Source organism: Cryobacterium sp. TS_SC_7 (assembly GCF_056156285.1).
The window spans coordinates 2114684-2172354 of sequence record NZ_CM149589.1 but is presented as its reverse complement, the minus strand read 5'-3'; the positions used below and the strand labels follow the sequence as shown (position 1 = coordinate 2172354).

Annotated in this window: 44 protein-coding genes, 1 tRNA gene and 3 rRNA genes (2 of these 48 running past the window's edge); 20 read left to right on the top strand and 28 right to left on the bottom strand. The window is 67.0% G+C overall.

The annotated features are described in order from the left end of the window. A protein-coding gene (locus AC0J5J_RS09930) for a LysR substrate-binding domain-containing protein (protein ID WP_474897800.1) crosses the window boundary here: on the top strand, positions 1-54 show its final stretch. 846 nt of this gene lie to the left of the window's left edge; the window shows 54 of its 900 coding nt (coding positions 847-900); its start codon lies off the left edge, out of view; it ends in the stop codon at positions 52-54. A gap of 20 nt (positions 55-74) precedes the next feature. Here AC0J5J_RS09930 and AC0J5J_RS09925 read toward each other — a convergent pair whose 3' ends face one another. From AC0J5J_RS09925 to AC0J5J_RS09900, 6 genes are all read right to left on the bottom strand, one after another. Beyond that, positions 75-1373, bottom strand: a complete 1299-nt coding sequence (locus AC0J5J_RS09925) for an ABC transporter permease (protein ID WP_474897799.1) — start codon at positions 1371-1373, stop codon at positions 75-77. 8 nt (positions 1374-1381) lie between these two features. Continuing rightward, a complete protein-coding gene (locus AC0J5J_RS09920) occupies positions 1382-2062 on the bottom strand; it encodes an ABC transporter ATP-binding protein (RefSeq protein WP_134424265.1) in 681 nt (226 codons plus the stop codon). Further along, entirely contained in the window at positions 2059-3636 is a 1578-nt protein-coding gene (locus AC0J5J_RS09915; RefSeq protein ID WP_474897797.1) for an efflux RND transporter periplasmic adaptor subunit, read from the bottom strand. The genes AC0J5J_RS09920 and AC0J5J_RS09915 overlap by 4 nt, the downstream gene beginning before the upstream one ends. Next, positions 3636-4613, bottom strand: coding sequence for a hypothetical protein (locus AC0J5J_RS09910; RefSeq protein WP_474897796.1), 978 nt, complete (start codon positions 4611-4613; stop codon positions 3636-3638). The genes AC0J5J_RS09915 and AC0J5J_RS09910 overlap by 1 nt, the downstream gene beginning before the upstream one ends. A gap of 174 nt (positions 4614-4787) precedes the next feature. Beyond that, positions 4788-5552, bottom strand: coding sequence for a hypothetical protein (locus tag AC0J5J_RS09905; RefSeq protein ID WP_134424263.1), 765 nt, complete (start codon positions 5550-5552; stop codon positions 4788-4790). A 26-nt stretch (positions 5553-5578) separates the two neighbouring features. Next, positions 5579-5649: transfer RNA gene (locus AC0J5J_RS09900), tRNA-Gly, on the bottom strand. Between the two features lie 72 nt (positions 5650-5721). Here AC0J5J_RS09900 and dcd point away from each other — a divergent pair. Together dcd and AC0J5J_RS09890 are read left to right on the top strand one after the other, a co-directional pair. Then, on the top strand, positions 5722-6405 hold the full coding sequence (gene dcd, locus AC0J5J_RS09895) for a dCTP deaminase (RefSeq protein WP_474897794.1): 684 nt from the start codon (positions 5722-5724) through the stop codon (positions 6403-6405). 43 nt (positions 6406-6448) lie between these two features. Then, a complete protein-coding gene (locus AC0J5J_RS09890; protein ID WP_134424261.1) occupies positions 6449-6970 on the top strand; it encodes a hypothetical protein in 522 nt (173 codons plus the stop codon). On the opposite strand, the gene AC0J5J_RS09885 is transcribed toward AC0J5J_RS09890, so the two are convergent. Next, on the bottom strand, positions 6967-8295 hold the full coding sequence (locus tag AC0J5J_RS09885; RefSeq protein ID WP_134424260.1) for an MFS transporter: 1329 nt from the start codon (positions 8293-8295) through the stop codon (positions 6967-6969). The two genes, AC0J5J_RS09890 and AC0J5J_RS09885, sit on opposite strands and share 4 nt — an antisense overlap. Before the next feature lie 188 nt (positions 8296-8483). Between AC0J5J_RS09885 and dnaK the strand changes: the two genes are divergently transcribed. From dnaK to rrf, 8 genes are all read left to right on the top strand, one after another. Continuing rightward, on the top strand, positions 8484-10361 hold the full coding sequence (gene dnaK, locus AC0J5J_RS09880) for a molecular chaperone DnaK (protein WP_134424259.1): 1878 nt from the start codon (positions 8484-8486) through the stop codon (positions 10359-10361). Next, on the top strand, positions 10361-10993 hold the full coding sequence (locus tag AC0J5J_RS09875; RefSeq protein WP_134424258.1) for a nucleotide exchange factor GrpE: 633 nt from the start codon (positions 10361-10363) through the stop codon (positions 10991-10993). The genes dnaK and AC0J5J_RS09875 overlap by 1 nt, the downstream gene beginning before the upstream one ends. Next, positions 10986-11993 carry a DnaJ C-terminal domain-containing protein gene (locus tag AC0J5J_RS09870; RefSeq protein ID WP_134424257.1) on the top strand — a complete coding sequence of 336 codons (1008 nt, stop codon included), beginning with the start codon at positions 10986-10988 and terminating at the stop codon, positions 11991-11993. The genes AC0J5J_RS09875 and AC0J5J_RS09870 overlap by 8 nt, the downstream gene beginning before the upstream one ends. 2 nt (positions 11994-11995) lie before the next feature. Continuing rightward, complete coding sequence (locus AC0J5J_RS09865) at positions 11996-12430, top strand: heat shock protein transcriptional repressor HspR (protein WP_474897792.1); 435 nt, start codon at positions 11996-11998, stop codon at positions 12428-12430. Positions 12431-12456: 26 nt separating this feature from the next. Then, the gene (locus AC0J5J_RS09860; RefSeq protein WP_474897790.1) at positions 12457-13593 is read left to right on the top strand and encodes a class I SAM-dependent methyltransferase; all 1137 of its coding nucleotides are present in this window, start codon (positions 12457-12459) and stop codon (positions 13591-13593) included. A gap of 651 nt (positions 13594-14244) precedes the next feature. Beyond that, positions 14245-15764 (top strand): 16S ribosomal RNA (locus AC0J5J_RS09855). Positions 15765-16236: 472 nt separating this feature from the next. Further along, positions 16237-19366: ribosomal RNA gene (locus tag AC0J5J_RS09850) — 23S ribosomal RNA — on the top strand. Between the two features lie 133 nt (positions 19367-19499). Further along, positions 19500-19616: ribosomal RNA gene (rrf, locus tag AC0J5J_RS09845) — 5S ribosomal RNA — on the top strand. Together the 16S, 23S and 5S rRNA genes form the textbook arrangement of a ribosomal RNA operon. A 285-nt stretch (positions 19617-19901) precedes the next feature. On the opposite strand, the gene AC0J5J_RS09840 is transcribed toward rrf, so the two are convergent. The 7 genes from AC0J5J_RS09840 to AC0J5J_RS09810 all read right to left on the bottom strand — a co-directional run bounded on the left by AC0J5J_RS09840 (position 19902) and on the right by AC0J5J_RS09810 (position 31078). Further along, positions 19902-20513: a histidine phosphatase family protein gene (locus tag AC0J5J_RS09840; RefSeq protein WP_474897788.1), complete on the bottom strand. Its 612-nt coding sequence runs from the start codon at positions 20511-20513 to the stop codon at positions 19902-19904. 200 nt (positions 20514-20713) lie between these two features. Next, positions 20714-21598, bottom strand: coding sequence for a class II fructose-bisphosphatase (glpX, locus tag AC0J5J_RS09835; RefSeq protein WP_474897787.1), 885 nt, complete (start codon positions 21596-21598; stop codon positions 20714-20716). Positions 21599-21700: 102 nt separating this feature from the next. Continuing rightward, entirely contained in the window at positions 21701-25027 is a 3327-nt protein-coding gene (locus AC0J5J_RS09830) for a DEAD/DEAH box helicase (protein WP_474897785.1), read from the bottom strand. Positions 25028-25087: 60 nt separating this feature from the next. Next, positions 25088-26641 carry an APC family permease gene (locus AC0J5J_RS09825; RefSeq protein WP_134425866.1) on the bottom strand — a complete coding sequence of 518 codons (1554 nt, stop codon included), beginning with the start codon at positions 26639-26641 and terminating at the stop codon, positions 25088-25090. A 16-nt stretch (positions 26642-26657) separates the two neighbouring features. Next, positions 26658-27545, bottom strand: a complete 888-nt coding sequence (locus AC0J5J_RS09820) for a universal stress protein (protein ID WP_166785591.1) — start codon at positions 27543-27545, stop codon at positions 26658-26660. 39 nt (positions 27546-27584) lie between these two features. After that, positions 27585-29522 (bottom strand): primary-amine oxidase, encoded by a 1938-nt coding sequence (locus AC0J5J_RS09815; protein ID WP_474897783.1) that lies wholly within the window; start codon positions 29520-29522, stop codon positions 27585-27587. 125 nt (positions 29523-29647) lie between these two features. Continuing rightward, entirely contained in the window at positions 29648-31078 is a 1431-nt protein-coding gene (locus AC0J5J_RS09810) for an aminobutyraldehyde dehydrogenase (protein ID WP_134425869.1), read from the bottom strand. A gap of 229 nt (positions 31079-31307) precedes the next feature. Between AC0J5J_RS09810 and AC0J5J_RS09805 the strand changes: the two genes are divergently transcribed. Next, positions 31308-33497 carry an ATP-dependent Clp protease ATP-binding subunit gene (locus AC0J5J_RS09805; protein WP_474897781.1) on the top strand — a complete coding sequence of 730 codons (2190 nt, stop codon included), beginning with the start codon at positions 31308-31310 and terminating at the stop codon, positions 33495-33497. 107 nt (positions 33498-33604) lie between these two features. Further along, positions 33605-34651 (top strand): zinc-dependent alcohol dehydrogenase family protein, encoded by a 1047-nt coding sequence (locus AC0J5J_RS09800; RefSeq protein WP_134425871.1) that lies wholly within the window; start codon positions 33605-33607, stop codon positions 34649-34651. Positions 34652-34797: 146 nt separating this feature from the next. Here AC0J5J_RS09800 and AC0J5J_RS09795 read toward each other — a convergent pair whose 3' ends face one another. The 7 genes from AC0J5J_RS09795 to AC0J5J_RS09765 form a co-directional block, all read right to left on the bottom strand. Next, the gene (locus AC0J5J_RS09795; RefSeq protein ID WP_134425872.1) at positions 34798-36207 is read right to left on the bottom strand and encodes a dihydrolipoyl dehydrogenase family protein; all 1410 of its coding nucleotides are present in this window, start codon (positions 36205-36207) and stop codon (positions 34798-34800) included. Between the two features lie 258 nt (positions 36208-36465). Continuing rightward, complete coding sequence (locus AC0J5J_RS09790; protein WP_474897779.1) at positions 36466-38157, bottom strand: long-chain-fatty-acid--CoA ligase; 1692 nt, start codon at positions 38155-38157, stop codon at positions 36466-36468. Continuing rightward, on the bottom strand, positions 38154-39242 hold the full coding sequence (locus AC0J5J_RS09785) for a threonine aldolase family protein (protein ID WP_174722440.1): 1089 nt from the start codon (positions 39240-39242) through the stop codon (positions 38154-38156). Before AC0J5J_RS09785 ends, AC0J5J_RS09790 begins: the two co-directional genes overlap by 4 nt. Positions 39243-39274: 32 nt before the next feature. Further along, on the bottom strand, positions 39275-40405 hold the full coding sequence (locus AC0J5J_RS09780) for an ABC transporter permease (protein WP_134425874.1): 1131 nt from the start codon (positions 40403-40405) through the stop codon (positions 39275-39277). Further along, a complete protein-coding gene (locus AC0J5J_RS09775; protein ID WP_134425875.1) occupies positions 40402-41286 on the bottom strand; it encodes an ABC transporter ATP-binding protein in 885 nt (294 codons plus the stop codon). The genes AC0J5J_RS09780 and AC0J5J_RS09775 overlap by 4 nt, the downstream gene beginning before the upstream one ends. Positions 41287-41332: 46 nt before the next feature. After that, complete coding sequence (locus tag AC0J5J_RS09770) at positions 41333-42007, bottom strand: SDR family NAD(P)-dependent oxidoreductase (RefSeq protein ID WP_474897777.1); 675 nt, start codon at positions 42005-42007, stop codon at positions 41333-41335. A gap of 4 nt (positions 42008-42011) precedes the next feature. Then, positions 42012-43427, bottom strand: a complete 1416-nt coding sequence (locus AC0J5J_RS09765) for a DUF6421 family protein (protein ID WP_474897775.1) — start codon at positions 43425-43427, stop codon at positions 42012-42014. Between the two features lie 337 nt (positions 43428-43764). Between AC0J5J_RS09765 and AC0J5J_RS09760 the strand changes: the two genes are divergently transcribed. Continuing rightward, entirely contained in the window at positions 43765-44157 is a 393-nt protein-coding gene (locus AC0J5J_RS09760) for a DUF1622 domain-containing protein (protein WP_134425877.1), read from the top strand. A 68-nt stretch (positions 44158-44225) separates the two neighbouring features. On the opposite strand, the gene AC0J5J_RS09755 is transcribed toward AC0J5J_RS09760, so the two are convergent. Then, positions 44226-45458, bottom strand: coding sequence for a methyltransferase (locus tag AC0J5J_RS09755; RefSeq protein WP_474897774.1), 1233 nt, complete (start codon positions 45456-45458; stop codon positions 44226-44228). Between the two features lie 130 nt (positions 45459-45588). After that, positions 45589-46581 (bottom strand): LLM class F420-dependent oxidoreductase, encoded by a 993-nt coding sequence (locus tag AC0J5J_RS09750; protein WP_474897772.1) that lies wholly within the window; start codon positions 46579-46581, stop codon positions 45589-45591. Between the two features lie 86 nt (positions 46582-46667). On the opposite strand from AC0J5J_RS09750, the gene AC0J5J_RS09745 reads away from it, so the two are divergent. Beyond that, on the top strand, positions 46668-47849 hold the full coding sequence (locus AC0J5J_RS09745) for a glycerate kinase (RefSeq protein WP_474897770.1): 1182 nt from the start codon (positions 46668-46670) through the stop codon (positions 47847-47849). Positions 47850-47870: 21 nt separating this feature from the next. Here the strand turns inward: AC0J5J_RS09745 and AC0J5J_RS09740 are convergent, their stop codons facing one another. Both AC0J5J_RS09740 and AC0J5J_RS09735 read right to left on the bottom strand, forming a co-directional pair. Next, a complete protein-coding gene (locus AC0J5J_RS09740) occupies positions 47871-48668 on the bottom strand; it encodes a 2,3-bisphosphoglycerate-dependent phosphoglycerate mutase (RefSeq protein ID WP_474897768.1) in 798 nt (265 codons plus the stop codon). A gap of 215 nt (positions 48669-48883) precedes the next feature. Next, positions 48884-49501, bottom strand: coding sequence for a hypothetical protein (locus tag AC0J5J_RS09735; RefSeq protein ID WP_474897766.1), 618 nt, complete (start codon positions 49499-49501; stop codon positions 48884-48886). Positions 49502-49731: 230 nt separating this feature from the next. On the opposite strand from AC0J5J_RS09735, the gene AC0J5J_RS09730 reads away from it, so the two are divergent. After that, a complete protein-coding gene (locus AC0J5J_RS09730) occupies positions 49732-50568 on the top strand; it encodes an SDR family NAD(P)-dependent oxidoreductase (RefSeq protein ID WP_134425883.1) in 837 nt (278 codons plus the stop codon). An 87-nt stretch (positions 50569-50655) separates the two neighbouring features. On the opposite strand, the gene AC0J5J_RS09725 is transcribed toward AC0J5J_RS09730, so the two are convergent. The 3 genes from AC0J5J_RS09725 to AC0J5J_RS09715 all read right to left on the bottom strand — a co-directional run bounded on the left by AC0J5J_RS09725 (position 50656) and on the right by AC0J5J_RS09715 (position 52933). After that, positions 50656-52089: a DUF222 domain-containing protein gene (locus AC0J5J_RS09725; protein WP_474897765.1), complete on the bottom strand. Its 1434-nt coding sequence runs from the start codon at positions 52087-52089 to the stop codon at positions 50656-50658. Positions 52090-52174: 85 nt separating this feature from the next. Continuing rightward, positions 52175-52447, bottom strand: coding sequence for a hypothetical protein (locus AC0J5J_RS09720; RefSeq protein ID WP_474897763.1), 273 nt, complete (start codon positions 52445-52447; stop codon positions 52175-52177). Between the two features lie 135 nt (positions 52448-52582). Then, positions 52583-52933, bottom strand: coding sequence for a toxin-antitoxin system YwqK family antitoxin (locus AC0J5J_RS09715; RefSeq protein WP_474897761.1), 351 nt, complete (start codon positions 52931-52933; stop codon positions 52583-52585). Positions 52934-53141: 208 nt separating this feature from the next. Between AC0J5J_RS09715 and AC0J5J_RS09710 the strand changes: the two genes are divergently transcribed. The 4 genes from AC0J5J_RS09710 to AC0J5J_RS09695 all read left to right on the top strand — a co-directional run. Continuing rightward, positions 53142-54173, top strand: coding sequence for a LacI family DNA-binding transcriptional regulator (locus tag AC0J5J_RS09710; protein WP_134425909.1), 1032 nt, complete (start codon positions 53142-53144; stop codon positions 54171-54173). Between the two features lie 34 nt (positions 54174-54207). Continuing rightward, positions 54208-55722 (top strand): sugar ABC transporter ATP-binding protein, encoded by a 1515-nt coding sequence (locus AC0J5J_RS09705; RefSeq protein WP_474897759.1) that lies wholly within the window; start codon positions 54208-54210, stop codon positions 55720-55722. Between the two features lie 11 nt (positions 55723-55733). After that, the gene (locus AC0J5J_RS09700; RefSeq protein WP_134425888.1) at positions 55734-56705 is read left to right on the top strand and encodes an ABC transporter permease; all 972 of its coding nucleotides are present in this window, start codon (positions 55734-55736) and stop codon (positions 56703-56705) included. A 73-nt stretch (positions 56706-56778) separates the two neighbouring features. After that, positions 56779-57671: the 5' portion of a substrate-binding domain-containing protein gene (locus AC0J5J_RS09695; RefSeq protein ID WP_134425889.1), read on the top strand. 52 nt of this gene lie beyond the right edge of the window; the window shows 893 of its 945 coding nt (coding positions 1-893); it begins with the start codon at positions 56779-56781; its stop codon lies off the right edge, out of view.

Below are 57671 nucleotides of genomic sequence, written 5' to 3'. Positions count from 1 at the left end.
GCGTTCGTCGACCTGGCGCTCTCCGCCGACGAGGCCCGCGCTCGCCGCAGCTGAGCCGGGCAGCGGGAGTCAGGTCAGGTGCCCCCGCGCAGGGCGATGATCGGTTCGATGTTCGACGCCTTCACGGCAGGGTAGACCCCGGCCAGCAGGCCCACCACGGCGCCGAGGAGGGCCGACCCGGAGGCGAGCCAGGGATCCACGACCGGCGCCCATCCCTGGACGACCGACACCAGCACGACGGCGAAGACCCCCAGCGCGGCCCCGATCAGTCCGCCGAGCAGCCCGATCACCACCGATTCGACCATGAACTGATTGGCGATGTTGCGTTTGGTCGCACCCAGCGCCCGGCGCAAACCGATCTCGCCCACCCGCTCCATCACCGACAGCATGGTGACATTCGCGATGCCCAGGCCGCCGGCGAGCAGGGCGAGCACGCCGAGAATCAGGAAGACGACGTTCACGTCGGCCTGCACGTTCTCGCGCAGGGCGGAGCCGGAGGAGGGTGCCTGCACCTCGTAGTTCTCCGGCGCGTTGGGGTTGAGGGCGATCGGAGCCTGGGCGGCCACGACCTTCCCGGCGCCGAGCGCGATCTGGATCTGCAGTTCGTCCGGGCTGGTCAGGCCGAAGTCGGCACGCGCGGTGCCCAGCGGCACGATCACCGAGTCGAGGAGGTCGGGGCGTCGCTCCACCTGGTCGATGATGCCGATCACGGTATAGGAGGAGTCGCCGATGAAGATCGAGGGCTGGCTGTCGACGCGGTTGATCCCCAGGCGCTCGGCCGCACGGGATCCGAGGACCGCCACCCGGTCGGACCGGGCGTCGTGTCCGGCGTCGAAATACCGGCCGGTGACGAGGTGCCCGCGAACCGCATCGAGAAGTCCGGCGGAGGTGGCCATCAGGGCCGGGCCGAGGGTCGGCGGTTCCGAGGGGTCGTTGACCGGCACCGCGGTGATCGTCACCGCGTCGAGAGGTACCTCGGTAACAAGACCCGCGAGCTCCACCCCGGCCAGCCGGCTGACCCGGTCCGGCGCGTCCCAGGGCAGGCTCCCCGTCGCCCGCTCGGTGCCGTTCAGGCCGCTGGCGCTGCCCGGTTCGATCACGACCTGAGTGGCTGCCACGGCATCGAACTGACTGGCGATCTGGCCGGCCGCGGTCTGGGCGAAACCGATCGTCACCACGAGCGACGCGATGCCGAGCACCGTACCGAGGGTGGTCATGATCAGGCGGGTCGGGCGGGCCCCGATGCCGAAGCCGGCCTCGACGATGAGGTCCTGCACCGAGAACCGGTCCGCGCGGGCGATGAGCGGTGCGTCCCCGCCGTCAGGGGCGCTCTGCGGGGCCGGCCCGCGTTCCGCCCGGCGACGGCGGGGCATCCGTATCTTCATGTCGTTTCGCTCACCCGGCCGTCGGAGATGCTGATGGTGCGCCCGGCACGATCCGCCACGGCCTGGTCGTGCGTGATGACGATGAGGGTGAGGCCGTCGGCGTTCAGTTCCTCGAACAGGTCCATGACCTCCCCGGAGGTGGTCGCGTCGAGGTTGCCGGTGGGTTCGTCGGCCAGCAGGAGCTGGGGGGAGGCCACGACGGCCCGCGCAACGGCGACCCGTTGCCGCTCCCCGCCGGACAGGGTGCCGGGCAGAAAATCGATCCGGTGCTCCAGGTGCACCCGGTGCAGAGCTGCCCGGGCACGTCGCTCGCGATCGGCGCGCGGAACGCCGCTGTACACCGTGGCCAGGAGCACATTGTCGAGCACCGAGCGGTGCGGCATCAGGTGGAAGGCCTGGAACACGAAGCCGATCTTGCCTCCGCGGAGTGCGGCCCGCTCCGCCTCGCCGGCCAGGCTGGTGAGGGCTCCGTCGAGGTAGTACTCGCCGACGCTCGGCCGGTCGAGCAGGCCGAGGATGTTGAGCATGGTCGACTTGCCCGACCCGCTCGGCCCGACGATCGACAGGTAGTCCTGCTTCTCCACCCGCAGGTTGATCGATTTGAGCGCCTGCACCTCGGGTGGGCCGGTGAAGGACCGGGTGACGTCGATGAGATCCACGACCGGAGGCCGGATCATCGCCCGACCACCACGAGGTCCCCTTCCCCGAGGGAACCGTCGACCGCCACCACCTCGACGAAGCCGTCGGCGGCGAGTCCGGCCGTCACCTCGACGAGCACGGTCTCGTCCCCGGTGCCGGAAGACACTTCGACCCGGGACTCTCCTCCGGGTCCGGCCGTGAGCGCGGCCAGCGGCACCGCGAGCACCTCCCCGTCGGTCGAGCTGACCGGGATGGTGACCCTCAGATTGCTGCCCTGGATGCTCTGCAGCTGCTCGGGGGTGAGCTCGTCGGGCGTGAGCAGGATGGTGAACCGCCCGCTCGCGGCCTCCGTCCCCTCCGCGGACTCGGCGACGGCGATGGAGGTCACGGTGGCGCCGTGCTCGGAATCGTCCGGCAAGGACAAGACCGCGGCGTCGCCGACATTCATGAGTTTGGCGTCACCCGCCGAGGCGGTGGCGCTGATCTGGATGGTGGCGCCGGAGACCCGCATCACGGAGCCCTTGATGGTGGACCCGCGGTCCACGGTGACCTCGTCCACCCGTCGGGGGAGACCCGGCAGGTAGAGGATCTCGCCGGCCGGAAGATAGGTCATGGTGGCCTCTTCGGCCGTGGTGAGCGAGTCGCGGGCGCTCGTCGCCCGCTGCTCCGCGGACCGCAGGGCGGAGGCCTCGGCGGTCACGTCGCGGGCCGCGAACGCGGAATCGCGCCGGGTCTTCGCCAGCGTGAGCGCATCCGTCGCGTCCGCGATCGCGTTGGGTTCGCCGGCCGCCCGCGCCGCCGCCAGAGCGCGTTCGCCGGCACGCACGAGGTTGTCCTGCTCGACCCGGTCAACGGCGGACGGTCCCGATTGCGCCGCCGAGAGGGCCTGTTCGGCCAGGGCCACGCCGTCCTCGGCCGATCTGACCTGCTCCGTTGCGGACTGGACCGCCTCGGTGACGCCCTCCGGGGCGTCCGGAGCGGGATAGCCGACGCGCTCGTAGAGGGCCCGCACCCCGGCCGACGTGTCGGCGTCGAACAGGTTGGACGTCACGTCGCCGGCCTCGATGCCCACGGCCTCGAGCCCCTGTTTCAGCTGGACCACGTCGGGTCCGGCGACGCCGAGGCGGAGCGTGCGGTACACGGGCAGATCGCCGGGGAGCACGATGACCGGTCGGCCGGCCACCTCGAGGGCGATCGACACGGCGTCGAGCGTGGCGCCGACCTCCGGCACCTGCCCGGTGACGATCGCCGGACCGCCGAGATCTCCGGTCTCGATGGTCACCTCGACCGAGTCGGCGTAGGTGGCGTCGCCGCGGATGGTGATGTCGTTGCCGAGCACCTTCTTTTCCACGGGCACCGTGATCAGGCCCGGTTCGGGAGCCGTGGCGTTGTTCGCGGCATCCGCCGGTGACACGACGAACCTGCCGAGTACGAGCCCCGCGGCCAGGGCGACGACGGCGATGGCCGACACCACCCAGATCGTGCGGTTGCCGTTCAGCAGCCGCCCCCAGCCCTGGCTGCGCGTCGACACGTCGACGTCGGTGGCCTCGAGCTCAGCGAGGCCGGCGAATTCCGGCGCGGTCGGGCTGGAGCCGGCCGCACGCTCCGCCACTACTCACCCTGCGCGTAGTCGGCGGCGAACGCGTCGAGCTCGGCCTTGTGGTCGTCGACGAACTGCTCTTCCAGTTTGAACTGCACCGTGAGCATCGAGTCGGTGTAGTTGACCTTCTCGCTGCAGGCGAAGTCGGCCAGGGCGATCTCGATCTCGCCCTCGCGCACCTTGGCGAGAGCCTCATCGCTCGGAGCCTCGCCGGTGTCAGTGTTGTACAGGGCGTTCGAGAGCTCGCTGGCCGCGTTGATCGCATCCTGCTTCGCCTTGTAATCCGGATGCCCCGTGTCAGCCATGCAGGCCGCCCACTTGCCGTCGAGTTCCTGGACGGCGGGATCCTTCTGCAGTTTCTCGTAGAACGTGGTGATCGCGTCGAAGAGCGGCTTGTGGGCCTTGTCCTGGGAGGGGTCCTCGCCGTTGACCTCGTGCTGGGCCGATCCCGAGCAGCCGGCGTCCTCCCAGTTGTATTCCGAGGAGCCGTCTTCGCTCATCATGTCTTCCGTCTGGGGCGCACCGTAGAGCACCTCGTAGTACGCGGTCTGCTCGCCCTCGGACAGCGACGCGACGTAGTCCTGGTTGGGATCGACGTACGCCGCCGCCTGCTCCTCCTGGGCGGCCACGTCCTCCGGACTCTGATTCATCCCGTAGCCGTTCTCGGCGACCCACTCCTCGGTTTCGCGATCCGCCTGATCGTCCGTGGTGAAGGACATGTTCTGCGACTGGTCGACGGGGACGTAGTCGAAGCCTTCCGCGGCCATGCAGGCGGCGGTGTTCTCCTCGATCTTCTTCGAGTCGGAGATCGCCTGGTCCTCGTCGTACTCGCCGTACGCGGCGGAGAGGTATTTGTTGAGCGGGCTGTCCTCGTAGGTGAGCTTGCCGCTGTCTGCGGCGCCTGCGCCCTGGTCCGATGCGCACCCGGTCAGCCCCAGAGCGGCGACGGCGAGTGATGCGATGAGTGCGGACTGCAAACGACGATTCATTGTTCTCCTTGGACGCGGCGGCAAGGGAACAACGGTCTCTGCATCACCCCGTCAAGCCCCCGCGATCAACCTAGCGGTTCGAGGAACGGGAGCCCAGACTGTGTGCAGGATATTTATCCTGCCGTGACCTTGGGTTTTACCGGTTGAGGGTCGCGGCGCGGCTCGGCCCGTCGCCTAGCGGTCGAGCCCGGCCATTCGCACGAGCGCGGCCCGCATGATCATCTGCGCCGGGTCGCCGATCACATGGTGATTCAGGTACAGGCTCTCCGCCCAGGACAGGACCTCTGCCTGCGTGAGGCCCACGGCCGTCCAGTTCACACCGGCCTCGGCCCGCGCTTTCGGTTCCCCGGTTTTCGGGTTCAACCACACCCGCGCGATGGGGATGTCCGGATCTTCGTGCTCCGGGTTCCAGAGCAGCGCGATCGGGTGATCGGGTCCGTCGAGGTGCTCGTCGTCGATGTGGCCGGAGCCGAGCCAGGGCAGCATCAGCTGCTCTCCTTCCAGCTCCACGTCGATGATCTCGAGCGGAACCGGGCCGTAGTCGCGGGAATAGACGGGCAACCCGACGTGGTGCCATTCGGCGGCCTCGTCGGCGTCTTCGAGGAGGTCGGGCAGGCGTGGAGCGACGTGCAGAACGAATCCGTTCGCCCAGTCGACGAGCGCCTGCGTGTCGGCGGCCGGCCACGGACTGTCGTCGCTCGAAGAGCCGTCCGCGTGGTGAAAGTGGTATTCGACGCCGTCTTCCATGATGTCGAGGTGGAATTCACCGTCGTCGAAGCCGAGGAAGATGCCGGCGATCTGCTCCTCTTCATCCCAGTCCGCGTCGAATTCCGGGTGCTGGAAACGCGGAGGCAGTGGAGGGATGTCCAATGGCAGCGGGCCGAGATCGAGCACCACCCGCAGTACGGAGTTGGGCATGCGCAGAGTGGGATCGGTCATGGTTTCGACGATACCGGAGGCGAGAGAGCGGATGACGGGAATCGAACCCGCGCTATCAGCTTGGGAAGCTGAAGTTCTACCATTGAACTACATCCGCATGTCCGCTTCGCAGGCAAGCCCGCAGCGGAACCGTGCCAGCATATCAAGTCCGCGCCGTTAGGCTGGACCCGTGCTGCTCTCGGATCGCGATATCAAGGCTCAAATCGACGCGGAACGAATCCGTCTGGAGCCGTATCAGGCCGACATGATTCAACCGTCGAGCATCGACGTGCGACTGGACGGCTTCTTCCGCCTCTTCGACAACCACAAGTATCCGTATATCGATCCGGCCGAAGACCAGCCCGATCTGACCCGGTTGATCGAGACCGCCGCGGGCGAACCGTTCATCCTGCACCCGGGGGAGTTCGTGCTCGGATCCACCTACGAGAAGGTCACCCTTCCCGACGACGTTGCCGCACGGCTGGAGGGCAAGAGCTCGCTGGGTCGGCTCGGCCTGCTCACACACTCGACCGCCGGGTTCATCGACCCCGGTTTCACCGGCCACGTGACGCTGGAACTGAGCAACGTCGCCACTCTGCCGATCAAGCTGTGGCCGGGCATGAAGATCGGGCAGCTGTGCTTCTTCCGGTTGAGCTCACCGGCGGAGCGGCCGTACGGGTCGAGCGAATACAGTTCGCGGTACCAGGGCCAGCGCGGTCCGACGGCGTCGCGGTCGTTCCAGAACTTCCACTGCACGGATGTGCGGGGGGTCTCGACAAGCTCGACCACCGCGACAAGCTCGACCACCGCGACGGGCTCGACCACCGCGACAAGCTCGACCACCGCGACGGGCTCGACCACCGGAGCCGAATAGTCCGGTTCATGCGGATGCAACATCCGCCCGGTAAAATCGGGACATGACCACATCCGTGCCCAGCTTTGCCGAGGCGCTCGTCGCGCCGGGACCCACCCCTGAATACCCTGGGCGGATGCGTCGGTTCGGCCAGCTGGTCGGCGCCTGGGCCGCGAAGGGGTCGCGCCTGGACGAGGCCAGCGGCGAGTGGACCGGCCGCGAATTCACCTGGATCGTCGACTTCGTGCTCGACGGCCGTGCGGTGCAAGACGTCGAGGTCGTGCCGAGCGACTCGCACCCGTCCGGGTTCGAGGCCGTCGCCACGGCCCTGCGCGTCTACGACCCGTACGCCGGCGTCTGGCGGGTCAGCTACTTCGCGCCGGCATCCGGGGAATACTGCCACCTCGTCGCAACGCCGCACCGCAACGGTCTGCGCCAGGACGGCACGGGCACCGACGGCCGCCCGATCCGCTGGAACTTTGCCTCGATCACGGCTGATGCCTACGCCTGGGAGGGCTGGGTCTCCAACGACGAGGGTGCCACCTGGCTGCTCATCGAACACAACGAGGCCACCCGCATCCGCTAACCGATCTGGTCCTGGTGCGCCTTCACCGGCAGAAGGAGGAGCAGCCCGGCGAGCAGAACGAGCATCAGCCCGAGGATGCCCCAGTACGTTTCGCCGAAGATCGTCACCATCAGGGCGAACATGGCGGGGGCCAGAAAACTCACCGCGCGGCCCGTGGTGGCGTAGAGCCCGAAGACCTCGCCCTCTCGGCCGGGCGGGATCAGTCGGGCCAGGAAGGTGCGGCTGGCGGACTGGGCAGGCCCGACGAAAAGCGTGAGGGCCAGGCCGGCGGTCCAGAACACGATCGGGCCGCCGTCGTGCAGCAGGAACACAATGCTGCCGAACACGATCAGGCCGATCAGGGCGGTCACGATGATGGGCTTCGCGCCGACCCGGTCGTCGAGCGCACCGGCGACGATGGTGGCCGCGCCCGCCACGACGTTCGCGGCGATCGCGAAAATAATCACCTCGCCGGGTGAGAAACCGAAGACGGATGCCGCGAGCACCCCGCCGAAGGTGAACACCCCGGCCAGGCCGTCGCGGAAGATCGCGCTCGCGATGAGGAAGTACACCGTCGGGCGACTGGTCGTCCAGAGTCGACGCACGTCCTGGCCGAGCACGACGTAGGAACGGAGAAAGCTCACCCGGGGCCGCCGCGCCGCGGCAGGGGAACGGTATTCGGGAACCGAGAGCAGCACCGGCAGGGCGAATAGTCCGAACCAGGCGGCCGCGATCAGCATGGTGACTCGCACCGACAGGCCGTCCTCACCGGTCACCCCGAACAGGCCCACATCGGGGCTGATGAAACCGAAGTAGACGATGAGCAGCAGCACGATGCCGCCGATGTAGCCCATGCCCCAGCCGAAGCCGCTGACTTTTCCAATGGTGCCCGCGGTCGAGACCTGGGACAGCATGGCGTTGTAGTTGACGCTGGCGAACTCGAAGAAGACGTTGCCGGCAGCCACCAGGAAGAGCCCGAGCAGCAGGAAGCCGGGCGACGGCTGCACGAAGAACATCGCCGCAGTGAGCGCCACCACGATGAACGTGTTCACGCCGAGCCACAGCTTGCGCCGGCCGGACGTGTCCGAGCGCTGCCCGGTGATCGGGGCGAGGACGGCCACCAAGAAGCCGGCGATGGCGAGGGCCCAACCAAGTTGGGCCGAGATCACGTCCTTGTCGCCGAAGGAGCTCCCCGTGATGTACACGGTGAAGACGAAGGTGGTGACGACCGCATTGAACGCGGCAGACCCCCAGTCCCAGAAGCTCCAGGCCACCACGCGGCGCTTGCTGGTCGTGTCTGGCAACGCCTGGGCATCCGTGCCGCCCTGCTCCGCTATCCCGGTCATGCGCTGAGGCTAGTGGATGGCGGTAGCCGAAAACTATCAATCAGGCGAAATCCCAAAGTTGAGTCACTCAGGCTCAACTCTCAGGTACGCAGCTTGACTCCGATTTGAGTCACTGGCACACTTGAGTCTGCACCACTCAACTCTGAGGAATCAGGGTGATCACAAAAACTTTGAAGGAGAACGCACACATGGCCCGTGCAGTAGGCATCGACCTCGGAACCACCAACTCTGTGGTGGCCGTCCTCGAGGGTGGAGAACCCACCGTCATCGCAAACGCCGAAGGCTTCCGGACCACCCCGTCCGTCGTCGCCTTCACCAAAGACGGCGAAGTGCTGGTCGGCGAGACCGCCAAGCGCCAGGCCGTCACCAACGTCGACCGCACCATCGCTTCGGTCAAGCGCCACATGGGCACTGATTGGAACGTCGGCATCGACGACAAGAAGTTCACCCCGCAGGAAGTGTCCGCCCGTATCCTGGCCAAGCTCAAGCGCGACGCCGAGGCGTACCTGGGCGACAAGGTGACGGATGCCGTCATCACCGTTCCCGCGTACTTCAACGACGCCGAGCGTCAGGCCACCAAGGAAGCCGGTGAGATCTCCGGACTCAACGTGCTGCGCATCATCAACGAGCCCACCGCGGCCGCCCTGGCCTACGGCCTGGACCGCGGCAAGGAAGACGAGCTCATCCTGGTCTTCGACCTCGGCGGTGGAACCTTCGACGTCTCCCTCCTCGAGGTAGGCAAGGACGACGACTTCTCGACCATCCAGGTGCGGTCCACCGCCGGTGACAACCGCCTCGGCGGCGACGACTGGGACCAGCGCATCGTCGACCACCTGATCAAGAAGTTCAAGGAAACCACCGGCGTCGACGTCTCCAAGGACAAGATCGCCAAGCAGCGCCTCAAGGAAGCCGCCGAGCAGGCCAAGAAGGAACTCTCGAGCAGCATGTCGACGAGCATCCAGCTGCCGTACCTCTCCCTCACGGAGAACGGCCCGGCCAACCTCGACGAGACGCTCACCCGCGCCCAGTTCGAGAAGATGACCGAAGACCTGCTCGACCGCACGAAGAAGCCGTTCCAGGACGTCATCCGGGAAGCCGGCGTCAAGGTGGAAGACATCGCCCACGTCGTTCTCGTCGGTGGCTCCACCCGTATGCCCGCCGTGTACGAGCTCGTCAAGGCCGAGACCGGTGGCAAGGACCCGAACAAGGGCGTCAACCCGGACGAGGTCGTCGCCGTCGGCGCCGCGCTGCAGGCCGGCGTGCTGAAGGGCGAGCGCAAGGACGTTCTGCTCATCGACGTCACCCCGCTGAGCCTCGGCATCGAAACCAAGGGCGGCATCATGACGCGCCTCATCGAGCGCAACACGGCCATCCCGACCAAGCGCAGCGAGACCTTCACCACGGCCGACGACAACCAGCCGTCCGTCGCGATCCAGGTCTTCCAGGGCGAGCGTGAGTTCACCCGCGACAACAAGAACCTCGGCACGTTCGAGCTGACCGGCATCGCGCCGGCCCCGCGCGGCATCCCGCAGGTCGAGGTCACCTTCGACCTCGACGCCAACGGAATCGTGCACGTGTCCGCAAAGGACAAGGGCACCGGCAAGGAGCAGTCGATGACCATCACGGGCGGATCCTCGCTCGCGAAGGAAGACATCGAGCGCATGGTGCGCGAGGGTGAAGAGCACGCCGCCGAGGACAAGCGCCGCCGCGAGGCCGCCGAGACCCGCAACACGGCCGAGCAGCTCGCCTACTCGATCGAGAAGCTGATCAAGGAGAACGACGAGAAGCTCCCCGAGGACGTCAAGTCCGAGGTCCAGGCCGACGTCGACGCCCTCAAGTCCGCGCTCGCCGGAGACGACGACGCAGCCGTGAAGACCGCCTTCGACAAGCTCAACGAGAGCCAGGGCAAGCTCGGCGAGGCTATCTACAAGACCAGCCAGGCGGATGCCGCGGCCGGCGCCCCGTCCGACTCCGAGCCGGCCGCCGACGCGGCAGGCTCCGACGAAGACGTGGTTGACGCCGAGGTTGTCGACGACGAAGACGACGCTTCAGAGGCCAAGAAGTAATGGCAGACGACACGAAGCGTCCCGGCGACGAGCCGTTTGAAGAGGGGGCATCCGCTGAGGGTGCCCCCGGGGCCGACGCGGAAGCCGCAGCGGCCGACGCAGGTGCCGACGCGGGTGCCGTGAACGCCGACGCGGCGTCTGCCGAGGGCATCGAAGAGGACGAGCTGACGGTCCAGGACATACTGGACGCCGCCGCGCGCGAAGTCGACGAGCCCACGAGCGAGCACCTCGCAGATCTCAAGCGCGTCACCGCGGAGTACGCCAACTACCGTCGGCGCACCGAGGCGAACCGCGAGGTCGAGCGCGAGCGCGTCACCGTGGATGTCGTCAAGGGTCTGATTCCGGTGCTCGACGACCTCGACCGTGCTGAGAAGCACGGCGACCTGGTCGAGGATTCGGCGTTCAGCACGATCGCCGCGAAACTGCGTGCGAGCGTCGAGCGTCTGGGCGTGAGGCCCTTCGGTACCGTCGGTGAACCGTTCGATCCGACCATCCACGAGGCGATCTTCCAGCTGCCCACCGCCGACATCGAGTCGGATACCGTCGGCGACGTCATCGAGACCGGCTACTTCCTGGGCGCGTCGCTCCTGCGCGTGGCCAAGGTCGTCGTGCAGGTACCGAGCGATGGCTAGCCAGGACTGGTTCGATAAGGACTTCTACAAGGTCCTGGGTGTGTCTAAGGACGTCACTCCGGCCGAGTTGAAAAAGGCCTATCGCAAACTCGCCCGCAAGTACCACCCGGACTCCAACCCGGGCAATCCTGCGGCCGAGGCGAAGTTCAAGGAGATCAGCGAGGCACACTCGGTGATCGGCGACCCGGCGCAACGCAAGGAATACGACGCCGTGCGCGCGATGGGCGGTGGAGCTCGCTTCACCGCCCCGCGCCCCGGCGGCGGCCAGGCCGGAGGCTTCGACGACGTCTTCGGCGGCATGTTCGGCGGGGGAGCCCGGCAGCAGCAGCCCGGCTACTCCTATGAGCAGGGCGGCTTCGACGACCTGCTCGGCGGCATGTTCGGCCGCGGACAGGGCGGCGGCGGGTTCGGAACCTCGAGCGGCGGCTTCCGCGGCTACGGCGGACCGACCCGCGGGCGTGACGTGATCGCGTCGACCACGGTCGACTTCATCACGGCCACCCACGGCGATCAGATCACCTTGCAGACCCAGGACGGCCGCGCCATCAAGGTGAAGATTCCGGCCGGTGTGGCCGACGGGCAGAAGATCAAGCTGCGCGGCCAGGGGCAGCACAGCCCCGACGGCGGCGAGTCGGGCGACATCGTGCTCACGGTGAACGTACGCAAGCACCCGGTCTTCGAGCGCGATGGCCTGAACCTACGGGTCTCGGTGCCGGTCACCTTCGTCGAGGCGGCACTCGGCGCCACGATCGAGGTGCCGACCCTGGGCGGCGTGCCGGTCAAATTGCGCATCGCCCCCGGCACCCCGAGCGGGCGCGTGCTCCGTGTCAAGGGGCGCGGCGTCGTGACTCCCAAGGGCACCGGAGATCTCCTGGCGGAGGTTCAGGTTGCCGTTCCGTCACATCTGTCGAAGGACGCCGAGGAGAAACTCGCGGCCTTCGCGGAAGCGCTGCCGAAGGAGAACCCGCGCGACGACCTCCTCGCGAAGGCGAGAGACTGACGGTGGACGAGAACACCCGGGTTTTCGTGATCTCGATGGCTGCCGAGCTTGCGGGCATGCACCCGCAAACCCTGCGCCAATACGATCGCCTGGGATTGGTGAGCCCCGACCGCACCCCCGGTCGGTCTCGCCGGTACTCGATGCGGGATGTGGCCAAGCTCCGCGAGATCGCGGAACTCGGCGCCGAGGGCGTGAGCCTGGAAGGCATCCGTCGCATCCTGGGTCTCGAGGACCACGTGCGCACGCTCGAATCGCGTCTGCGGGAACTCGAATCGGCCCTGGCCGATGAACTGCTGAACCGCCCGGGTCGCCGCGTTTTCGCGGCCGGCCCGGCGGGTGAGGTCATCTCGATGCGGGCCGGCACGCGGACCCGGCGTTCGACCCAGATCGTGATCTGGCGCCCGTTGGATGTCCGCCCGGCGGACGACGACGCGTAACCGCGACTGCGGGTTAGCCTGAGGGAATGTCTGATTTTTCCTTTGACCGTCTGAGGCGTTTCCCCGATGTGGAAGCGGACAACCTCTTCGCCGTGGATGCGAGCGACCGGCTGATCCTCGACGAGGCAGCGGGTGCACTGGCCGAGGCCGGGGCCGGCGAGGTCGTGGTGCTCGAGGACAGATATGGCGCCCTCACTCTGGGCGCGGCCGCACTTCATGCCGCTCGGGGCATCCGGGTTCACCAGGATGTGCTCTCCGGGGAATTGGCGCTCGACCGCAATGCGATCGATGCCGGGCTCTCCGACACTTACCGCTCCCTCGACGTGGGCGAAGAACTGCTGGCGAACGCGCGAGTGGTGTTGGTCCAGCTGCCGCGTAGCCTGGCGGCACTTGACGAGATCGCCGATGCCATCCGTCGGTACGCCGCTCCGGATGTGGTCGTGATCGCCGGTGGGCGCATCAAGCACATGACGTCGGCCATGAACGAGGTGCTCGGGCGGCACTTCGCGCAGGTGCACGTCAGCCCGGCCCGGCAGAAGTCCCGGGTGATCAAGGCAGCGTCCCCGATACCTTCTGCAGTTCAGTCGGCGGTGTCCATCTGGCCGCAATCCGTGGTGCACGGTGACCTGGGCCTCACGGTGTGTGCTCACGGAGCTGCGTTCGCCGGCGCGACCATCGATATCGGAACGCGCTACCTGCTCGAGTACCTCGAACGCATGAAGCCGGATGCCCGGAGCGCCATAGACCTCGGCTGCGGCACCGGAGTGCTCGCCGCCGCCCTTGCACGGAGCCGCCCCACCCTGCGAGTAACCGCTACCGACCAGTCGGCTGCGGCCGTCGCCTCTACTCGGGCCACCATGGCGGCCAATTCGCTCGGCGACCGCGTGACTGTTTTGCGGGATGACGCACTGCAGAGCCAACCGGATGCGTCGGCCGAACTGATAATGCTGAACCCGCCTTTCCACATCGGCTCGTCCGTGCACGCCGGGATCGCGCTCAAACTATTCGAGGACGCCGGGCGGGTGCTGCAACACGGCGGTGAACTGTGGACGGTGTGGAACACCCACCTGGGGTATCGGCCCGCACTCACCCGGCTGGTGGGGCCGACCCGCCAGATAGGGCGGAACGCCAAGTTCACCGTCACAGTCTCGACCGGCCGCTGAGGCCTGCGGGGCTGTGCAAGGGCCGGCATTCAGGGACGTGAGTCAGGCCCGAATAGCCGACACGCCCGGGATGAGAGAGGGAGTTGCGGACCCCCAGAATTCACCGTAATGTCTCTCTAGTCACCCCACAGGTTCGGAAAGCCGCAGAGCTTCCCGGCCTCAAGTGGGACGAAGGTTTTAGTTTCTCCTTGTTTGTCTATCCGCTAAGGAAGCATTCGAGAAGAAGCCAAGATAGTAACTCTCTCCGACTGGTTCCCAGATCGAGTGCGTGAAATGTTCTGAGTCGCTTCGGCGTACTTGGAATGGGTCGCTTGCTTCGATTTGACACGGACTTGTCGGGCAGGTAAGTTATACAAGTTGCCCCGAAGCGACAGCCCATTATAGGGCCTGAAGTCGGGTGCGTCCGATCCTTGAGAACTCAACAGCGTGCACAATGTCAAATGCCAAAAACCTCGTGATTTGGATCCGTTTCTAGCGGTGAAGGATCAGGAGATTCCTTTGGAAAACATTTAAACAACAAAGCAAGTCAGTAATGATTTGTTCTGTCAGTTTCAAACTTGTGTCTGGTCCGCCCATTCCGGCGGTCAGTCACACTAGATGTGCCGTCTCGGTCCCTGAGCTTGTCGAAGGGTCGGGTCGTGCAATCAAACATTTACGGAGAGTTTGATCCTGGCTCAGGACGAACGCTGGCGGCGTGCTTAACACATGCAAGTCGAACGATGATGAGGAGCTTGCTTCTCTGATTAGTGGCGAACGGGTGAGTAACACGTGAGCAATCTGCCCTTGACTCTGGGATAAGCGTTGGAAACGACGTCTAATACCGGATACGACCCTTGGAGGCATCTCTGGGGGTGGAAAGAATTTTGGTCAAGGATGAGCTCGCGGCCTATCAGCTAGTTGGTGAGGTAATGGCTCACCAAGGCGACGACGGGTAGCCGGCCTGAGAGGGTGACCGGCCACACTGGGACTGAGACACGGCCCAGACTCCTACGGGAGGCAGCAGTGGGGAATATTGCACAATGGGCGAAAGCCTGATGCAGCAACGCCGCGTGAGGGACGACGGCCTTCGGGTTGTAAACCTCTTTTAGTAGGGAAGAAGCGAAAGTGACGGTACCTGCAGAAAAAGCACCGGCTAACTACGTGCCAGCAGCCGCGGTAATACGTAGGGTGCAAGCGTTGTCCGGAATTATTGGGCGTAAAGAGCTCGTAGGCGGTTTGTCGCGTCTGCTGTGAAAACCCGAGGCTCAACCTCGGGCCTGCAGTGGGTACGGGCAGACTAGAGTGCGGTAGGGGAGATTGGAATTCCTGGTGTAGCGGTGGAATGCGCAGATATCAGGAGGAACACCAATGGCGAAGGCAGATCTCTGGGCCGTAACTGACGCTGAGGAGCGAAAGCATGGGGAGCGAACAGGATTAGATACCCTGGTAGTCCATGCCGTAAACGTTGGGAACTAGATGTGGGGACCATTCCACGGTCTCCGTGTCGCAGCTAACGCATTAAGTTCCCCGCCTGGGGAGTACGGCCGCAAGGCTAAAACTCAAAGGAATTGACGGGGGCCCGCACAAGCGGCGGAGCATGCGGATTAATTCGATGCAACGCGAAGAACCTTACCAAGGCTTGACATATAGAGGAAACGTCTGGAAACAGTCGCCCCGCAAGGTCTCTATACAGGTGGTGCATGGTTGTCGTCAGCTCGTGTCGTGAGATGTTGGGTTAAGTCCCGCAACGAGCGCAACCCTCGTCCTATGTTGCCAGCACGTAATGGTGGGAACTCATGGGATACTGCCGGGGTCAACTCGGAGGAAGGTGGGGATGACGTCAAATCATCATGCCCCTTATGTCTTGGGCTTCACGCATGCTACAATGGCCGGTACAAAGGGCTGCAATACCGCAAGGTGGAGCGAATCCCAAAAAGCCGGTCTCAGTTCGGATTGAGGTCTGCAACTCGACCTCATGAAGTCGGAGTCGCTAGTAATCGCAGATCAGCAACGCTGCGGTGAATACGTTCCCGGGCCTTGTACACACCGCCCGTCAAGTCATGAAAGTCGGTAACACCCGAAGCCAGTGGCCTAACCCGCAAGGGGAGGAGCTGTCGAAGGTGGGATCGGTGATTAGGACTAAGTCGTAACAAGGTAGCCGTACCGGAAGGTGCGGCTGGATCACCTCCTTTCTAAGGAGCACAGCAGTGCCGTCTGTATACAGCGGGGTAACACTGCCAAGCCATTACGGGAACACATGTTTCCCGGTGGCGCTCATGGGTGGAACATTGACATTGATGCGTTGAGAACACCGCTGAACCCGGTACGCTCCCTCGGGAGTTGGAATGGTTTGATGGTGAACGAAACGCATATGCACGCTGTTGGGTCCTGAGGGACCGGAACAATCGGTGGTCGAGCTTGTCGAGACCCTGGTTGGACTTTTCCTCTGGACCTTTTCCTGTTCACATCAATCGTGGGCAGGTGAGGGTACCGCCCGTACTTTGAGAACTACACAGTGGACGCGAGCATCTTAAATTTGACTGTCTTCGGACAGCAAATTACAAAGATCTAAGCACTGAATTTATTCAGTGCTGTGATCATTGGTCAATTTCGATCGTGAGACTTTCGAGTTTTACGATTCTTAATCGATTCAAACTCATGTGATTTCAAATTTCTAAGAGCAAACGGTGAATGCCTTGGCATGTAGAGCCGAAGAAGGACGTAGTAATCTGCGATAAGCCTCGGGGAGTTGATAAACGAACTGTGATCCGAGGATTTCCGAATGGGGAAACCCCGCCAGGCCTCTTTGAGTGACCTGGTGACTCCCGCCTGAATATATAGGGCGGGTAGAGGGAACGTGGGGAAGTGAAACATCTCAGTACCCACAGGAAGAGAAAACAATAGTGATTCCGTTAGTAGTGGCGAGCGAAACCGGATGAGGCTAAACCGATCATGTGTGATAGCCGGCAGGCGTTGCATGGTCGGGGTTGCGGGACTTTTCTGCTGCTTCTGCCGAACAGTGAGGGTTAGAACGTTGTATAGACGAACAGGATTGAAAGCCTGGTCATAGAGGGTGCGAACCCCGTAGTCGAAATGCAGCAATCGCCCGAAGAGTATCCCAAGTAGCACGGGGCCCGAGAAATCCCGTGTGAATCCGTCAGGACCACCTGATAAGCCTAAATACTCCTACATGACCGATAGTGAACAAGTACCGTGAGGGAAAGGTGAAAAGTACCCCGGGAGGGGAGTGAAATAGTACCTGAAACCGTTTGCTTACAAACCGTTGGAGCCAGCTTTGTTCTGGTGACAGCGTGCCTTTTGAAGAATGAGCCTGCGAGTTAGTGATATGTGGCGAGCTTAACCCGAGAGGGGAATGCGTAGCGAAAGCGAGTCTGAATAGGGCGATTCAGTCGCATGTCCTAGACCCGAAGCGAAGTGATCTATCCATGGCCAGGTTGAAGCGACGGTAAGACGTCGTGGAGGACCGAACCCACTTCAGTTGAAAATGGAGGGGATGAGCTGTGGATAGGGGTGAAAGGCCAATCAAACTTCGTGATAGCTGGTTCTCTCCGAAATGCATTTAGGTGCAGCGTTGCGTGTTTCTTGCCGGAGGTAGAGCTACTGGATGGCCGATGGGGCCTAAAAGCTTACTGACGTCAGCCAAACTCCGAATGCCGGTAAGTGAGAGCGCAGCAGTGAGACGGTGGGGGATAAGCTTCATCGTCGAGAGGGAAACAACCCAGACCACCAACTAAGGTCCCAAAGCGCGTGCTAAGTGGGAAAGGATGTGGAGTTGCACAGACAACCAGGAGGTTGGCTTAGAAGCAGCCACCCTTGAAAGAGTGCGTAATAGCTCACTGGTCAAGTGATTCCGCGCCGACAATGTAACGGGGCTCAAGCACGCCACCGAAGTTGTGGCATTGATATTTTTGGTAAGCCGCACACTTGTTGTGTTGGTTCAGCCGTGTTGATGGGTAGGAGAGCGTCGTGTGGCCAGCGAAGCGGCGGTGTAAACCAGCCGTGGAGGCTACACGAGTGAGAATGCAGGCATGAGTAGCGAAAGACGGGTGAGAAACCCGTCCTCCGAAAGATCAAGGTTTCCAGGGCCAGGCTAATCCGCCCTGGGTAAGTCGGGACCTAAGGCGAGGCCGACAGGCGTAGTCGATGGACAACGGGTTTATATTCCCGTACTGGCGAAAAACCGCCCAAACTAATCCAGTAATGCTAAGCATCTGAATCCCCTAGATGGATCCCTTCGGGGTGAAGCGTGGGGCCTAGCGTGCGACCCTATGCTGGTGCGGTTAGCGTATTAACAGGTGTGACGCAGGAAGGTAGCTGAGCCGGGCGATGGTTGTCCCGGTCTAAGGATGTAGGCCGAGAGATAGGCAAATCCGTCTCTCATATAAGGCTGAGACCCGATGGGTAGTCCTCACGGACGAAATCAGTGATCCTATGCTGCCAAGAAAAGCATCGACGCGAGGTTTTAGTCACCCGTACCCCAAACCGACTCAGGTGATCAGGTAGAGAATACTAAGGAGATCGAGAGAATCGTGGTTAAGGAACTCGGCAAAATGCCCCCGTAACTTCGGGAGAAGGGGGGCCTGAGGCGTGAAGGGATTTACTCCTGGAGCGTTCGAAGGCCGCAGAGACCAGTGGGAAGCGACTGTTTACTAAAAACACAGGTCCGTGCCAAGTCGCAAGACGATGTATACGGACTGACGCCTGCCCGGTGCTGGAAGGTTAAGAGGAACGGTTAGCCGCAAGGCGAAGCTGAGAATTTAAGCCCCAGTAAACGGCGGTGGTAACTATAACCATCCTAAGGTAGCGAAATTCCTTGTCGGGTAAGTTCCGACCTGCACGAATGGCGTAACGACTTCCCAGCTGTCTCAACCGCGAACTCGGCGAAATTGCATTACGAGTAAAGATGCTCGTTACGCGCAGCAGGACGGAAAGACCCCGTGACCTTTACTACAGCTTGGTATTGGTGTTCGGTGTGGCTTGTGTAGGATAGGTGGGAGACTTTGAAGCTTGGACGCTAGTTCAGGTGGAGTCATCGTTGAAATACCACTCTGGTCATATTGGATATCTAACTTCGAACCGTGATCCGGTTCAGGGACAGTGCCTGGTGGGTAGTTTAACTGGGGCGGTTGCCTCCTAAAAAGTAACGGAGGCGCCCAAAGGTTCCCTCAACCTGGTTGGCAATCAGGTGTCGAGTGTAAGTGCACAAGGGAGCTTGACTGTGAGACTGACAAGTCGAGCAGGGACGAAAGTCGGGACTAGTGATCCGGCAGTGGCTTGTGGAAGCGCTGTCGCTCAACGGATAAAAGGTACCTCGGGGATAACAGGCTGATCTTGCCCAAGAGTCCATATCGACGGCATGGTTTGGCACCTCGATGTCGGCTCGTCGCATCCTGGGGCTGGAGTAGGTCCCAAGGGTTGGGCTGTTCGCCCATTAAAGCGGTACGCGAGCTGGGTTTAGAACGTCGTGAGACAGTTCGGTCCCTATCCGCTGCGCGCGCAGGAAATTTGAGAAGATCTATCCCTAGTACGAGAGGACCGGGATGGACGAACCTCTGGTGTGTCAGTTGTTCCGCCAGGAGCACCGCTGATTAGCTACGTTCGGAACGGATAACCGCTGAAAGCATCTAAGCGGGAAGCCGGCTTCGAGATGAGATTTCCATCCCTTCGGGGGAGAGGCTCGCAGCTAGACTACTGCGTTGATAGGCCGGATGTGGAAGAGGGGACTAAAGACCCTTGGAGCTGACCGGTACTAATAAGCCAATAATTTGATAACACAACAGTTTGAATAAGCTGCAAGCGTCCACTATGTGGTTCTCGATGTACGGTCGAGAACAACGCCCTCACCGGCAACAACTGTGTGAGGGCTCTATAACTAAAAAATATAGAATCGATTCATCGAAAGATGTTTCGGCGGCTATAGCGAGAGGGAAACGCCCGGTCACATTCCGAACCCGGAAGCTAAGACTCTCTGCGCCGATGGTACTGCAGGGGGGACCCTGTGGGAGAGTAGGACACCGCCGGACTTAACTTGAAACACACAATGGCCACCCCCCGGGGTGGCCATTGTGCTTTAACCACACACACCAGAAACACAAGGCCACCCCACGGGGTGGCCTTCCCCCGTTAACCAGTCGTGACTGTTCCCGTTCCGGTCGAGAGTGCCCAGCAAAACGGCCACTCTCGACCGGAACGGGAACAATCGTGGGCACATTCCGCCCCACACGAGGCCACACACGCGAGCGTCTCGGTGCTGGGGCGCACGCCAGGACCGAAAAAGAAGGCCACCCAAGCAGGGTGGCCTTCCGTCGTTAAGCGGTGGGGAGGAGATCGGCGGCGGGAATCGGGATGCCGTTGAGGATGTCCAGGGTCCAGCCGGCCTCGGTGTGCGCGAGCACATTGAGGGAGGCATTCCTGATCGTGTCGACAGGCTGGACCAGCGCCTGCATCAGCGTCAAACGGATCAGCGTGCCGTGGCTCACGACGATGATGCGGGCACCGGGGTGATCCCGGGCCAGCAGCTGCAGTGCGGTCAGGCCACGGGCGGCCACGGTCGACTCCGGCTCGGCGCCGATGAAGCCGCCGATGCCGGTGGGGCCGCCCGGCTCGCGCAGCGCGTCCAGCTCGGGGCCGGCGCTCATTCCCTCGGCCGGGCCGTAATCGCGCTCGACCATCTCAGGGATGCGCCGGTTGACGGTGAGCCCGAGGCCATCGGCGATCAGATCCGCGGTCTCTGCCGCGCGGCTGAGCGGCGAGGACACGACGAAGTCCCACTCGTAGTCGGCCAGGTGGCCGACGGCATCCGCCGCCTGGCCTCGACCGGTCTCGTTGAGGGGGATATCGGAGTGACCCTGGATGCGCAGAGCGGCATTCCAATCGGTCTGTCCATGGCGGATGAGGGCGAAGGTCGTTGTGGAGCTCACGAGACTATTCTCCCTCGGGGACGTGCCGGGAGGGGAATCGGGTCTCGACAGGCTCGACCAGCGACAGGCTCGACCAGCGAGGGGCTCGACCAGCGGCAGGCTCGAGCAGCGGCAGGCTCGAGCAGCGAGGGCGGGCGGGTCTCGACAAGCTCGACCACCGGACAAGCTCGACCACCGGGCGGGCTCGACCACCGGCCGGGTCAGGTGATGGGGGCGGAGGTGAAAAGCACCCGGTCGCTCGCGACCAGGTCGTTGACGGTGTAGATGCGGGTGAGGTCGAGGCCGGCGGCAAGGGCACCAGCGCGTTCCTCGTCGCTCTGCGGGGCCATCCGGCCGAGCATGACACCGCCGAGGGCGCGCACGGCGCAGGCCGCGATGACACCCTCCGGGGTTCCGCCGATCCCGATCGAGAGGTCGACGGCGGCATCCGTGGACGCGGCGGCGATCGCGGTGGAGACGTCCCCCTCGAGCACCCGGAGCACGCGCGCGCCCGCGAACTCGATCTCGCGGATGAGCGCGGCGTGGCGGGGCTTGTCGAGGACGGCGACGGTGAGCGCGGTCTCGCGGATGCCGGCGGCAGCCGCGAAGGCTCGGAGGTTCTCGGTGGCCGAGGCCCGGAGATCGAGAACGCCGTGACCGGCCGGGCCGGCGATGAGTTTCTCCATGTAGAAGACACCGGCCGGGTCGAACATCGTGCCCCGCGGGGAGAGGGCGATGACACAGACCGCACCGGGAAGGTCGTCGGCCGCGAGGCGCGTGCCGTCGAGCGGGTCCACCGCGATATCGCAGTCCGGACCGATCCCGGTGCCGAGTCGCTCGCCGTTGGCGAGCATGGGAGCCTCGTCTTTCTCGCCCTCGCCGATCACGACGGTTCCGCGAAACGGCGCCGTCAGGAGCACGGCCCGCATGGCCGCGACGGCGGCCTCGTCGGCGGCATTCTTGTCCCCCCGGCCAACCCACGGCAGCGTTGCCCGGGCTGCCGCCTCGGTGGAGGCGCGCACGGCGGCGACCAGCTCGGCGGGCCACCCGTCGGCGCCGATGACGGTGGTTCCGGCCAAGGGCGCGGACTGGTTGTGCTGCGGCATGGGCCACCTCTTGCTGGGACAGCGGTCTCGGGACCGGCAGGCACAGCCTACTCGCGTGCCCGGTGCCGTTCTCGTGCAGCCACGGGTGCGGGCGCGGGCGCGCTACGCCAGAAGCTCGCGGATGTCGGTGGCGGTCAGGGCGGTTCCGTGCGCGGGGCCATCCGTCATCACGCTCTCGAACAGGCGGGCCTTCGTGGCCTTGAGGGCCATCACCTTCTCCTCGATCGTGTCGCGGGAGACCAGCCGGTAGACGAAGACGTTCTTCGTCTGCCCGATGCGGTGCATGCGGTCCACGGCCTGCGCCTCGGTGGCGGGGTTCCACCACGGGTCGAGAAGGATGGCGTAGTCGGCCTCGGTCAGGTTGAGGCCGAAACCGCCGGCCTTCAGGCTGATCAGGAACACCGCGTTGTCGCCGGTCTTGAAGTCGCTGATGACCTGCGCCCGGTTGCGGGTCTTGCCGTCGAGGTAGGAGTAGCTGATGCCGGCGGCGTCAAGGCGCGCGCGGGCCTTGGCCAGGTACTGGGTGAACTGGCTGAAGATGAGCGTGCGGTGTCCGCCGGCCACGATGTCCTCCAGCAGCTCGAGCAGCACGTCGAGCTTGGTCGAGGGAATGTCGCCGTACTTCTCGTCGTAGAGACTCGCGTCGAGGCTGAGCTGGCGCAGCATGGTGAGCGAGCGGAAGATCTCGAACCGGTTCGTGTTCAGGTTGTCGATCAGGCCGAGCACCTTCTGTCGCTCCCGCTGCAGGTGCGTGTCGTACACCGAGCGATGCTTCGGGTGCAGTGTGAGCTCGAGCACCTGCTCCTGCTTGGCGGGCAGATCGCCGGCCACCTGCTCCTTCGTGCGGCGCAGCATGAACGGGCGGATGCGCCGGCGCAGCTGGTCGAGCCGGTCACCGTCGGCATCCTTCTCGATCGGTTTCTGGTAGTAGTCGCCGAAGCGACCCGGGCTGGGGAACAGCCCCGGTGCCGTGATCGAGAGCAGGGACCAGAACTCCATCAGGTTGTTCTCCAGCGGCGTGCCGGTTATCGCCAGCTTGAACGGGGTGTCCAGGCGCCGGGCGCACTGGTGGGCGCGGGATTTGCGGTTCTTCACGAACTGGGCCTCATCCAGCAGGAGCCCCGACCAGGCCAGGGCCTGGTAATCGTCGAAATCGAGGCGGAAGAGCGTGTACGAGGTCACGACGACGTCGGCGCCTTCGTGCAGCGAGGCCAGGGTGGTGCTGCGCTTGCCGGCGGTCTCGGTGATCGCGGCGACCCGCAGGCCCGGCGCGAACCGAGCGCATTCCGCGGCCCAGTTGGAGACGACGCTGGTGGGCGCCACCACCAGGAACGGCGCGCTCGCCCCGGGCTGTTCCCGCACGCGTTCCATCAGCGCGATGGCCTGCAGGGTCTTGCCGAGCCCCATGTCGTCGGCGAGGATGCCGCCCAGGTGATGGTCGTAGAGGAAGCTCAACCACTCGAAACCGGCCTGCTGGTAGGTGCGCAGGGTGGCGTCGACGCCGGCCGGCAGCGCCTGGACCGGGATCCGGGCGACATCGGTGAGCCCGGACACGGTGTCGCGCCACGCGGCCGCCTGCCCGGCGACGACTCCGAGGGCCTGCAGCTCCTCCCAGAGATCAGCCTGGAACGGGCTGATCCCCAGGGAATCGGCGCCGGCGTCCTGCAGCCCGCGGGCCTCCTCGATCAGCCGGCGGAGCGTGTGCAGTTCGGGACGGTCAAGGCTGAACCACGTGCCGCTCGGCAGGATCATCAGCTGCTGACCGGAGGCCAGCGCCCGGAACAGGCTGTCGAACGGGATCTCCTCGCCGTCGATGCTGACCGATACCTGCAGGTCGAACCAGTCCCGGTCGTCCGCACGTTCGGTGGTGCCCATCGTGATCACCGGGGCCGCGTCGGCCCGGCGGTACTCCGTCGCGTCACCCGCGACCAGCACCGTGACATGCGGGGCGGCCGCCAGGGTCGGCACGATCGTGTCGAGGAAGCCGAGCATGGCGGAACCGGACAGAGTGGCCCGCTCGATCAGTACCGGTAAGCCGTTCCGCTGACCGATCAGTGCCGGTACGGGCGACAGCAGACCGTGCACCCCGTGCAGGATCTGCCCCTCGCGCCCGTCGTCGCGATAACGGATGTCGCCGGGCACCGGGCGGAGCGGCTGGTCGTAATCCGGGTAGTGCCAGGCCCAGTGCAGGGTGATGCGGGCATCCGTCTGATGGGTGATGGTCAAGGCCAGCACCGGCTGCGGAGTCTCGGGCAGGGCGAACGACAGGTCGCGGCTGGTCACGGTGACCCGGTTGCGGAGGAAGGGGTAGAACTCGGCCAGGAAGTCGGCTTCGTCGGAGCGGGGCACGTTGATGCCGGCGGAGGTGGCCATGGCTGTGAGCTCCCGGCTGATCTCGCCCGCCAGGGGGGCCAGGGTGATCTGCGGGGAGTCGCTGCCGACGTTCGGTGCCCAGGTGTAGACGCCATGGGCCGGGTCACCGATGAAGCCGAAGGTTCCCGGAAGGTGCGACTCGTCGCCCAGCAGCAGGGTCGGTCGCAACGTCAACCCGTCGGCCGAGCGGCGGATGTCCAGTTCCAGGCTCGCAGGCACGGGCGAGACGAGAACGGGGTGCTGTTCCAGGGTGGCGGCGATCAGGGGAAGGCCGGCGTTCGCCGCGTCGTCGAGCAGGGTCCAGAGCGCCCGGTCGGGGAACGCGTCGACCGGGATCCACTGGGTGGCGCCGAAGTAGTACGGCCGATCCGCGTATTGCAGCGCGTACAGCGCGGAGAGCACGCGCAGCTGGCCGCGATCGAGCGAACCGTCGGTGGTCAGGTTCTCCCAGGTGATGCTGCCCCGGATCCACTTGCCCTGCTTGCCCATCATCACGGGCCGCGCCGCGAGCCGGCGCAGCCCCGGCCGGCCGGGGAAACGTCCGTTCTCGGGAGCGAGGAGCTGGAACTGGAGGGCGAGCCGGGTGTCGAACGCCGGCGCGGCAACCGGTCGGGCCAGCGGAGCCAGCGCGCTGCGCCACGCTGCGCGCGCGGGATAGCCGGCATCGGAGCCGGTGGCCGTGCCGGGTTGGTGCCGGCGATCGGCGGTGCCACTGGCGGGAAAGTCGGGGTCGGCGGCGACCCCGCCGCGGCTGCGTCCCGGAACTCCGCCCTGACTGCCGAGCAGCAGTGCGGCGACATGCTTGCAATTGCGCTTCACCGGGCAGGTGCAGACACCGGATGCCCGCACCGCCGCACCCGCGGAATCGAGCGTGAACGAAACGGTCACCGAATAGGGCGTGGGCCGCGAACCGCGAACCGTGCCGAACAGCTGGGTGCCGGAACCGAACCAGGTCTCCGCCTCGACGTGGCCGTTGCGCAGATAGCGCTCGCCGCGCGAGAAGGCCTGGCTGCCCACGAGGAGCGCGATGTCGTGGGAGCTGAGCGTGTGGGCCATGGCGGGCACCATTCTCCCATGCGTCCGGCCGGGGCAGGCCCGGCCGGACGCATCCGTGGGCTACTCCACGTGCCCGTGTTCCTTGGCGGACCCCTTCGTCAGGGTCTTGCCCTGGAAGAAGGCAGGGTTGATGCGGTGCTGGACGAGCATCAGCACAATGCCGCCGATGAACAGCACCATCGCCAGGATGAACACCAGCCCGACTCCGCCGATGTTCGATCCGCTGCCGTAGTCCGGGTTCATGCTGTCGTACAGCGTGGTCGCGAAGATGACCAGCAGGATGACCCCGCCGATCAGCGGCGCCAGCAGCTTCAGCAGGATGGCCCGGGGGCCGCGCAGAGAGTCCCGGAAATACCAGACGCAGGCGAACGCGGTGACCCCGTAGTAGAAGCAGATCATCATGCCCAGGGTGAGGATCGTGTCGGTGAGCACATCGGTGCTGAGCACGCGCATGATCGCGTAGAAGCCCCAGGCCACAGCGCCTGCCATCACGGTGGCGAAGGCCGGGGACTTGTAGCGCGGGCTGATCGAGGCGAAGCGCTTCGGGAACGCTTGGTAGTGGCCCATCGAGAGCATGGTGCGTGCCGGACCGACGAAGGTCGACTGCAGCGACGCGGCCGAGCTGGACAGCACGGCCAGCGACATCAGGATGGCGAAGGGACCCATCACCGGCCCGGCCAGGGCGGCGAACACGTTGCCCTGGATCTCCTCGTTGCCGAGCCCGAATTCGCCGGCGCCGATGCCGGAGAACATCAGGGTGGCGATGGCCACGAGGATGTAGAGCGCGAAGATGACGCCCACGGTCAGCGTTGCCGCACGCCCGGGGGTGGTCTTCGGGTTCTTGGTCTCCTCGTTCATGGTCAGGGTGACGTCCCAGCCCCAGAAGATGAAGATCGAGAGTGAGACCCCGGCCGCGAATGCCGTGAACGAGGGGGTGAGGAACGGGTTGAACCAATCGGCGCTGAACGCGAGGGCGTCGAAGGCGGTGCCCTCGGCGACCTGGGTCAGGGCGGCCACGCTGAACCAGACCAGCACAACCAGTTGGAAGGCGACGAGCACGTACTGCACGGCCTTGGTGGTCTCCATGCCGCGATAGGAGATGTAGGCGGCCGCGACCATGAACACCAGACAGGTGAGCACGTTGATCAGCACGTTGTTGGTGAGGTCGGCGAGGCCCGGGTTGCCGAACAGTTGGGCGAGCATGAGATAGAAGAAATCGACGGCGACTCCGGCGAGGTTGGAGAGCACGACCACGGTCGCCACGATCAGACCCCAGCCGCCCATCCAGCCCACCCACGGCCCGAAGGCGCGGGTGGCCCAGGTGAAGGAGGTGCCGGCATCCGGCATGGCGTTGTTGAGCTCCCGGTAGCCGAGCGCCACCAGCAGCATCGGGATGAACCCGACCAGGAAGATGCCCGGCATCTGGGTGCCGACGGCCGCGACCGTCGGGCCGAGGGAAGCCGTCAGGGTGTAGGCCGGCGCGATGCATGAGATGCCGATGACCGTGGCGCCGAGCAGGCCGATCGAGCCGGCGCTGAGGCCCTTCTCGGACAGGCCGCCGCTGAGGGTGGAGGTTCCGGGCGTCGAGCCCGAGGGAGGAGATTGGCTAGTCATAGGACTGTCCTTAGGGTCAGTGCGGCTTACGGGCGTCAGTGCCGGTGGGAACCACGATGAGGGGAACGGGGAGCGCGTGCAGCATGCGGTGCGCGGTGATGCCGAGGAAAATCGTGGTGGGCTGGGCCAGGCGGCTGGATCCGACGAAGGCAACCTCGGTGGGCTGCCAGTCGAGAGCCTCGACGGCGGCTTCGACGCTGTGCCCGGAGGCAACCTCGGTGCTGATGGCGCCGTGCGCCGTGGACCGGCTCTGGAAATACTCCAGCACCTCGGCCAGGTGGGTCTGACTCTCGGCCTGCTCGGCCGGGTGCCGGCGACCGGCGTCGACCTCGACGAGGGTGACGAAGCGCAGATCCACGGTGAGGTCCTCGGAGAAGGCCAGCAGGGAGTCGAGCAGTGTCCTCCAGCCGGGCCGGGTACCGATGGCGCACGTGATCCGGGTCAGCTGCGCGGGCGCCTTGTAGCCGCGCGGAGCGAGCGCGACCGGCACGGGAGAGGAGTGCAGAAGGGCGTTCGCCACGCTGCCGATCGTGAATCGGTTCATCAGGCCACGGCGCGAGGCCCCGACGACGATGCGGTCCGAGTCGAAGGTGCGGGCAGCCTGCAGCAGCCCCTCGGTGGTGGACTCGGCGTAGAGCAGGTGCGTGGTGGCGATCACATCGGCGGGGACTCGCGCCAGGCCCTGTTCGAGCCATTCGAGGGACTGCTCCTCCAGCAGCGCCTGGTAATCGGGGGAGGAGACGGCGCCGACCCGGGCCGGCACGGTGGATGAGTGATGGGGGAGCACGAGGCACAGACGCAGCTCGGAGCGGGTCAGGCGCGCCAGCGCGACACCCAGCTCGACGGTGTCATTGCCCCGCTCGGTCGCTTCGTAGGCGACGACATAATTGGGTACTCGGGTCACGCGGGTCTCTCCCTCGGTTCGCGACGGGTGTCGCACTGGTCAGTGTTCATGCGGGTGCCCGGTGTGCTCGTCCGGTGCGCAGTGCGCCGGACTGGGTTCCACGTCGAGCGACGGGTTTCGGTCGAAGAAACCGACCGGCTTGAGCCAGAACGACACGGTGTCGACCGGCATGATCGGCCATTCTTCCGGCCTAGTGATGTGGTGGATGCCGAAAACGTACCAGAGCACGAGGTCGGCGTTGCGCACTGGTCGGCGCGCCTTGATCCACTCGGGCAGACCGTGGTCCACCGCGCTCTGGTTCACGAACTCGCCGCACGGCCACCGCTCGGCCTCGTCGGTGGGGGTGACCCAGACCGTGTGCCCGATCACCTGGGCGCGTTGGAGTGCGGGCGCGGCCGGGTCGAAGAACGAGGGGATGGCTCCGCCCGGCACCAGTTTGTAGGAGACGGGGGTGCCGAGGCCGTTGAACGAGTTCTCGTTCACGACCTTCCAGGCCCGCTGGGTGTCCCAGTTGAAGTCGTCGAAGCCCTCGGTCTCGATCGGGGTGTTCTGCTGGGTGATCGCGAGGCCGAGCGGGTTCGCGGCGCTGATCGGCTCGGCCCTGGTCTCGGTGCGGAACACCGTGTTCTCCGGCCCGTCGACGTCGAGGTCCATCCGGGCCACGATGAAGTGCTGGTGGAACGGGGCGTAGGTGCGGGTGTCGACGAGGGTTCCGTTGGGGTGGGGCTGGCCCTCGTCGAGGTGGGTCACCACCATGATCCCGGTGGCGCGCACCTCGCACTCCATGTTGCCGTCCTGGTAGAAGCGCCAATAGACGAGGTACTCGTAGTTCGCGACCGTCACGTGGAAGGACACGACGAGCCGGCGCATCCGTCGCACCTCGGCGCCGCCGTTGTGGTCGACATGCTTCCAGAGCACGGCGTTGTCTTCCTCGTGGATGCAGAACGCGTTCGGGATGCTGTACGGCTCGCCCTTGCTGTTGTGCAGCACGGCGTCGAGGTAGCGGATCTCACCGAGGCAGTCGCAGCCCAGTTCAAGGGAGGTGGTCATGAAGCCCAGACCCCACTCGCCGATGTCGAAGGCGGTGCGGCGAAAGTGATCCACGCTGGGGTCGCGGTAGGGCACGACCATCTCCGCGAACGACAGCCGATTGGCGATCGGGCGCACCCGGCCGCCGTCGCGGTAGCCCACGTTGTGCAGGGTCATGCCCTCGCGGTAATTGAAGCCCACCCGCAGCGACCAGTTCTGCCACTGCACCAGGTTGCCGTCGAGCGTGAAGCTCGGGCCGTCGGGCTGCACCACGTCGAGCGGGGTCAGCGCCGGGCGCTCGCCGCGATCCCGGATGCGCCGGGGCACCAGGTGCGGCACGTATTCACCCATGCCCTCCGGCGGGTCGACCGTGAACGAGTCTTCGACCTCGAGCAGTTCCATGGTGTTCATGTCGAGCACGAAGTGCAGGCCGCTGACCGGGCCCGCGTAGGGGTTGGCTTCTGTGGAGGCCCGCACCCAGACATCCGACCAGCCCAGGCGACGGCCGCGGTAGCGGTCGGGGATGACGGCGTCGCCGTAGGTCCAGGTGTCGATGAAGACCAGGTCGAGGTCGGTCACGCCCCGGCGGGCGAGGGCGGTGATCACGTCGGGATGCGCGCGGAGGGCGGCGTCGGCTTCCTCCCACTCGTCGACGGTGAAGTTGGCCTGCACCCCGGGCACGGTGTCCCAGTCCAGCACGGCGTCGGTCGTGAGCGACACCACGCCCACCCACGTGGTGTTCTCGGCCCGGTTCAGCACGACCAGGCGCGCCCGGCGGTCGGGAACCACGCCCGTGGCCTCGAACGCGGCGACGGCGTTCCGGGTGGGCTCGACCAGCTCGATCGAGGCGAACCGCCAGCCGTCGGCGACGCCGCGCTCGCGGGCGAGGATGGCGACCGCGGCGGTGAACTCCGTGGCGGACAGCGGGTCGAGCGGATGGAATGTCATCGATGGTCCCCTGTTCTGGTCGGTGGTCGAGCCTGTCGAGACCCGAGCCTGTCGGTGGTCGAGCCTGTCGAGACCCGGTGGTCGAGCCTGTCGAGACCCGGTGGTCGAGCCTGTCGAGACCCGCGTTACTCCAGCGAGCTCATCACATGCTTGATTCGGGTGTAGTCCTCGACGCCGTACATCGATAGGTCCTTCCCGTAACCGGACTGCTTGAAGCCGCCGTGGGGCATCTCGGCGGTGAGCAGGATGTGGGTGTTGATCCACACCGCGCCGAAGTCGAGGTCACGGGAGACCCGCATGGCCGTGGCGTGGTCGCGGGTCCACACACTCGAGGCGAGGGCATAGTTGACGTCGTTCGCGAGGGTGACCGCTTCCTCTTCCGAGGCGAAGGACTGCACGGTGATCACCGGGCCGAACGTTTCCTCCTGCACGATCGCATCCGTTTGGCGCACCTGCGTGACGACGGTGGGCTCGAAGAAGAAGCCCGCGGTGCCGACCTGGTGACCACCGGTGGCGATGACGGCGTGGTCGGGCAGCGCGGCGACCTTCCGCACGACGTCGCCGAAGTGGTTGACGTTGTTGAGCGGTCCGAAGTAGTTGTCGGTGTCGTCGCCTGAGCCGGTGGTGCGGCTGCGGGCCTCGGCGACGAAGGCGTCGACGAACTCGTCGTGAATGGACTCGTGCACGAGCACACGGGTGATGGCTGTGCAGTCCTGCCCGGCGTTGTAGAAGGAGAAGTCCGCGATGGCGGCAGCGGTCTTCGCGACGTCCACACCGGCGAAGACCAGGGCAGGCGCCTTGCCGCCGAGTTCGAGGTGCGCCCGCTTGAGCGTCTTGGCCGCGCCTGCGGCCACGGCCATGCCGGCCCGTACACTGCCGGTGATCGAAACCAGGCCGGGCACCGGATGCTCGACGATCGCGGCCCCGGTGCCGCCGTTGCCGAGAACGATGTTCATCACGCCGTCGGGAAGGATGCCCTGGCTGATCCGGGCGAGTTCGAGGGTCGACTCGGGGGTGGTGTCACTGGGCTTGAGCACGAGGGTGTTGCCGGCCGCCAGTGCCGGTCCAATCTTCCAGATCGCCATCAGGAACGGGAAGTTCCACGGGGTGACCTGCCCGACCACGCCGATCGGCTCGCGGCGCACCCAGGAGGTCATGCCCGGCAGGTATTCACCGGCCGACTTGCCTTCAAGCAGGCGGGCGGCGCCCGCGAAGAAGCGCAGCTGGTCGGCGCCGGCCGCGACCTCATCGGCCGCGATCGTGGCACGGGGCTGGCCCGTGTTGCGGTGCTGGGCCTCCACGATGGCGTCGCTCTCGGCGTCGATCGCGTCGGCGAGGCGCAGCAGCGCGCGCTGCCGTTCGGACGGCGTGGTGCGGCCCCAGGTGCGGAAGGCGGTCTTCGCGGCGGTCATCGCGGCGTCGACGTCGGCAACGGTCGAGACCGGGGCCCGGGCAACCAGGTTGCCCGTGGTGGGATCGACGATGTCGAGCAACTCGGTGCCGGCGGGATCGATGAAGCGGCCATTGACGAAGTTTTTAAGGGTGGGGGTAGCCACGGGCCTGATCCTCTGCGCTGAGTGTAGAAACGGGTCTTTAGTTCGGTAAGTATGGCATCTGACAGCGGAATCCGGATACCCCGGGAGGAAATGGGTTCACAGGGGCGAACCTCCGCCTGCCGCCGGACCGCTGGCGCGCCGGCGTGATGTCACCTAAACTTGAGTCCATCAGACTCAGCTTTTCCACCGACCTGCAGCGAGAGCGGCCGGCCCGAGAGAGGATCTTCCGATGCAAGCAGGTCAGCAACCGCCCCAGGACGAGGCCAAGACGGCGCTGGAACAGTACGGCGTCAATCTCACCGAGATCGCCAAGAGCGGCAAGCTCGACCCGGTGATCGGCCGCGACGCCGAGATTCGCCGGGTCAGCCAGGTACTCACCAGGCGCACCAAGAACAACCCCGTTCTGATCGGGGAACCCGGCGTGGGCAAGACCGCCGTGGTGGAGGGGCTGGCCCAGCGCATCGTGGCCGGTGACGTGGCCGACTCCCTCAAGGGCAAACAGCTGGTGTCTCTCGACCTGGCGGCGCTCGTGGCCGGGGCGAAGTACCGCGGCGAGTTCGAGGAACGGCTCAAGGCCGTGCTCAAGGAGATCAACGACGCCGAGGGGCAGATCATCACCTTCGTCGACGAGCTGCACACCCTGATGGGTGCCGGCGGCGGCGAGGGCTCCGTGGCTGCCTCCAACATGCTCAAGCCCATGCTCGCGCGCGGCGAGCTGCGCCTGATCGGCGCCACCACCCTGAACGAGTACCGCGAATTCATTGAAAAGGATGCTGCCCTCGAGCGCCGCTTCCAACCGGTGCTGGTCGACGAGCCGAGCGTGGAAGACACCGTCGCCATCCTGCGCGGGCTGAAGGAGCGCTACGAGGCCCACCACAAGGTGTCGATCGCGGACTCGGCGCTGGTCGCCGCGGCATCCCTCTCCAACCGGTACATCACGGCCCGCCAGCTGCCCGACAAAGCCATCGACCTGATCGACGAGGCAGCCAGCCGGCTGCGCATGGAGATCGACTCCGCCCCGGTGGAGATCGACGAGCTGCGGCGCAGCGTGGACCGGCTCAAGCTGGAGGAGCTCGCACTCAAGAAGGAGAAGGACGACGCCTCCAAGGCGCGGCTGGAGAAGCTGCGCGGGGACCTCGCCGAACGCGAACTGAAACTGACCGAGTTGCAGGCGCGCTGGGACAAGGAACGCGCCTCCCTCAACCGCGTCGGCGAGCTCAAGGAGAGGCTCGACACCGCGCGCAGCGGGGCCGACAGGGCCGAACGCGAGGGCAACCTGGAGAAGGCATCCCGGCTGCTTTACGGCGACATCCCGAAGATGGAGAAGGAACTCGCCGCGGCCGAGCAGGCCGAGTCCGACGGCCCGCGCATGGTCAACGATCAGGTCACCTCCGAGGACATCGCCGCCGTGGTCGCGATGTGGACGGGCATCCCGGTGGGCCGGCTGCTGCAGGGCGAGACGGAGAAACTACTGAACCTCGAGGCGGAACTCGGGCACCGCCTGGTCGGGCAGCGGCAGGCCGTGCGCGCGGTCGCCGACGCCGTGCGCCGCAGCCGGGCCGGCATCTCGGACCCGGACCGGCCGACCGGTTCGTTCCTCTTCCTCGGGCCGACCGGCGTGGGCAAGACCGAACTCGCGAAGGCGCTCGCCGAGTTCCTCTTCGACGACGAAAAAGCCATGGTGCGCATCGACATGAGCGAATACGGGGAGAAGTTCTCCGTGTCCCGCCTGGTGGGGGCCCCTCCCGGCTATGTCGGCTACGAACAGGGTGGTCAGCTGACCGAGGCCGTGCGCCGCCGCCCGTATTCGGTGATCCTGTTCGACGAGGTGGAGAAGGCGCATCCGGAGGTCTTCGACGTCTTGCTGCAGGTGCTCGACGACGGCCGGCTCACGGATGGCCAGGGCCGCACCGTGGACTTCCGCAACACGATCCTGGTGCTGACCTCGAACCTCGGGTCGGCGTTCCTGATCGACCCGGTGCTGAGCCGGGACGAGAAGGAAGCGGCCGTGCAGACGCTCGTGCGCCAGACGTTCAAGCCCGAGTTCGTCAACCGCCTCGACGACATCGTGGTGTTCCAGACGCTGTCGATGGAGGACCTCGGCCAGATCGTCGGCCTGATGGTGGACCGGTTGGAGAAGCGGCTGGTCGAGCGCCGGCTCGAGCTGGGCGTGACCCCGGATGCCCGCACCTGGCTGGCCGAGCGCGGCTACGACCCGATCTACGGGGCGCGCCCGCTGCGGCGGCTGATGCAGACCGAGATCGACGACCGCCTGGCGACCGCGATCCTGTCCGGGGCCGTGCGGGACGGCGACACGGTGCGCGTGGACCTGGCCCCGGACGGGGAGTCGCTCAGCGTCGCATCCGCCCCGGTGCTGGCGGTGGACCCGGCCGATCTCGACGACGACGCGCTGCTGTAGATTCGGGCATTCCCGCCGGGTTCCGCGTCCAGCGGAATCCGGCGGGAATACGGCGGAACGAGCCCCCTGACCCGGTGACGGTCAGGAGGCTGGCCTAGGCTCGAACCATGCGTGCAACAGTGATTTACGGGGAACGGGACATCCGCCTCGAAGAAGTACCCGATCCGATTCTCTCCACCGGCGGTGACGCCATCGTGCGTGTCGTCGCAGCCTGCGTCTGCGGCTCGGACCTCTGGCCCTACCGGGGCATCCAGCCCACCGATGAACCCAAACGCATCGGCCACGAGTTCGTCGGCATCGTCGAGGAAATCGGCGCCGACGTCAGCCGGGTCAAGGTCGGCGACTTCGTCATCGCGCCGTTCTACGACTGCGACAACACCTGCATCAACTGCCAGAACGGCACCAGCACGTCCTGCCTGCACGGCGGATGGTGGGGCGCGGACGACCAGCTCGGCGGCTTCGCCGACGGCGCCCAGGGCGAGAAGGTGCGCGTGCCGCACGCCGACGGGTCGCTTGTGGCGACGCCGACGATGCCCACGGATGCCCAGGTGCCCGGTCTCCTCACCCTCGCCGACGTCATGGGCACCGGCCACCACGCCGCGGTCTCCGCCGGCGTGACGACCGGCAGTACCGTGGTCGTCGTGGGCGACGGCGCCGTGGGCCTCTGCGCCATCATCGCGGCCAAGCGGCTCGGGGCATCCCGTATCGTCGCCATGTCCCGTCACCCCGAGCGCCAGGTCGTGGCCCGCGAGTTCGGCGCGACCGACATCGTCGAGGAGCGCGGCGAGGCCGGCGTGGCCCGCATCCGTGAGCTCTTCGACGGCATCGGCGCAGACTGCGTGCTCGAGTGCGTCGGCACGAAGGAATCGATGGAGCAGGCCATCGCGTCGGCCCGACCCGGTGGAATGGTCGGCTACGTCGGCGTGCCCACCGGTGGACCGATCGAGGTCCGCCCGCTGTTCGGGCGCAACGTCGGGCTCAACGGCGGCGTCGCATCCGTTCGCGGCTATGTGGAAGAGCTGCTGCCGGAGGTGCTCTCGGGCGCCATCAACCCCGGCCGCGTGTTCGACCTGCAGCTGCCGCTGTCCGAGGTCGCCGAGGCGTACGCCGCCATGGACGAGCGCCGCGCCATCAAGGTGCTGCTGCGCCCGTAGCCGTTCCGTAACCCCGCTCGCGAGAGCGCAAAAATTGCCCCCTCACGACTCGTGAGGGGGCAATTTTCGCGCTCTCGCGGCTGTCGCTGGTCGGTGGGCAGGGTGGCCTCGTCAACGATGGCCGACGGGTCGAAGCAGCGTGAGCGTCAGCGGGGAGGTGTCGGCTGCTCCAGCAGGAGTCGACGCGCGGTCAGGCCGATGACCGCGCTATAGGTGGGATAGGCGAAGCGCACCCCGGCCAGGGTGGCGACGTCGACGCCGGCGGCCATCGCCGTCGTCACCGACTGGATCACCTCGACCGCGTTCTCCCCGGTGGCATGGGCGCCGAGGATCAATTCCCGCCGCCGGTCGGCGATCAGCTTGAGGAACCCGGGTTCCCGGCCGTCGATCACCGCGCGGTCGAGTTCGATATAGGGCACGGTCGCAACGACGCAGTGCGGGTCCCGAGCCCTCGCCTCCTCCTCGGTGAACCCCACTCCGGCGTAGTCGGGGTCGGTGAATCCGCCGGCGGGGAGCAGGTGGTGCGGTGTTCTGCGGTTGGCGCCCAGCACCGCGTTCTCGGCCGCAGCCTCACCTTCGAACTGGGCGGCCTGCACGAGCATGTCCCGTCCGTTGGCGTCGCCGACCGCGAAAATGTGGGACACCTCACTGCGAAAGTACAGGTCCACCGGGATCGCCGAACGCGCCGTGGTGATGCCGGCCTTGTCGAGCCCCAGGTCGTCGACATCCGCCGGCCAGCCCGTGGACATGATGACGGCGTCGAAGCCGGAGGACTGGTCCGTTCCGTTCTCGCGCCAGGACAGGGTGAGGGATCCGTCGGATTCCTGCTCGATCCCCGTGACCGTTTCAATGCCCGTGTGCACGGCCACGCCCTGCCGACGGAACGCCGCCGACACCAGGGCGGAGATGTCGGAATCCGACGCCGTCAGGATGCGCGGCGCGACGTCGAGCACGGTCACGGCCGAGCCGAACGAATTGAACACCGTGACGAGTTGCGCGCCGGTGTTGCCGGCGCCGATCACGGCGACCCGTGCAGGCAGTTCCGGCAGGTTCAGGATGTCTTCCGGGACGGTCGCCAGGTGCGCTCCCGGCACGGGGAGTCGACGGGAGTGCCCGCCGACGCAGACCAGAAACGTGTCGGCGGTGAGGATCCGGCCGGTGTCCAGGACCACGGAGTGCGGATCGATGAAACGCGCCCGACCTTCCAGCACCAGTTCGATTCCCGCGTCGGCGAAACGCTCGGCCTCGCTCTTGATCGAGCGCACCTTGTCCACCCGCGACTGCACCCGATCGACCATGGTCGCCCAGTCGATATGCGGGTCGTTGACCACGATTCCGTAGGTGTCCGCTGTGCGAACCTCGCGCATCAGTCGCGCCGCCTTGGCGAGCACCCGCGTTGGCACGCAGCCCGTGTTCACGCAGGTGCCACCGAGCCGGTCAGCCTCGGCAACGGCAACCCGGGCTCCCAGCTCGGCGGCCCGGAGCGCCGCGGCCGTCCCGGCCGGACCTGCGCCGATGACGACGACATCGAAGTGATCGGGTTTTGTTTCGGTCATCGTGGGCTCCACCCGTGTTCACTGCTGGTGCCGCGCGGACGGTGTGCCGGGCGCTTCAGTCGGAAGACCTTTTTACCGGATGGGGCTGGGGAGTTACTGTGCCGGGGGGGGGGATCTCGACAGGCTCGATCACCGGGGTGGCTCGATCAGTGGGGCGGGGATCTCGACAGGCTCGATCACCGGGGCGGCTCGATCACCGGGGTGGCTCGATCACGGGGGCGGCTCGATCAGCGGGGTGGTGCGATCAGGCGCGCGCGGCTACTCCTTGATCAGGCCGGCACGCACCTCGCGGCGCAACACCTTGCCGATCAACGACCGGGGCAGCTCGTCGACCTCCACGATCGTGCGCGGCACCTTGTAGGCGGAGAGCCGTGTGCGGCAATAGGTGCGGAGGGCGGCCACGTCGAGGGTGGCGCCGGGCGACAGCACGACCGCTGCGGAGACGTCTTCGCCGCCGTTCGTGCTCGGCAGCCCGACGACGGCGGCGTCGGCGACATCCGGATGCGACAGCAGGGCAGCCTCGACCTCGGAGGGTGCCACGTTGAAGCCGCCGGTGATGATGAGCTCCTTGATGCGGTCGACGACCGTGACGAAGCCGTCGGCCGAGACCCGCACGATGTCACCGGTGCGCAGCCAGCCGCCGTCAAGCAGCGTCTTCGCGGTCTCGGTGGGCTGGTCCCAGTATCCGGAGAAGACCTGCGGGCCGCGGATGAGCAGCTCGCCCTCTTCTTCGATGCCGCGGTTCACGGTGGGGTCGTCGGGGTCCACCACGCGGATCTCCGTGCTCGGGAACGGCACGCCCACCGTGCCAGGGCGCCGGGTCGGGCCCATCGGGTTTCCCACGGCGATGGGCGAGGCCTCGGTCATGCCATAGCCCTCGACCAGCAGCCCGCCGGTGGCGGACTCCCAGCGTTCGACGATCGACACCGGCAGGCTCATCGCGCCCGAGATGGCGAAACGGATGCTGCGCAGGCTCACATTCTGCTTCGCGGCGGCCGTCACGAGCCGGTCGTAGATCGGCGGGACGGCCGGCATGAACGTGGGCGGGGTTCGCTTGGCCGCATCCAGCAGCAGACCCTCCTCGAACTTGGGGAAAAGCACCAGCCGTGCACCGGTGGCCATGGCGAACGTCAGGCACAGGGTCAGCCCGTAGGCGTGGAACATGGGCAGGACCGCGTAGAAGACTTCCTCACCGGGGCGCAGCCCCTGCACCCACGCCTCGCCCTGCAAGGCATTCGAGCGCAGGTTGAAGTGGCTGAGGATGGCGCCCTTCGGGGTGCCGGTGGTGCCGCTGGTGTACTGGAGCGCGGCCGTGTCGGTGACCTTCGGGCGCGGGTGGCTCGCGCGCAGCTTGCGTGAGCCGACGATGCCGGCCCAGGTGAAGGCATCCTTGCCCAGCGGACCCGACGTCAGGGCGGCGCGGGACTCGCGGGCCTTGTTGATCGGCAGCTTGAGCAGGAGCCGCTTGGCGAGCGGCATCGCCTCGGTCAGGTTGACCGCGATCACGGTGCGCAGGCCGAGGTCGGCCGGAAAATCGGTGACGGTCTTATAGATCTTGTCCCAGACGATGGCGATGCGGGCGCCGTGGTCCTCGAACTGGTGCCGGAGCTCACGCTCGGTGTAGAGCGGGTTGTGCTCGACGACGATGGCGCCGAGCCGCAGCACGGCGTAGAAGGCCACCACGTGCTGGGGGCAGTTCGGCAGCACCAGGGCCACCCGGTCGCCCGGCTTCACGCCGAGGCGCAGCAGCCCGTTCGCGGCGCGGGAGATCTGCTCGTCGAGCTCGGAGTACGTGGTGGTGGCGCCGAAGAAGTCGAGGGCCACCTTGGGGCCGAACCGGCGCGCAGAGGTCTCGATCATGTCGGACAGCGTGTCGGTCGGTTCCTGGATGGTGCTTGGCACCCCGGGGGCGTACGAGCCGAGCCAGGGTTTGTTCTCGAAGACGTTCATCGGGCGGCCAACTCTCGGATCAGGGCCGCGACGAATGCGTCGATGTCGGCCTCCTCGGTGTCGAACCCGCACATCCAACGCACCTCGTTGGTCGCGGGATTCCAATCGTAGAACCGGAAGTGCCCGCGGAGGCGATCGGCCACGCCGGGGGGCAGGATCGCGAAGACGGCGTTGGCCTGGGTGTTCTGGGTGAAGGACAGACCCTCGATCTCGCCGGCCGCGATGCCGGACTCGAGGGCGGTGCGCATCCGCCTGGCCATGGCGTTGGCGTGGCCGGCATTCCGCAGCCACAGGTCGCCGCCGAGCAGCGCGATCAGCTGGGCCGAGATGAAGCGCATCTTCGAGGCCAGTTGCATGTTCAGTTTGCGCAGGTAGATCAGACCCGCGGATGCCTCCGGGTTCAGCACCACGACGCACTCGCCGTACATCATGCCGTTCTTCGTGCCGCCGAAGCTGAGCACGTCGACGCCGGCGTCGCGGGTGAAGGCGCGGAACGGCAGGCCCAGAGAGGCGGCCGCGTTGGACAGCCGGGCGCCGTCCATGTGCAGCTTCATGCCGTGGGCGTGGGCGTGGTCGGCGATGGCGCGCACTTCGTCGACCGTGTACGCGGTGCCGAGCTCGGTGGTCTGCGTGATCGACACGACCAGCGGCTGGGCCCGGTGCTCGTCGCCCCAGCCCCACGCCTGCTGGTCGATCAGCGCGGGGGTGAGCTTGCCGTCGGGGGTGTCGACGGTGAGGAGCTTGATGCCGGCCACCTTTTCGGGCGCGCCCGCCTCATCCGTGTTGATATGGGCGGTGGATGCGCAGATCACGGCGCCCCAGCGCGGCAGCATCGACTGCAGCCCGATCACATTGGCGCCCGTGCCGTTGAAGACGGGGAAGGCTTCGACGCCGGCGCCGAAGTGCAGGGCGAAGACCTCCTGCAACCGTGCGGTGTACACGTCTTCGCCGTAGGCGATCTGGTGCGCGCCGTTTGCGGCGACGATCGCCTCGAGAATCTCGGGATGCACCCCGGAGTAGTTGTCCGAGGCGAATCCGCGCGAAGAAAGGTCATGAAGTTGAGTCACCACTCCATCTTCGCGCATCCGTCTGCCCGCCTTCTGTGCGCCCGGCCGGGTCAGCCGCGCAGGGCCTGCCGGAAGGTGACGCGGGCACCCATGCGCAGGAGGGAGTTCGAGTAGATGCGCGAGCCCAGCAGGATCACGACGACCGTCGAGACGAGCAGGATGGCCAGGGAGAGCAGCGGTTCCCACCAGAGCGCGGTGTCGAGGAAGATCCGCATCGGCATGCCGACCGGCGCCGAGAACGGGATGTAGGACATCACGGCGAGCACGGCGGCGTTGTCGTTGAAGAAGATCACCAGAAAATAGGGAATCATCACGAGGAAGAGCACGGGTGAGGTGGCCGAGCCCACGTCTTCCTGACGGGAGACCATCGAGGCGGTCGCGGCGAAGAGTGCCGCGAGCATGACGAAGCCGAACGCGAAGAACACGGCGAACCAGACGATCGACGGCCCGACGGTGCCCAGCAGCCCGCTCTGGCCGGTGATGGCCATGCCGATCGAGACCAGAGCGCCGATCGCGACGATCTGACCGAAGGCCATGATGCTGTTGCCCACCACTTTGCCGCCGAGGAGGGCGCGAACGGGGATGGTGGTCATCAGGATCTCGACGACCCGGGTCTGCTTCTCCTCCACCACGCTCTGCGCGATGGTCGAGCCGAACGTGATGGCGGACATGAAGAAGACGAGTCCGAAGCCCAGGGAGACGAGGTAGACCAGGCCGCCGCTCTGCGGGGCCGGATCGAGCAGACTCACCGCGGGGGACACGCTCAGGGTGCCGAGAACGTCCAGCGGTGGGGAGTCCAGGGCGATGATGCGCACGCCGAGGGGATCAGCCTCTCCTGTGGCCGGTACGACGGCCGCGGAGACGTCTCCGGCGCGCACGAGCTTCTCGGCGGCCGCGACGTCATCCGCTTCCACGATGCGGAACGCCTCGGTCCGCTCGATGATCTGGGTGGCGGAGCCGACCACGGCCACCCGGGGCAGGCTCTGGTTCTGGCTCGCGATGCCGCCGGCGACGACGGAACCAATCGAGATCAGCAGCAGCAGCCCGGTCGAGATCAGGAACGCCTTGCTGCGGAGCCGGGCGATGATCTCGCGGGTGGCGACGAGCCACACGCTCCGGGCGAAGCTGGGGGCAGGGACGCGGGGGCGCGCCTGGACGCGGCTGTTCTGCGGGGTGCTCACTGCACGACCTCCTTGAAGATGGCGGCGAGGCTCGGCCGCTGCTGGCTGAACGACGTGACCGGCGCGCGGTCGAGGGCCTGGCGCAGGACGGCCTGGCTGGCGGCATCCGTTGCGGCCTCGAACACGGCGACGCCGTCGGAGAGGTCGAGCACGGAGATGCCGGGCACGGAGCGGATCCACTCCGCGTCGACCGCGGTGCGGAGCTCGAACCGGGGGCTGCTGTGCTGTTCGCGCAGCTGCTCACGAGGGCCGTTGGCCCGGATCTGGCCGTCGGCGATGATCACGACGTCGTCGCAGAGGCGCTCGACGATGTCGAGCTGGTGCGAGGAGAACAGCACCGGCGCGCCCTGGGCGGCGAAGCCGGAGAGTACGCTCATGACCACCTCCACCGCGATCGGGTCGAGGCCGGAGAACGGCTCGTCGAGCACGAGGAACTCCGGGTCGTGCACGAGTGCGGCCGCGATCTGGGCACGCTGCTGGTTGCCGAGCGAGAGGGACTGCACCAGGTCGCCGGCGCGCTCGCCGAGGCCGAGCCGATCGAGCAGCTCGGCGGTGTTGCGACGGGCGGATGCCGGGCTCAGCCCGTGCAGCCGCGCCAGGTAGACGAGGTGCTCGCCGACCTTCATCTTCGGATAGAGGCCGCGCTCCTCCGGCATGTAACCGAAACGGCGGCGGTCGTCGCTGGTCAGGGGCACGCCGTCCTGCAGCACCGTGCCGGAGTCGGCCGACAGCACCCCCAGGATGATCCGCATGGTGGTGGTCTTGCCGGCGCCGTTCGCCCCGACGAACCCGGTCAGGCGACCGCTCTCGACGCCGAAACTCACCCCGTTCAGCACCTGCCGGGTGCCGTAGTGCTTGTTCACGTTCCTGATCTCGAGCATGCCTACCCCTCCGTAGCCGTGCTGTCCACGCTATCGCGCCGCCGGATCAGGGGGCCAGCAGAACGCGGGAGTTGTTGACGGATGCGGCGGGCACGTCCCACAGGCCGCCGACCGCGGTCGCGAGCTCGGTTTCCAGCCCGGCGAGGGCCCGCACGACGAAGATGACCGCCGCGGCATCCGTGCTCGCCTTGGCGAAGCCCTGGCCGACCGCGCGGGTCCAGGTCTCCGCGGCGGCCTTCGCGGCGGCATAGTTCGCGCCGCCGGGAGCCGGTTTGTCGACCGACACCGACGAGACGATCGCCAGCCGGCCGGCCGGCGAGGCCAGCAGATGGTCGTTGAACGCGCGGGTGGTGTTGCGGAGCGTTGTGACGACGTGGGTGTGCAGGAAGTCCCAGTCCTCGTCGGACTGGCCGGCCAGTCCGCCGCCGCCGCGCCAGCCGCCGACGAGGTGGATCAGGCCGTCGATGGGTCCGTGGTCGGCGCGCACGGCTTCGGCCAGAGCCGTGACCTGCGCGAAATCACCGAGGTCACAGACGTACGTCTCGGCGCCGGGGACCTCGGCGGCAAGGCCCCGCAAGCGCTCGGCGTTGGAGCCGACCGCGATCACGTGCGCGCCGGCATCCGTCAGCGCGGAGGCGACAGCGCGGCCGGCCGCGCTGGTCGCACCGGCGATGAGCACGGTGCGACCGGCGACGGCAGGCCGCGCAGTGGTGTCAGTCACGTCGTCAGTCACGCCCGGTGAGCCCGGCGGTCGACTCGATCACGGGCTTCATCTTCTTGTCGAGCGCCTCGAAGAACATCGACAGCGGGAACTCGTCGTCGAGGACCAGGTCGGTGTACCCCTTCGGCGGGCCGGCGAGCACGTCCAGCGGCAGGCCCCGGGCCCACTGCGACGCCGGGTTCGGCGTGAGCGTCTCGGCGATCATCTCGTAGGCGGCCAGCCAGTGGGACTTCTTCGGCCGGTCGATCGACGCCCAGTAGAGGTCGTCGATCTGCTTGCCGAGCGCGATGACCACGTCGGGCACGGCGTCCCAGTCGAAGGTGAGCCGGGTGTCGGTCCAGTGCAGTACGTGGTGCTGGTGCATCCAGGCGAAGAGCAGCTGCCCGCCGAGGCCGTCGTAGTTGCGCACCCGGGAGCCGCTGATCGCGAACCGGAAGATCCGGTCGAAGATCACGGCGTACTGCACGAGCTTCGCGTGCGTGCGGGCCTCCGGGCTGGCGTTCTCGTCGCGCTCGATCGTCACCGATTCGCGGAAAGCGGTCAGGTCGCAGCGTAGTTCCTCGAGCGAATAGAGGAAGAACGGCATCCGCTGCTTGATCATGAACGGGTCGAACGGCAGGTCGCCGCGCATGTGCGTGCGGTCGTGGATGAGGTCCCACATGACGAAGGTTTCCTCGGTCAGGTGCTGGTCGTCGAGCAGCGCCGCCGCGTCGGCGGGCAGTTCGAGGCGGGTGATCTCGGCGGCCGCGCGCACCACCCGGCGGAACCGGGCGGCCTCGCGGTCGGCGAAGATCGCACCCCAGGTGAACGTGGGGATCTCGCGCATCGCCACGGTCTCGGGGAACAGGACGGCCGAGTTGGTGTCGTAACCGGGAGTGAAATCGAGGAACCTGATCGGCACGAACAGGCCGTTCGTGTACTCCTGCTCGAGCTGATCGATGAATTCCGGCCAGATGACCTCGATCAGCACGGCCTCGACGAAGCGGTTGGCGCTGCCGTTCTGCGTGTACATCGGGAACACGACCAGATGACGGATGCCGTCGAGTCGGTTCCGCTGCGGCTGGAACGCCATCAGGGAGTCGAAGAAGTCCGGCACGCCGAAGCCCTCGGTGCGCCAGCGGGTGAAGTCCATGTTCACCGCCGCGAGGTAGGCGTCGTCGTGCGGGAACAGCGGGGCGAGTTCGTCGATGGCGGCGATGATCACGTCGACGTGAGCCGCGGCATCCGCGTGGGCGGCGGCGATCGGGATCGAGCCGTCCTGCACCTGGCTGGCCTGCAGCGCGGTGGCGGCGGTCTTGAGGCGGAGCCAGGCCGGGTGGGTGGCCGGGTCGGCGCCGGAGGTGGTGGCGGAGTCGGTGACGGCATCCTCGAGAACCTCGGGCTCACCGACCAGTGCTTCGTGCGCAACATAATTCGACATGGGAACCTCCCGTTCTTTGTGAGTGCCGCGGTTGCGGCGGGGTGTGCGGGTAGTGATGGCACCGGCGTCGGCGCCAACGTCCAGAGTATCGGGACCCGACCGGCTTTTTCTTGCTACTTTCCGCAACGAATCGCCGCATTGACGGGGCCGCTGCGCCGGAAATCGCCGTTTCGGTCGAGAGTGTCCGTTGCGCCGGTCACTCTCGACCGGAACGGGCACTGTCGCCGGGCGGCGCTCCGGGCGGCGCTCCGGGTGGCGACCGGGACGCGGCCGGTGTCGACAGGCTTGACCGGGGCGCGGTATCGTCAGGGCAATCACAGAGCGAGGGGCGCCGGCAATGGACTTTGAGCAGGTGATCGCGGTGGTCATTCGGGTCGTCGAGGCGGCCGGTGCGGCCATCATGGTGCTTGGCGGTGCGGCCGCGTTCCTCGCCGCCGTTCCGGCGGCACTCCGGGCCGACACCCGGCAGGGTGCTTACACACAGCTGCGCCGCAATCTCGGCCGGGCCATCCTGCTCGGACTGGAAGTGCTGATCGTCGCCGACATCATCCGCACGATCCTGGTGGACCCGACCCCGCAGAGTGTGCTGGTACTCGGCTCGATCGTGGTGATCCGGGTGCTCCTCAGCTTCTCCCTCGAGGTGGAGATGGACGGCGCCTGGCCCTGGTCCCGCTGGCGCCTGGCCGGCCGGGGTCCGGACGGCGTCGCGACGTCGCATCCGCTCAAATAGCCCGATCGCCGCGTGAACCGACATGTTTGAGGGGTGGCGCGGGTCGGAAACCCCTCAAACGTGTCGGTTCACAGAGCGTCGGGAGGGGAAGCGGGGAAAGCGGGCGCCGAGGCGGCCCGGAGCCGCCAGAGCGACGTCGTCTCCTTCGAGCGGGCGGCGTGCAGGGGGTCGGACGCGTCGGCGGCGCGGCCGTGCACGGGCTTCGTGTCCAGGCGGGCGACGACCTCGAGTCCGGCGTCCTCGATCAGGTCGAGGAGTTCGCCGCGGGAGCGCAGGCCGAGGTGTTCGGCGATGTCGGAGAGCACGAGCCAGCCTTCCCCGGCCATTTCGAGGTGGTCGGCCAGCCCCGACAGGAAGCCGCGCAGCATCCGGCTGTCCGGGTCGTAGACGGCGAAGTCTGTGGCAGTGACGGCGGACGCGGGGATCCACGGCGGGTTGCAGACCACCAGGTCGGCGCGCCCGGCGGGGAACAGGTCGGCCCGGATGATCTCGACCGTGCCGGCCAGCCCGAGCCGCTCGATGTTCTCCCGCGCGCAGGCCAGTGCCCGCGGTTCCTGGTCGGTGCCGACCACATGACGGATGCCGCGCCGCGCCAGCAACGCGGCGATCACCCCGGTGCCCGTGCCGATGTCGAATGCGGTGGCGGGCGCCGCGCTGGAGCCGGCCTCGGCCTCAGAACCGCCGGCCGTCGCACCCCGCGCCGGCGGGAGCGGGGCCGTGTGGACGAGGTCGAGGTACTCGCCGCGCACCGGCGAGAAGACCCCGTAGTGCGGGTGGATGCGGGCGCCGAGCGCGGGCACGTCGACGCCGGTCGTGCGCCACTCATGCGCCCCGATGACGCCGACGAGCTCGCGCAGGGCGGTGACCGAGGCAGCCGTCGCCGGGCCGTAGGTTTCGGTGCAGGCGCGCCGCACATCGGGCGCGCGGCGAAGCGGCACGGTGTAGTCGGCGTCGAGCGGCACGAGCAGCAGTCCGAGCAACTGCGCCCGGCGCAGCGCCTCGGATCGGTAGCGCCGGAACGCCGCGGCCAGGTCGGTCGTGGGCGCGGGCCGGCCGCGGTCGACGCGGCGGCCTAAAGCAGTGAGCAACTGCCGGGCATTGTGGAAGTCACCGCGCCAGAGGATGCCGGTGCCGTTCCGCGCAAGGCGGTAGGCGGCATCCGCGGTCAGCTGGTCGTCGGCGATCACGATGCGTTGCGGCGGCGCCCAGCCGCTCTCCGAGTGCCAGAGGGCCGACCGGGTCTGCCCATCCTCCTGCCAGGTGATCCGGGCGGGCTCGGCGGTGGTGTTCGTGCTGCTCATGGGTTCCATCCTCGCGCTCCAGCGCGCCGAGTTCGACCGGTGCGGTCGAGTTCGAGTCGTGTGCCGGTCGACGTCGACCGGGAGTGTCGATGTCGGCGGGTGGGGCTGGCGTGCGGCCGGCCCCGATCGGCTATCGGAGGGCGGGCATGACCTCGCGCTCGAAGAGCTCCAGGCCCGAGCGGTCGTAGGCGGCCTCCGGGAAGTAGTGGATGGCGTAGCCGAGGCCGTGTTCCCTCATGCCCTTGAGGCGCTCGACGACCTGCTCCGGCGTGCCGACGCCCTGCGCTTCGCCGCTGCGGTACTCGGTCATGAAGTCGGCCGCGCCGTCCTCGCCGAGATATGGGGCGACGCGGGACTGGATGGCGTCGAGTCGGTCGGCGACCTCGGCCTCCGTGGCCCCGATCACGGTGTTGTAGTTCGCCGAACGGGTGATGGCGCCGAAGTCGGTGCCCTCCGCCCGGCAGTGCGCCTCGAGCAGTTCGCTCTTGTGCGAGAAGCCCTCGGGCGAGCCGTCGAAGTTGGTGTAGTTCGCGTACTTCGCGGCGATCTTCAGGGTGACCTTCTCACCGCCGCCGGCGATCCAGACCGGGATGCCGCCATCCTGCAGGGGAAGCGGCCGCATGATGGCGCCGTCCACCTGGTAGTGCTGTCCGTCGAGGGTGGCGGTGCCGGTGGTCCAGGCCTGGCGCATGATCTGCACGCCCTCGTCGAGGCGGGCGAGGCGCTCGCCGGCGCGGGGGAAGCCGTAGCCGTAGGCGCGCCACTCGTGTTCGTACCAGCCGGCGCCGATGCCCATTTCGACGCGCCCACCGGAGATCACGTCGATGGTCGACGCGACCTTGGCGAGGTAGGCCGGGTTGCGATAGCTGATGCAGGTGCACATCTGGCCGAGGCGCACTCGCTTCGTGGTGGCCGCGAACGCGCTCATCAGCGTCCAGGCCTCGTGGGTGGCCTCCTCGCTCGGCACCGGCACGGTGTGGAAGTGGTCGTACACCCAGATCGACTCCCACTCGCCGGCATCGGCGTGGGCGGCAAGGCCGCTCATGGTCGCCCACTGCTCGGCCGGGTCGATGCCGACCAGGTCGTGGCGCCAGCCCTGAGGTATGAAGAGTCCGAATCGCATGGTTTCGAGCCTACGCTTGGGCAGCGGATGCCTGGCGCGCGTCACACGGTTGCAGCGTCTGCCCGAGACCGGGGAGGATCAACACCATGAAGTTCGTTCTGGCCCCTGACTCGTTCAAGGAGTCCATGTCGGCCGCCGAGGCCGCCGCGGCCCTGGAGCGCGGCATCCGTGCCGTGTTCCCGACCGCCGAGTGCGTGCGGGTGCCGATGGCCGACGGCGGCGAGGGCACCGTGGAGGCGCTCGTCACCGCGAGCGGCGGCGAGATCGTGGAGGTCGAGGTGCAGGATGCCCTCGGTCGCCCGGTGCGGGCGGCCTACGGCTACGTGGCCGACGATCGACTGGCGATCATCGAGATCGCGGCGGCGGCCGGAATTCACCTGGTCGCGGCGGCGGAGCGTGACGTGCGCACCGCGAGCACATTCGGTGTGGGGGAGCTCATCACCGACGCGCTCGACCGCGGCGCGATCCGGTTCGTGGTCGGCCTGGGCGGATCGGTGACCAATGACGGGGGCGCCGGCATGCTGCACGCCCTCGGTGCGCGGCTGCTCGATGCGGACGGTCGCGACCTGGCAGGCGGCGGCGCCGCGCTCGCCGGGTTGAGCACGATCGACCTCGAAGGATTCGACCCGCGGGCCCGGTCCGCAGCGTACGAGATTGCGAGCGACGTCTCCAACCCGCTGCTCGGCCCCGATGGCGCCAGCGCCATCTTCGGTCCGCAGAAAGGCGCCGATCCGCAGGCCGTGCGGGACCTCGAGGCGGCCCTCACGGTCTACGCGGATGTGCTCGCCGTGGACTCCGGGCGTTCCGTGGCGGAGATGCCCGGCGCCGGTGCGGCCGGCGGGCTCGGCGCGGCATTCCTCGCCTGCTTCGACTCCCGCATGCGCCGCGGCGTGGAGGTGGTGATGGAGGCGGCCCTCCTCGAGCAACGCCTGAGCGGGGCCGACTTCGTCTTCACCGGCGAGGGCAGCATCGACGGGCAGACCCTGCACGGCAAGACCCCGCTCGGGGTGGCCGAGGCTGCCGCGCGCCACGGCGTGCCCGTGATCGCGTTCGCGGGCCGGGTCGGACCGGGGGCCGACGTGCTCTACGACCAGGGCTTCACCGCGCTGGTTCCGATCCTCCAGGAGGTCAGCGACCTGCCGCGGGCGCTGACGGATGGCCCGGCGAACCTCGAGCGGGCCGCCGCGACGGTGTGCCGCCTCCTCGCCCTCGGACGGTCGGCCGGGACGCCGCACGGGGCTCAGGCAGGCTGGGCGACGGGCGCCTGAGCCTGCGGTGCGCAGAGCGAGCTAGGTTCCGCCCTCGTTCGCGAGGGTGATGGCGGCGGCCAGCGCCGCGACGGAGTCGAGGTAACGGCCGCCGGGCGTGGTGGGATGCCCCTGGGAATCGAAACGGTAGACCAGCGGCTGCCCGGTGGGCAGGTTCAGGTCACGGATCTGCGTATCGGAAAGATCGTCGAGCACCGCGCACAGGGCACGCAGGGAGTTGCCGTGCGCGATCACGAGAACGGTCCGGCCGCGGGCGAGAAGCGGGTCGACGCGCTCGGTGAGGAAGGCATCCACTCGACGGATGACGTCGCTGAGCGCCTCGGTTCGGGTCAGCGCGGCGGGCGGCAGGGCGCGGAACAGGGCGGTGGCGGCGAATTCGTCGAAGAGCCGGTCGCCCATCGCGGGTGGGGCCTCGGCGACTGAGCGGCGCCAGGCCACGAATTGCGCTTCGCCGAACTCGGCGCGCACATCGTCTTTGGACCGGCCGGTGAGCGCGCCGTAGTTGCGTTCGTTGAGGCGCCAATCCGCCTCCAGAGCCGCGAGCGGGCGGGCCAGGCCGGCGGCGACGATGGCGGCGGTCTGGCGCGCACGCGTCAGCGTTGAGGTGAAGAGGATGACCGGGGCTGCGGGAGGAGGCAGAAGGGTGTCGACCTGCGGCACGTCGAGGGGTAGCGCCGCGTTCAGAAGGGCGGTGGCCGCGTGGGCCTCGCGGGTTCCCTGCTCTGACAACGGCGCATCCAGCACGCCCGTGAACAGGCCGGCGGCGTTCGCGGTGCTCTCGCCGTGCCGCAGCACGATCAACACTCCCGCTTTGCGCACGGTTACCAGCCCTGTTCAATCTCATTGGCCTGGCAGCGGATGTCGCAGCCCAAGGCGTCGCGGACGTCTTCCGCCGCATTTTTCAGGCTACAGCCCCCGCCGCTCCCGCCACCCGGCCGCGAGAGCGCACAATGTGCCCCTTCAGCGGCGCCATGGGGGCAGATTGTGCGCTCTCGCGAGAGGGGAGCGGTGCGGTCTCGCGGGGGTCGAGGGGCTTAGAAGCCGAAGTCGCCGCCGAAGTCGCCGCCGCCGCCGAAGTCTCCGCCTCCGTCGAAGTCCCCTCCGCCCGCGTCGCCGCCGGAACCCGCGTCGCCGCCGGAGTCACCGGAACCCGAATCGCCGGATCCGGCGTCGCCGGAGGCATCCGTCGCTCCGGAATCCATCGGAAGGAAGGCACTCATCAGAGTCGACGCGATCACGTAGCCGGCAACGGTGCCGAGCAGGGAACTGCCGACCATGCTGCCGAAGCTCGGCCCGCCCTGACCTTGCCCGCCCTGGCCCTGATTGCCGAAGGCGCGGGTGAGGGTGCCGGGTTGGCGCAGCTCTGCCCGGGTGGCGGCCTGGGCCAGAGTCGCCGGTTCGGCGTTCGCGGGGCGCTCGCTTGCCTCGGCGTTCTCGCTCAGTTGGCGGAACAGCAGGTCGCGCTGTTCATCGGTGAGTTTGCTGAAGGCCTCCGCGTGAACCTGCTCGATCGTCTCGGGCGGTGCCGTGCGCAGCAGGTATTGGTAGCGTTCGACGGCGATCTCGTCGTCGGTGCGCTGAGGCGCCGTGGCGCGGCCCTGCTGCGGCTGCTGCTGGGGCTCGGTGCCGAAGAGGCGGTCGAAGAATCCCATGGTGTGCTCCTTGGCTCGGGGTCTGGGGCGTTGTCCTCTACGATTCCACCCGTCGCTGGGTAGGCGCTGGAACCGCGGCACGGGTCGTGACGGGTCGGGCCTGGCAGCACCTGCGGTGACCGGGCGACGACCCCGGTGCGCTCGGAGCGCACGATGACTTCGACGTGTCAGCCCGGATGCGGGGTGTTCAATGTGCACCACTCGGCTCATCTTCTTGGGATGATGGGCCCATGACTCGAACCGTTTCCGGAGCCCTTGTGCTGATCACCGGTGCCGCCAGCGGCATGGGCCGCCTCTACGCTGAGCGGGCCGTGGCCGAGGGGGCGAAGGCCGTGATCCTCTGGGATCGTGACGCCGGGGCTCTCACTCGTGTTGCCGGCATCCTCGGTGATCGCGCGGGCGAGGGAACGATCGTGGCGCCGTACGTCGTGGACATCGCCGACCTCGGTGCGATCGCCCAGACCGCGCAGCGGGTGCGCACCGAGGTCGGTGATCCGGACATCGTGATCAACAACGCCGGCATCGTGCGCGGCGCCTTTTTCTGGGAGCACGACAACGGCGCCGACACCCGGCCGACCATGCAGATCAACGCGCTCGCACCGATGTACATCACGCGTGAGTTCCTGCCGGCGATGATGGCGAATCAAGGTCGTGCGGCGCGCATCGTGAACATCGCGTCGGCGGCCGGGATGCTTTCGAACCCGCGGATGAGCGTCTATGCCGCATCCAAGGCTGCTCTGATCGGCTGGAGCGACTCTCTGCGTCTGGAGCTGCTTCAGCAGCGCTACGGGCATGTGAAGGTCACGACCGTGAGCCCCAGCTACATCTCGACGGGCATGTTCGAGGGTGCTCGCGGACCGCTTCTGACGCCGGTGATGACGCCGGAGTACGTGGTCGATCGGGTCTGGAAGGCGATGCTCGCCGGAGCGCCCATGCTCACCATGCCGTGGACGGTCCAGCTCTCGAAGGTGGCCCGCGGGTTGCTGCCCCTGCCCCTGTGGGACGTCGTCGCCGGTCGCATCTTCGGTGTCTACGGCTCCATGGACAAGTTCACCGGCCGCTCTTGATCGTGCCTGCTGCGGACTGAGGGCGCGAGGACGGCAACGTCGCACAGACGTCAGTAGACGGCAGACCCAGGGAATCCGGTCTGCGGATCACAGGGTGGCCCTCTTGCTGGGCAATGCGATCAGCGTTTGTTCCGGGTCGACGTCGACCGGTGGTCGTAGCCAGTAGTCGTTTCCGGTGCGGATGATCGTCCAGTGCTGGTTGTGAAGGAGCAGGTGGTGCGGATGGCAGAGGAGTATTCCGTCGGCAAGGTCGGTGTACCCGTTGCCTTTCAACCATTCGTTGATGTGGTGCGCTTCGCTCCATGCCGGTGATCGGTCGCAGTCGACCCACCGGCAGCCGCCGTCACGCACTCCCATCGCGGCGCGTTGTGCTTCGGTGAAGAGTCGTTCGTCACGGCCGACGTTGATGATCTGGCCGGTGTCGTCGATTTGGATGCCGCGGGTTCCGGTGTCGCAGAGCAGCCGGTCGATGGTCTCCTGCGAGATCGGCACGGGGTTGCCCTCGATCTGACCATGGGCGGCGGCTTCGGCCGGCACCGGTCCATCCGTCTTGAGGGACTTCTCGGTGACGATGACCCGCACCGAGGGGCGGCGGCCGCCGAAGACCCGGCCCTGGTCGGCCTCACCGGCGATCTTCAGCAGCTGGACGAGGGCGTCGGCGGCGATCTGCTCGGTGCTGCGCGGGTCGTCCTGCACACGTTTCGCCCAGGCGGCCCTCTCCTTGTCGACGAAGCGCACCCCTCCGCGGCGAGGGCTGGTCACGGAGTCAAAAGCCGAGAGCACGAACTCGCCGTCTTCGGGAGCGAAGAGGCCGTGCAGGCGCACCTTGCCGTTGCCGAGCCGGTAGACCCGCAGGAACCGGTCGTCGTGGGCCTGCTTCTCCCGGGCGGCGATGCCGGCCTCGTCGAGCTGGTCGCGCAGGCGCCGGGCGAGCTTGAAGACCTGATCTGCGTTCAGTGACGCGGCCTCAACGAGGAGCGTCTCGAGGGCTGTGCCGAGTTTCTCGGCAGTGACCGCGGCGTCGATCTGGCCGAGGCCGGAACGGATCGACTCGGCCGCATCGACCGAGAGGCTGCCGTCGGTGACAGCTCGGGCGATCGGTGCCTGCCACGGCACCTTCGCCACGAACTCCGCGACCGCGGCGGGATCCGCGTCGGGCGACTCCACGGCCGCCTCGACCAGTTTCTCCGCTGCCTCGGCGTCAGCCATCATCGTGCCGACCGCGACGAGCTTGAACGCGTCGTTCTTGGTCGAGCCGGTCACGGTCTGGATGAGAGCCTCGGGGGAGAGGAAGCCCTGCTGTGCGGCCAGGCCGGAGTGGCCGAGCTCGGGCCGGGAGCGGCGGGCGATGGTCGCGGCCATCCAGGCGGAGCGGGTGTCGAGGAGCCGGCGGGCGGCTGCGATCTGCTTCTGGCCGGCCAGCACCTCGGCGTCGGGCAGGGCCTCGTAGTCGGCGCAGGAGGAGCCCAGGCGGGCGACGGCATCCGTTGCCTGCCTGAGGTCGTCTGCGGTGGTGGTCATGCGTCGAGAATAGCAGAGTTAGTAGGTGTAGTCGAGAGTTTGTCATATATTTATAGACAGATATTCGAAGTCGTGTTCTAAGCAGTTACGGGTTGTCTCGCCGGGTCTCGACAGGCTCGACCACCGGGGTCGCGACAGGGTCGGCTCGCCGGGTCTCGACAGGCTCGACCACCGGGGTCGCGACAGGGACGGCTTGCCGGGTCTCGACAGGCTCGACCACCGGGGTCTCGACAGGGTCGGCTTGCCGGGTCTCGACAGGCTCGACCACCGGGGTCTCGACAGGCTCGACCACCGGGGGCGGGTCGGCTTGCCGGGTCTCGACAGGCTCGACCACCGGGGTCTCGACAGGGTCGACCACTGGGGGCTCGACAGGGCGGCTTGCCGGGTCTCGACAGGCTTGACCACCGGGAGCGCCCGGGTGGCCGCAGCGCCGACTCGCGGCGCTGGTTAGAGCGTGCGCCTGCTTCTACACGGTGCGCCGCGAGGAGAGAGGCTAGCGGAATGTCTGGGACTTTCGGAGGGAGCCGTCGGGATTGTAGAAGGTCCAGTCGCCGGTGCGCTTGCCGGCTCGCCAGGCTCCCGTGTCCATAAGGGTCCCGTTCTCGTGCCAGCGTTGCCAGGGGCCGTCCTGCTTGCCCTCGACGAAGTCGCCTTTCTGGAGGAGTTCGCCGTTCTCACGCCACCACGTCCAGCGGCCGTCGAACTCCCCGTGCACGAAGGCGCCCTCGGCCTTGAGCTGGCCGTTGCGGTACCAATTGCGCCACGGTCCGTGCTTCTTGCCGGCGACGACGGGTCCCTCACCCATGAGCGTTCCGTCTTGATAGGTGTCCCGCTGAATCTTCATGGTGGCCTCCCGCGCTGTACCGGCATGCTACTTCGTGTTTCGTCGCCCCGGGCCGTGATTCAATCCGCACCACATTCGCGTGAACGCATTGACAGTCGCAACAGGGTAGATCTAGGATGGAATCGTTTCCATGGAAACGATTCCACGAGAACAGCGCAGGCACACACACGAGTGCGCTACGTACCCGTACGAACACGAAGAGGTGAACATGGTCGCCATCACGATCAAGGATGTCGCCGCCCTCGCCGGCGTCTCCGTGGCCACCGCCTCCCGGGTGCTCTCCGGCAGCCCGGCCACCTCGCCCGAGGCTCGGGCCAACGTCGTCGCCGCGGCCGCCCAGCTCGACTATCGACCCAACGCCCAGGCGCGGGCCCTGCGCAGCACGCACACCGAGTCCATCGGCCTGCTGGTATCGGATGTGCGCAACCCCTTCTTCGCCGACCTCGCCCACACGGTCGAACAGGCCGCCCTGGCTGCCGGCTACGTCACCCTGCTCGGCAACGCGAATGAGCGCAAGGAACAGCAGGACCGGTACCTCGACACCCTGATCTCCCGGCGGGTGGACGGCATCGTCGTGTCACCACTCGGGGACGGCAGCGGCAGCATCCGTTCACTGATCCAGCGGAAGATCCCGACCGTCTTCGTGGACCGCACCGTGGACGGCGTCGACGTGCCGAGCGTGACCACCGACAGCGAGACCGGCATCCGTCAGGCCGTCGAACACCTCGCGGCCGCCGGGCACACCCGCATCGGCTACATCTCGGGCCCGCAGAGCATCTCGACCGGCCGGGACCGCTTCGCCGCCTTCACCCGCGCCGTGGCCGAGTTCGGCCTCAGTCAGGATCCCGAGCTCGTGTACTTCGGCGACTTCCAGGCCGCCAGCGGGTCGGCGGGCGTGCACGCGCTTCTCGAACTGCGCCAGCCGCCGACCGCGCTGCTCGCCGCCGACAGCCCGATGGCCGTGGGTGCGATCGCCATCCTGCACCGGCGCGGGCTGCGCATCGGCCGCGACGTGGCCCTGATCGCCTTCGACGACATCGAGTGGTTCGCGCTGCTCGACCCGGCGCTGAGCGTCATTTCGCACAGCGTCGAGGAGATGGGCCGCATCGCCGTGAAGATGCTGCTCGAGGTCATCGGCGGCGGCACGCCCGAGTCGGTGGTCCTGCCGAGCGAGCTGATCATCCGCGGGTCGTCCTCGGCGCCCGTCTCACCCACACCTCTCTCACCAGAATTCGTTTAACCCGCAGCCGGGCCGAGCCCGAGAAAGAACTGACATGAGTCAACAACCACTGGTCACCCTCCAGAATGTGGGCAAGACCTTCGGCCCGGTGACGGTCATCAAAGACGTCACCGTCAGCGTCTACGCCGGACAGGTGCAGGTACTGCTGGGCGAGAACGGCGCCGGCAAATCCACCCTGATCAAGATGATGGCGGGGGTGTACCAGCCGGATGCCGGCCACATCGTGGTGGACGGTAAGACGGTCACCCTGCCGACCACCCGCGCGGCCGAGGAACTCGGCATCGCCACGATCCACCAGGAACTGAACCTCGTTCCCACCATGAGCATCGCCGAGAACGTGATGCTCGGGCGGATGCCGACCAAGCACGGCATGGTCGATCGCAGCGCCCTGCGCAACCGGGCACGCGCCGCCCTCGCCCTGATCGGACTCGACGTCAGTGTCGACACCCTGGTCGGGGACCTCGGCATCGCCCAGCAGCAGCTGGTGGAGATCGCCAAGGCCCTGAGCATCAACGCCCGCATCCTGATCCTGGACGAGCCCACCGCGGCGCTGACCCGCCACGAGACCGAGAGCCTGTTCGCCGTGATGGCCGACCTGCGCCGGCGCGGAGTGGGCATGCTGTTCATCAGCCACCACCTCGACGAGATCGCCGAGGTCGGAGACACCGTGACCGTGCTCCGCGACGGCGAGTTCATCGCCGAGGTCCCCGCTTCCACCCCCGAAGACGACCTCGTGAAGCTCATGGTCGGCCGTAGCATCGAGGACCAGTTCCCCCGGGTGACCGGTGACGTGAGCGAGGCGCCCGAGATCCTCGCGGTCGACCACCTCACCTCGACCGGCTCCTTCACCGACATCAGCTTCACCGTCAAGGCCGGTGAGGTGCTCGGCATCGCCGGGCTGGTCGGTGCCGGACGCACCGAACTGATCCGGGCGATCGCCGGCGCCGACCGGTACACCTCCGGAACGGTCGCCGTGCGCGGCCGGCACCTGCCGAACGGCAGCATCCAGGCGGCGATCGCCGCGGGTGTCGGGCACGTGCCCGAAGACCGCAAGGGGCAGGGGCTGGTGCTCGACGCATCCGTCAACGACAACCTCGGCTACGCCACGCTGTCCTCCACCGCGAAGCTGGGCCTGGTCGACTTCGCCGGCCAGCGCAGCCGGGCCGGCGACGTGGCCAAGAAACTTCGCATTCGGATGCACACCATCGACCAGCCGATCGGCGCACTCTCCGGAGGCAACCAGCAGAAGGCCGTGTTCGGTCGCTGGATCATCGCCGCCTCCACGGTGCTGCTGCTCGACGAACCCACCCGCGGCGTCGACGTGGGCGCCAAGGTCGAGATCTACGAATTGATGAACGCGATCACGGCGGCCGGGGGAGCGATTCTGATGGTCTCCAGCGAGCTGCCCGAGATCCTCGGCATGAGCGACCGCATCCTGGTGATGCGCGACGGCCGGCTCGCCGGCGAGCTCAGCGCCGCCGAGGCCACCCAGGACGCAGTCATGACACTCGCCGCCCGCGATGTCGACGAGAATCACGAACAGAGATAGGGAACCACACCATGTCCACCGCAACCGTGCCGGCGAAGCGCCGCAGCTTCGACTACAAGAAATTCCTCGCCAACAACGGCGCCCTCGTCGGCCTCGTCGTTCTCTGCATCGCCCTGTTCATCGCGACTCCCGACTTCCTGACCGCGCAGAATCTGCTCAACATCGGCATCCAGGTATCCACGGTGGCCGTGCTGGCCTTCGGGATGACCTTCGTCATCGTGGCCGGCGGGATCGACCTCTCGGTCGGTGCCGTGGCGGCCCTGTCGGCAATGTCGTCGGGCTGGATGTTCGCCAGCGCCGGCCTCCCCGGCTGGCTCGCCCTCATCGGCGGTCTCCTGGTCGGAACGCTGGCCGGCACCATCAACGGTCTGGCCAACGCCTACGGCAAACTGCCTTCATTCATCGCCACGCTCGCCATGCTCAGCGTGGCCCGCGGGCTGACCCTGGTCATCTCCGACGGCCGCCCGATCAAAATGCCGGCCGAGGTCTCCTTCCTCGGTGGCAACGTGGGACCGGTCCCGATGCCCATCATCATCCTGGTGCTGGCCGCACTCGCCGCCTCTTTCCTGCTCAACCGCACCGTCATCGGCCGCTCCATGTACGCGGTCGGCGGCAACGCCGAAGCCGCCCGGCTGTCGGGCCTGCCGGTCAAACGCATCCTCGTCACGGTCTTCGCCCTGGCCGGCCTGTTCGCCGCCCTCGCCGGGCTGCTCCTCGCCGGGCGCCTCGACTCCGCGCAGCCTCAGGCCGCTGCCGGCTACGAACTCGACGCCATCGCGGCCGTCGTGATCGGCGGCGCCTCACTCGCCGGGGGCCTCGGCAAAATCTCGGGCACCTTCGTCGGCGCCCTCGTGCTCGTCGTCATCCGCAATGGGCTCAACCTGCTCAACGTGACGTCGTTCTGGCAGCAGGTCGTCATCGGCCTCGTGATCGCCCTCGCCGTGGGCATCGACGTGCTGCGCCGCAAGACCCGTAGCAGCTGACCCGGCCGACGCCCGGCATCCGTTACCCGTCACCTCACCCACCTCATCCATCAACACCCCAAAGGAATACACAATGAAGTCCTCCTCATTTCGCAAAATCGCGGCACTGACCGCCACCGCCGCCCTGATCCTGGTGGGCACCACGGCCTGCGGCCGGGGCGGCGGGGACGAGGCGTCCGGCACGAAGATCGTGATGGCCCTCTCCACCCTGAACAACCCGTTCTTCGTGGAACTGCGAGACGGCGCCCAGGCCGCCGCCGACGAAGCCGGCGTGCAGCTGAACATCGTCGACGCGCAGAATGACTCGGCCACGCAGGCCAACCAGCTCGCCACCGCCGCCTCGGGTGGAACCAAGGCCGTCATCGTGAACCCGGTCGACTCCGACGCCGCCTCCTCCTCCGTGAACGACCTGCTCAGCGCCGACATCCCCGTCATCGGCGTCGACCGCACCGTCAACGGCGCCGACCTGAACTCGCTCGTCGCCAGCGACAACGTGGCCGGAGGCCGTCAGGCCGCCGACGAACTCGCCAAGGCCATGGGCGAAAAGGGCAGCGTCATCCACCTGCAGGGTGTCTCCGGCACCTCGGCCAGCCGCGACCGCGGCCAGGGCTTCGAAGAGGGCATGAAGGCCTACCCGGACATCACCGTGGTGGCCAAGCAGACCGCCAACTTCGACCGTGCCGCCGCGCTCGACGTGACCACCAACCTGCTGCAGTCCAACCCCGCCGTGACCGGCCTGTTCGCCGAGAACGACGAAATGGCCCTCGGCGCCATCCAGGCGCTCGGCTCGCGTGCCGGCACCGAGGTCTCGGTCGTCGGCTTCGACGGCACGTCCGACGGACTCGCCGCCATCGAGGCAGGCACCCTGGTCGCCACCATCGCGCAGCAGCCGGCCGAACTCGGCAAGCTCTCCGTTGAACTCGCCATCAAGGCCATCGCGGGCGACAAGATCGAGAAGACCGTCCC

What these genes read in the sequence shown, in the direction of transcription:
- AC0J5J_RS09925 (WP_474897799.1), bottom strand. Translation starts at nt 1,373, where the DNA reads ATGCCCCGCCGTCGCCGGGCGGAACGCGGGCCGGCCCCGCAGAGCGCC.
- AC0J5J_RS09805 (WP_474897781.1), top strand. Translation starts at nt 31,308, where the DNA reads ATGCAAGCAGGTCAGCAACCGCCCCAGGACGAGGCCAAGACGGCGCTG.
- AC0J5J_RS09795 (WP_134425872.1), bottom strand. Translation starts at nt 36,207, where the DNA reads ATGACCGAAACAAAACCCGATCACTTCGATGTCGTCGTCATCGGCGCA.
- AC0J5J_RS09860 (WP_474897790.1), top strand. Translation starts at nt 12,457, where the DNA reads ATGTCTGATTTTTCCTTTGACCGTCTGAGGCGTTTCCCCGATGTGGAA.
- AC0J5J_RS09885 (WP_134424260.1), bottom strand. Translation starts at nt 8,295, where the DNA reads ATGACCGGGATAGCGGAGCAGGGCGGCACGGATGCCCAGGCGTTGCCA.
- AC0J5J_RS09870 (WP_134424257.1), top strand. Translation starts at nt 10,986, where the DNA reads ATGGCTAGCCAGGACTGGTTCGATAAGGACTTCTACAAGGTCCTGGGT.
- glpX (WP_474897787.1), bottom strand. Translation starts at nt 21,598, where the DNA reads ATGCCGCAGCACAACCAGTCCGCGCCCTTGGCCGGAACCACCGTCATC.
- AC0J5J_RS09775 (WP_134425875.1), bottom strand. Translation starts at nt 41,286, where the DNA reads ATGCTCGAGATCAGGAACGTGAACAAGCACTACGGCACCCGGCAGGTG.
- AC0J5J_RS09875 (WP_134424258.1), top strand. Translation starts at nt 10,361, where the DNA reads ATGGCAGACGACACGAAGCGTCCCGGCGACGAGCCGTTTGAAGAGGGG.
- AC0J5J_RS09905 (WP_134424263.1), bottom strand. Translation starts at nt 5,552, where the DNA reads ATGACCGATCCCACTCTGCGCATGCCCAACTCCGTACTGCGGGTGGTG.
- AC0J5J_RS09890 (WP_134424261.1), top strand. Translation starts at nt 6,449, where the DNA reads ATGACCACATCCGTGCCCAGCTTTGCCGAGGCGCTCGTCGCGCCGGGA.
- AC0J5J_RS09735 (WP_474897766.1), bottom strand. Translation starts at nt 49,501, where the DNA reads ATGGGATTCTTCGACCGCCTCTTCGGCACCGAGCCCCAGCAGCAGCCG.
- AC0J5J_RS09730 (WP_134425883.1), top strand. Translation starts at nt 49,732, where the DNA reads ATGACTCGAACCGTTTCCGGAGCCCTTGTGCTGATCACCGGTGCCGCC.
- AC0J5J_RS09715 (WP_474897761.1), bottom strand. Translation starts at nt 52,933, where the DNA reads ATGAAGATTCAGCGGGACACCTATCAAGACGGAACGCTCATGGGTGAG.
- AC0J5J_RS09815 (WP_474897783.1), bottom strand. Translation starts at nt 29,522, where the DNA reads ATGACATTCCATCCGCTCGACCCGCTGTCCGCCACGGAGTTCACCGCC.
- AC0J5J_RS09750 (WP_474897772.1), bottom strand. Translation starts at nt 46,581, where the DNA reads ATGCGATTCGGACTCTTCATACCTCAGGGCTGGCGCCACGACCTGGTC.
- AC0J5J_RS09910 (WP_474897796.1), bottom strand. Translation starts at nt 4,613, where the DNA reads ATGAATCGTCGTTTGCAGTCCGCACTCATCGCATCACTCGCCGTCGCC.
- AC0J5J_RS09790 (WP_474897779.1), bottom strand. Translation starts at nt 38,157, where the DNA reads ATGAACGTCTTCGAGAACAAACCCTGGCTCGGCTCGTACGCCCCCGGG.
- AC0J5J_RS09800 (WP_134425871.1), top strand. Translation starts at nt 33,605, where the DNA reads ATGCGTGCAACAGTGATTTACGGGGAACGGGACATCCGCCTCGAAGAA.
- AC0J5J_RS09825 (WP_134425866.1), bottom strand. Translation starts at nt 26,641, where the DNA reads ATGACTAGCCAATCTCCTCCCTCGGGCTCGACGCCCGGAACCTCCACC.
- AC0J5J_RS09830 (WP_474897785.1), bottom strand. Translation starts at nt 25,027, where the DNA reads ATGGCCCACACGCTCAGCTCCCACGACATCGCGCTCCTCGTGGGCAGC.
- AC0J5J_RS09765 (WP_474897775.1), bottom strand. Translation starts at nt 43,427, where the DNA reads ATGTCGAATTATGTTGCGCACGAAGCACTGGTCGGTGAGCCCGAGGTT.
- AC0J5J_RS09710 (WP_134425909.1), top strand. Translation starts at nt 53,142, where the DNA reads ATGGTCGCCATCACGATCAAGGATGTCGCCGCCCTCGCCGGCGTCTCC.
- AC0J5J_RS09745 (WP_474897770.1), top strand. Translation starts at nt 46,668, where the DNA reads ATGAAGTTCGTTCTGGCCCCTGACTCGTTCAAGGAGTCCATGTCGGCC.
- dnaK (WP_134424259.1), top strand. Translation starts at nt 8,484, where the DNA reads ATGGCCCGTGCAGTAGGCATCGACCTCGGAACCACCAACTCTGTGGTG.
- AC0J5J_RS09920 (WP_134424265.1), bottom strand. Translation starts at nt 2,062, where the DNA reads ATGATCCGGCCTCCGGTCGTGGATCTCATCGACGTCACCCGGTCCTTC.
- AC0J5J_RS09705 (WP_474897759.1), top strand. Translation starts at nt 54,208, where the DNA reads ATGAGTCAACAACCACTGGTCACCCTCCAGAATGTGGGCAAGACCTTC.
- AC0J5J_RS09755 (WP_474897774.1), bottom strand. Translation starts at nt 45,458, where the DNA reads ATGAGCAGCACGAACACCACCGCCGAGCCCGCCCGGATCACCTGGCAG.
- AC0J5J_RS09760 (WP_134425877.1), top strand. Translation starts at nt 43,765, where the DNA reads ATGGACTTTGAGCAGGTGATCGCGGTGGTCATTCGGGTCGTCGAGGCG.
- AC0J5J_RS09725 (WP_474897765.1), bottom strand. Translation starts at nt 52,089, where the DNA reads ATGACCACCACCGCAGACGACCTCAGGCAGGCAACGGATGCCGTCGCC.
- AC0J5J_RS09785 (WP_174722440.1), bottom strand. Translation starts at nt 39,242, where the DNA reads ATGCGCGAAGATGGAGTGGTGACTCAACTTCATGACCTTTCTTCGCGC.
- AC0J5J_RS09700 (WP_134425888.1), top strand. Translation starts at nt 55,734, where the DNA reads ATGTCCACCGCAACCGTGCCGGCGAAGCGCCGCAGCTTCGACTACAAG.